The sequence below is a fragment of the Planktotalea sp. genome, from assembly GCF_965659345.1.
GTDB lineage: Bacteria > Pseudomonadota > Alphaproteobacteria > Rhodobacterales > Rhodobacteraceae > Planktotalea.
Map to the genome: position 1 here is coordinate 1 of NZ_CBFHVK010000005.1, position 56,218 is coordinate 56,218.

General features: G+C 52.8%; 57 protein-coding genes. 24 read left to right on the top strand and 33 right to left on the bottom strand.

Annotated elements, in window-relative coordinates; translation table 11 throughout:
• Positions 1-157: 157 nt before the first annotated feature.
• On the top strand, positions 158-817 hold the full coding sequence (locus tag ACTG3Z_RS04695) for a hypothetical protein (RefSeq protein WP_439141560.1): 660 nt from the start codon (positions 158-160) through the stop codon (positions 815-817).
• A gap of 77 nt (positions 818-894) precedes the next feature.
• On the opposite strand, the gene ACTG3Z_RS04700 is transcribed toward ACTG3Z_RS04695, so the two are convergent.
• The 17 genes from ACTG3Z_RS04700 to ACTG3Z_RS04780 all read right to left on the bottom strand — a co-directional run bounded on the left by ACTG3Z_RS04700 (position 895) and on the right by ACTG3Z_RS04780 (position 19,131).
• On the bottom strand, positions 895-1,758 hold the full coding sequence (locus ACTG3Z_RS04700) for an acyl-CoA thioesterase (protein WP_439141561.1): 864 nt from the start codon (positions 1,756-1,758) through the stop codon (positions 895-897).
• 9 nt (positions 1,759-1,767) lie between these two features.
• Positions 1,768-3,723 (bottom strand): acetoacetate--CoA ligase, encoded by a 1,956-nt coding sequence (locus ACTG3Z_RS04705; protein ID WP_439141562.1) that lies wholly within the window; start codon positions 3,721-3,723, stop codon positions 1,768-1,770.
• Complete coding sequence (locus ACTG3Z_RS04710) at positions 3,720-4,925, bottom strand: serine hydrolase domain-containing protein (protein ID WP_439141563.1); 1,206 nt, start codon at positions 4,923-4,925, stop codon at positions 3,720-3,722. Before ACTG3Z_RS04710 ends, ACTG3Z_RS04705 begins: the two co-directional genes overlap by 4 nt.
• 3 nt (positions 4,926-4,928) lie before the next feature.
• The gene (locus ACTG3Z_RS04715) at positions 4,929-5,612 is read right to left on the bottom strand and encodes an ABC transporter ATP-binding protein (RefSeq protein ID WP_439141824.1); all 684 of its coding nucleotides are present in this window, start codon (positions 5,610-5,612) and stop codon (positions 4,929-4,931) included.
• A gap of 14 nt (positions 5,613-5,626) precedes the next feature.
• Positions 5,627-6,388 (bottom strand): ABC transporter ATP-binding protein, encoded by a 762-nt coding sequence (locus ACTG3Z_RS04720; RefSeq protein WP_375264518.1) that lies wholly within the window; start codon positions 6,386-6,388, stop codon positions 5,627-5,629.
• On the bottom strand, positions 6,385-7,680 hold the full coding sequence (locus ACTG3Z_RS04725; RefSeq protein WP_439141564.1) for a branched-chain amino acid ABC transporter permease: 1,296 nt from the start codon (positions 7,678-7,680) through the stop codon (positions 6,385-6,387). The genes ACTG3Z_RS04720 and ACTG3Z_RS04725 overlap by 4 nt, the downstream gene beginning before the upstream one ends.
• On the bottom strand, positions 7,677-8,633 hold the full coding sequence (locus ACTG3Z_RS04730; protein WP_439141565.1) for a branched-chain amino acid ABC transporter permease: 957 nt from the start codon (positions 8,631-8,633) through the stop codon (positions 7,677-7,679). Before ACTG3Z_RS04730 ends, ACTG3Z_RS04725 begins: the two co-directional genes overlap by 4 nt.
• An 81-nt stretch (positions 8,634-8,714) precedes the next feature.
• Entirely contained in the window at positions 8,715-9,959 is a 1,245-nt protein-coding gene (locus tag ACTG3Z_RS04735) for a branched-chain amino acid ABC transporter substrate-binding protein (protein ID WP_439141566.1), read from the bottom strand.
• Between the two features lie 373 nt (positions 9,960-10,332).
• Positions 10,333-11,130: an IclR family transcriptional regulator gene (locus ACTG3Z_RS04740; protein WP_439141567.1), complete on the bottom strand. Its 798-nt coding sequence runs from the start codon at positions 11,128-11,130 to the stop codon at positions 10,333-10,335.
• Positions 11,131-11,133: 3 nt separating this feature from the next.
• Entirely contained in the window at positions 11,134-12,165 is a 1,032-nt protein-coding gene (locus tag ACTG3Z_RS04745; RefSeq protein ID WP_439141568.1) for a phosphotransferase family protein, read from the bottom strand.
• Positions 12,166-12,181: 16 nt separating this feature from the next.
• Positions 12,182-12,829, bottom strand: coding sequence for a histidine phosphatase family protein (locus ACTG3Z_RS04750; RefSeq protein ID WP_439141569.1), 648 nt, complete (start codon positions 12,827-12,829; stop codon positions 12,182-12,184).
• Between the two features lie 54 nt (positions 12,830-12,883).
• Positions 12,884-13,876: an NAD(P)H-dependent flavin oxidoreductase gene (locus ACTG3Z_RS04755; protein ID WP_439141570.1), complete on the bottom strand. Its 993-nt coding sequence runs from the start codon at positions 13,874-13,876 to the stop codon at positions 12,884-12,886.
• Entirely contained in the window at positions 13,873-15,069 is a 1,197-nt protein-coding gene (locus tag ACTG3Z_RS04760; RefSeq protein WP_439141571.1) for an acetyl-CoA C-acyltransferase, read from the bottom strand. The genes ACTG3Z_RS04755 and ACTG3Z_RS04760 overlap by 4 nt, the downstream gene beginning before the upstream one ends.
• A gap of 22 nt (positions 15,070-15,091) precedes the next feature.
• The gene (locus ACTG3Z_RS04765; RefSeq protein ID WP_439141573.1) at positions 15,092-16,021 is read right to left on the bottom strand and encodes an SDR family NAD(P)-dependent oxidoreductase; all 930 of its coding nucleotides are present in this window, start codon (positions 16,019-16,021) and stop codon (positions 15,092-15,094) included.
• A complete protein-coding gene (locus ACTG3Z_RS04770) occupies positions 16,021-16,842 on the bottom strand; it encodes an SDR family NAD(P)-dependent oxidoreductase (RefSeq protein ID WP_439141574.1) in 822 nt (273 codons plus the stop codon). Before ACTG3Z_RS04770 ends, ACTG3Z_RS04765 begins: the two co-directional genes overlap by 1 nt.
• Position 16,843: 1 nt before the next feature.
• The gene (locus ACTG3Z_RS04775) at positions 16,844-17,959 is read right to left on the bottom strand and encodes an acyl-CoA dehydrogenase family protein (protein ID WP_439141575.1); all 1,116 of its coding nucleotides are present in this window, start codon (positions 17,957-17,959) and stop codon (positions 16,844-16,846) included.
• Between the two features lie 5 nt (positions 17,960-17,964).
• Positions 17,965-19,131 carry an acyl-CoA dehydrogenase family protein gene (locus ACTG3Z_RS04780; RefSeq protein ID WP_439141576.1) on the bottom strand — a complete coding sequence of 389 codons (1,167 nt, stop codon included), beginning with the start codon at positions 19,129-19,131 and terminating at the stop codon, positions 17,965-17,967.
• 142 nt (positions 19,132-19,273) lie between these two features.
• Between ACTG3Z_RS04780 and ACTG3Z_RS04785 the strand changes: the two genes are divergently transcribed.
• Entirely contained in the window at positions 19,274-20,272 is a 999-nt protein-coding gene (locus tag ACTG3Z_RS04785; RefSeq protein WP_439141577.1) for an NADPH:quinone oxidoreductase family protein, read from the top strand.
• 8 nt (positions 20,273-20,280) lie between these two features.
• Here ACTG3Z_RS04785 and ACTG3Z_RS04790 read toward each other — a convergent pair whose 3' ends face one another.
• On the bottom strand, positions 20,281-20,937 hold the full coding sequence (locus tag ACTG3Z_RS04790; protein WP_439141579.1) for a histidine phosphatase family protein: 657 nt from the start codon (positions 20,935-20,937) through the stop codon (positions 20,281-20,283).
• Positions 20,938-20,977: 40 nt separating this feature from the next.
• Between ACTG3Z_RS04790 and ACTG3Z_RS04795 the strand changes: the two genes are divergently transcribed.
• Positions 20,978-21,982, top strand: a complete 1,005-nt coding sequence (locus ACTG3Z_RS04795; protein ID WP_439141581.1) for an NADP-dependent oxidoreductase — start codon at positions 20,978-20,980, stop codon at positions 21,980-21,982.
• Between the two features lie 12 nt (positions 21,983-21,994).
• Positions 21,995-22,465 carry a MaoC family dehydratase gene (locus ACTG3Z_RS04800; RefSeq protein WP_439141582.1) on the top strand — a complete coding sequence of 157 codons (471 nt, stop codon included), beginning with the start codon at positions 21,995-21,997 and terminating at the stop codon, positions 22,463-22,465.
• A 49-nt stretch (positions 22,466-22,514) separates the two neighbouring features.
• On the opposite strand, the gene ACTG3Z_RS04805 is transcribed toward ACTG3Z_RS04800, so the two are convergent.
• The 7 genes from ACTG3Z_RS04805 to ACTG3Z_RS04835 form a co-directional block, all read right to left on the bottom strand.
• On the bottom strand, positions 22,515-23,192 hold the full coding sequence (locus ACTG3Z_RS04805) for a nitroreductase (protein WP_439141583.1): 678 nt from the start codon (positions 23,190-23,192) through the stop codon (positions 22,515-22,517).
• A gap of 139 nt (positions 23,193-23,331) precedes the next feature.
• Entirely contained in the window at positions 23,332-24,960 is a 1,629-nt protein-coding gene (locus ACTG3Z_RS04810) for a thiamine pyrophosphate-binding protein (protein ID WP_439141585.1), read from the bottom strand.
• Between the two features lie 68 nt (positions 24,961-25,028).
• Complete coding sequence (locus tag ACTG3Z_RS04815; protein WP_439141586.1) at positions 25,029-26,537, bottom strand: tripartite tricarboxylate transporter permease; 1,509 nt, start codon at positions 26,535-26,537, stop codon at positions 25,029-25,031.
• 12 nt (positions 26,538-26,549) lie between these two features.
• The gene (locus ACTG3Z_RS04820; protein ID WP_439141587.1) at positions 26,550-26,975 is read right to left on the bottom strand and encodes a tripartite tricarboxylate transporter TctB family protein; all 426 of its coding nucleotides are present in this window, start codon (positions 26,973-26,975) and stop codon (positions 26,550-26,552) included.
• Between the two features lie 65 nt (positions 26,976-27,040).
• On the bottom strand, positions 27,041-27,988 hold the full coding sequence (locus tag ACTG3Z_RS04825) for a tripartite tricarboxylate transporter substrate binding protein (protein ID WP_439141588.1): 948 nt from the start codon (positions 27,986-27,988) through the stop codon (positions 27,041-27,043).
• 35 nt (positions 27,989-28,023) lie between these two features.
• Entirely contained in the window at positions 28,024-28,995 is a 972-nt protein-coding gene (locus ACTG3Z_RS04830; protein ID WP_439141589.1) for an MBL fold metallo-hydrolase, read from the bottom strand.
• A 60-nt stretch (positions 28,996-29,055) separates the two neighbouring features.
• Positions 29,056-30,516, bottom strand: coding sequence for an FAD-binding oxidoreductase (locus ACTG3Z_RS04835; RefSeq protein WP_439141590.1), 1,461 nt, complete (start codon positions 30,514-30,516; stop codon positions 29,056-29,058).
• A 170-nt stretch (positions 30,517-30,686) separates the two neighbouring features.
• Between ACTG3Z_RS04835 and ACTG3Z_RS04840 the strand changes: the two genes are divergently transcribed.
• Complete coding sequence (locus ACTG3Z_RS04840; protein ID WP_439141591.1) at positions 30,687-31,403, top strand: GntR family transcriptional regulator; 717 nt, start codon at positions 30,687-30,689, stop codon at positions 31,401-31,403.
• A complete protein-coding gene (locus tag ACTG3Z_RS04845) occupies positions 31,400-32,644 on the top strand; it encodes a cytochrome P450 (protein ID WP_439141592.1) in 1,245 nt (414 codons plus the stop codon). The genes ACTG3Z_RS04840 and ACTG3Z_RS04845 overlap by 4 nt, the downstream gene beginning before the upstream one ends.
• A gap of 59 nt (positions 32,645-32,703) precedes the next feature.
• Here ACTG3Z_RS04845 and ACTG3Z_RS04850 read toward each other — a convergent pair whose 3' ends face one another.
• On the bottom strand, positions 32,704-33,042 hold the full coding sequence (locus tag ACTG3Z_RS04850) for an ArsR/SmtB family transcription factor (RefSeq protein ID WP_439141593.1): 339 nt from the start codon (positions 33,040-33,042) through the stop codon (positions 32,704-32,706).
• 103 nt (positions 33,043-33,145) lie between these two features.
• Here ACTG3Z_RS04850 and ACTG3Z_RS04855 point away from each other — a divergent pair, with 103 nt between their 5' ends.
• Genes ACTG3Z_RS04855 through arsH form a run of 5 tightly spaced genes read left to right on the top strand, consistent with a single transcriptional unit; the run spans position 33,146 to position 37,669 of the window.
• Positions 33,146-34,144, top strand: a complete 999-nt coding sequence (locus ACTG3Z_RS04855) for a succinylglutamate desuccinylase/aspartoacylase family protein (RefSeq protein ID WP_439141594.1) — start codon at positions 33,146-33,148, stop codon at positions 34,142-34,144.
• On the top strand, positions 34,141-35,121 hold the full coding sequence (locus tag ACTG3Z_RS04860) for a threonine ammonia-lyase (RefSeq protein WP_439141595.1): 981 nt from the start codon (positions 34,141-34,143) through the stop codon (positions 35,119-35,121). The genes ACTG3Z_RS04855 and ACTG3Z_RS04860 overlap by 4 nt, the downstream gene beginning before the upstream one ends.
• Entirely contained in the window at positions 35,111-35,776 is a 666-nt protein-coding gene (locus tag ACTG3Z_RS04865) for an aquaporin (protein ID WP_439141596.1), read from the top strand. The genes ACTG3Z_RS04860 and ACTG3Z_RS04865 overlap by 11 nt, the downstream gene beginning before the upstream one ends.
• A complete protein-coding gene (locus ACTG3Z_RS04870) occupies positions 35,769-36,956 on the top strand; it encodes a MalY/PatB family protein (RefSeq protein WP_439141597.1) in 1,188 nt (395 codons plus the stop codon). The genes ACTG3Z_RS04865 and ACTG3Z_RS04870 overlap by 8 nt, the downstream gene beginning before the upstream one ends.
• A gap of 2 nt (positions 36,957-36,958) precedes the next feature.
• The gene (gene arsH / locus ACTG3Z_RS04875; RefSeq protein WP_439141599.1) at positions 36,959-37,669 is read left to right on the top strand and encodes an arsenical resistance protein ArsH; all 711 of its coding nucleotides are present in this window, start codon (positions 36,959-36,961) and stop codon (positions 37,667-37,669) included.
• Positions 37,670-37,758: 89 nt separating this feature from the next.
• Here arsH and ACTG3Z_RS04880 read toward each other — a convergent pair whose 3' ends face one another.
• Genes ACTG3Z_RS04880 through ACTG3Z_RS04905 form a run of 6 tightly spaced genes read right to left on the bottom strand, consistent with a single transcriptional unit; the run spans position 37,759 to position 43,111 of the window.
• Complete coding sequence (locus tag ACTG3Z_RS04880; protein ID WP_439141601.1) at positions 37,759-38,139, bottom strand: carboxymuconolactone decarboxylase family protein; 381 nt, start codon at positions 38,137-38,139, stop codon at positions 37,759-37,761.
• A 3-nt stretch (positions 38,140-38,142) separates the two neighbouring features.
• Positions 38,143-39,588 carry an aldehyde dehydrogenase family protein gene (locus ACTG3Z_RS04885; RefSeq protein WP_439141603.1) on the bottom strand — a complete coding sequence of 482 codons (1,446 nt, stop codon included), beginning with the start codon at positions 39,586-39,588 and terminating at the stop codon, positions 38,143-38,145.
• Positions 39,585-40,328 (bottom strand): sulfotransferase family protein, encoded by a 744-nt coding sequence (locus tag ACTG3Z_RS04890; RefSeq protein ID WP_439141605.1) that lies wholly within the window; start codon positions 40,326-40,328, stop codon positions 39,585-39,587. The genes ACTG3Z_RS04885 and ACTG3Z_RS04890 overlap by 4 nt, the downstream gene beginning before the upstream one ends.
• A complete protein-coding gene (locus ACTG3Z_RS04895; protein WP_439141606.1) occupies positions 40,325-41,155 on the bottom strand; it encodes a hypothetical protein in 831 nt (276 codons plus the stop codon). The genes ACTG3Z_RS04890 and ACTG3Z_RS04895 overlap by 4 nt, the downstream gene beginning before the upstream one ends.
• A complete protein-coding gene (locus ACTG3Z_RS04900; protein WP_439141608.1) occupies positions 41,148-42,227 on the bottom strand; it encodes an aromatic ring-hydroxylating oxygenase subunit alpha in 1,080 nt (359 codons plus the stop codon). The genes ACTG3Z_RS04895 and ACTG3Z_RS04900 overlap by 8 nt, the downstream gene beginning before the upstream one ends.
• Positions 42,227-43,111 carry a MurR/RpiR family transcriptional regulator gene (locus ACTG3Z_RS04905; protein WP_439141610.1) on the bottom strand — a complete coding sequence of 295 codons (885 nt, stop codon included), beginning with the start codon at positions 43,109-43,111 and terminating at the stop codon, positions 42,227-42,229. The genes ACTG3Z_RS04900 and ACTG3Z_RS04905 overlap by 1 nt, the downstream gene beginning before the upstream one ends.
• A gap of 69 nt (positions 43,112-43,180) precedes the next feature.
• Between ACTG3Z_RS04905 and ACTG3Z_RS04910 the strand changes: the two genes are divergently transcribed.
• Genes ACTG3Z_RS04910 through ACTG3Z_RS04930 form a run of 5 tightly spaced genes read left to right on the top strand, consistent with a single transcriptional unit; the run spans position 43,181 to position 50,182 of the window.
• The gene (locus ACTG3Z_RS04910; protein WP_439141611.1) at positions 43,181-45,619 is read left to right on the top strand and encodes an FAD-dependent oxidoreductase; all 2,439 of its coding nucleotides are present in this window, start codon (positions 43,181-43,183) and stop codon (positions 45,617-45,619) included.
• Positions 45,616-46,698, top strand: coding sequence for an alcohol dehydrogenase family protein (locus tag ACTG3Z_RS04915; RefSeq protein ID WP_439141613.1), 1,083 nt, complete (start codon positions 45,616-45,618; stop codon positions 46,696-46,698). Before ACTG3Z_RS04910 ends, ACTG3Z_RS04915 begins: the two co-directional genes overlap by 4 nt.
• A complete protein-coding gene (locus ACTG3Z_RS04920; protein WP_439141614.1) occupies positions 46,695-47,801 on the top strand; it encodes a mandelate racemase/muconate lactonizing enzyme family protein in 1,107 nt (368 codons plus the stop codon). The genes ACTG3Z_RS04915 and ACTG3Z_RS04920 overlap by 4 nt, the downstream gene beginning before the upstream one ends.
• Entirely contained in the window at positions 47,798-48,901 is a 1,104-nt protein-coding gene (locus ACTG3Z_RS04925; RefSeq protein ID WP_439141615.1) for a mandelate racemase/muconate lactonizing enzyme family protein, read from the top strand. Before ACTG3Z_RS04920 ends, ACTG3Z_RS04925 begins: the two co-directional genes overlap by 4 nt.
• Positions 48,902-48,904: 3 nt before the next feature.
• Complete coding sequence (locus ACTG3Z_RS04930) at positions 48,905-50,182, top strand: aspartate aminotransferase family protein (protein WP_439141616.1); 1,278 nt, start codon at positions 48,905-48,907, stop codon at positions 50,180-50,182.
• A gap of 14 nt (positions 50,183-50,196) precedes the next feature.
• Here ACTG3Z_RS04930 and ACTG3Z_RS04935 read toward each other — a convergent pair whose 3' ends face one another.
• Positions 50,197-50,478 (bottom strand): hypothetical protein, encoded by a 282-nt coding sequence (locus tag ACTG3Z_RS04935; protein ID WP_439141834.1) that lies wholly within the window; start codon positions 50,476-50,478, stop codon positions 50,197-50,199.
• Between ACTG3Z_RS04935 and ACTG3Z_RS04940 the strand changes: the two genes are divergently transcribed.
• The 8 genes from ACTG3Z_RS04940 to ACTG3Z_RS04975 all read left to right on the top strand — a co-directional run bounded on the left by ACTG3Z_RS04940 (position 50,369) and on the right by ACTG3Z_RS04975 (position 56,143).
• On the top strand, positions 50,369-51,229 hold the full coding sequence (locus ACTG3Z_RS04940) for a DMT family transporter (RefSeq protein WP_439141826.1): 861 nt from the start codon (positions 50,369-50,371) through the stop codon (positions 51,227-51,229). The two genes, ACTG3Z_RS04935 and ACTG3Z_RS04940, sit on opposite strands and share 110 nt — an antisense overlap.
• 121 nt (positions 51,230-51,350) lie before the next feature.
• The gene (locus ACTG3Z_RS04945; protein ID WP_439141618.1) at positions 51,351-51,962 is read left to right on the top strand and encodes a ribonuclease D; all 612 of its coding nucleotides are present in this window, start codon (positions 51,351-51,353) and stop codon (positions 51,960-51,962) included.
• Positions 51,962-52,924 carry a KpsF/GutQ family sugar-phosphate isomerase gene (locus tag ACTG3Z_RS04950; RefSeq protein ID WP_439141619.1) on the top strand — a complete coding sequence of 321 codons (963 nt, stop codon included), beginning with the start codon at positions 51,962-51,964 and terminating at the stop codon, positions 52,922-52,924. The genes ACTG3Z_RS04945 and ACTG3Z_RS04950 overlap by 1 nt, the downstream gene beginning before the upstream one ends.
• Positions 52,925-52,927: 3 nt before the next feature.
• Positions 52,928-53,539 carry an LPS export ABC transporter periplasmic protein LptC gene (lptC, locus tag ACTG3Z_RS04955; RefSeq protein WP_439141620.1) on the top strand — a complete coding sequence of 204 codons (612 nt, stop codon included), beginning with the start codon at positions 52,928-52,930 and terminating at the stop codon, positions 53,537-53,539.
• Positions 53,540-53,599: 60 nt separating this feature from the next.
• The gene (locus ACTG3Z_RS04960; protein WP_439141622.1) at positions 53,600-54,079 is read left to right on the top strand and encodes an LptA/OstA family protein; all 480 of its coding nucleotides are present in this window, start codon (positions 53,600-53,602) and stop codon (positions 54,077-54,079) included.
• Positions 54,079-54,837 carry an LPS export ABC transporter ATP-binding protein gene (gene lptB, locus ACTG3Z_RS04965; RefSeq protein WP_439141623.1) on the top strand — a complete coding sequence of 253 codons (759 nt, stop codon included), beginning with the start codon at positions 54,079-54,081 and terminating at the stop codon, positions 54,835-54,837. The genes ACTG3Z_RS04960 and lptB overlap by 1 nt, the downstream gene beginning before the upstream one ends.
• Positions 54,838-55,067: 230 nt before the next feature.
• Positions 55,068-55,634, top strand: coding sequence for a ribosome hibernation-promoting factor, HPF/YfiA family (gene hpf / locus ACTG3Z_RS04970; protein ID WP_439141625.1), 567 nt, complete (start codon positions 55,068-55,070; stop codon positions 55,632-55,634).
• 41 nt (positions 55,635-55,675) lie between these two features.
• Positions 55,676-56,143, top strand: coding sequence for a PTS sugar transporter subunit IIA (locus ACTG3Z_RS04975; RefSeq protein ID WP_439141626.1), 468 nt, complete (start codon positions 55,676-55,678; stop codon positions 56,141-56,143).
• The last annotated feature ends 75 nt before the right edge of the window (positions 56,144-56,218 follow it).

Sequence of the window (56,218 nt, forward strand, 5' to 3'; positions counted from 1 at the left end):
AACTGCTCATGTCCGCGAGCTATCACGCTGGATTCACACAGTGAATCCTACAGTGCCCGATTTGTGCAACAAAGCCCATATCAGCGCTTATCGGATTCAAGTTTTGGAGTCAGAAAAACATATGCCAAATAATTTCGAATAACTTCATGATTTCAACTTGTATGATCGGGTAAAGACAGACCTCGAACAGATATTCGCTTCAACACTGAGCTTACCAGATCATACAGTTTACGAACGTCATTTCATCTGGGGCGCTATGCGAAGAACTCACTCATTATCTCTTGCTATGCGACAATCCATTGAAGCTAAAAACGGTCAAATGACGGCCACCCTGATAAGACTGAACCTCGATACGCTAGCAAGATTTTATGCTCTTTATTGGGCAGACGAAACGCCAGAACTTACCTCTGAAATGCTATCAAAAGAAGTTTTTAATGGACGCTCAATCAAAGATTTCAAGTTGCGAGGCGCAAAAGAGAAAGCAACAGATCGTTGGCTGATTGAACAAATTACGGGCTTAGCTGACTGGATTCCGAAGGTGTATAAAAACGCATCTGGAGCGATTCACTTCTCAGAGTTCCACATTCATCAGGTGATTTTATCTCAGTCACAAACTGATAAAAATACGCAAAATTCTGAATTTCAAATTGCACAAGTCAGCATGAGTCCTATCGATCAGAACCCAAATTTTTCAGATTATCAGAATGCTAATACCGCTTTTTTACACATCAGTATGATGTTAGCGGGCGCTATGAAGCATAGAGTTGAACAACTGGGCGCACAGCCGTTCTTAGGCGTGCCCCCGATTCAACCCTAGCTTACATCACATAAAACCCGTTAAACGATGTTCTCAATTCGTCACACGCGTTAGCGATCAACTCTGGACGGAAAAGCTTACGTCTTCTTCAAAGGCCGCATTAACCCTTCTTGAGCCACGCTCGCAACCAACGCCCCCGAATGCGAATAAATCGCACCGCGATTAAAACCGCGTGCGCCGCCTGTCCAAGGGGCGTCGAGGTCATACAAATGCCACTCGGAAAAATCGATGGGCGTGTGAAACCACATGGCGTGATCCAAGCTCGCGCTCATTACCTTGCCTTGGAACCATGTCAGCCCGTGTGGGCGTAGCGAAGAGCCCAGCAGGTTCATATCGGACGCATAGGCGAGCAAGCAATGTTGCATCTGCGCGCCCTGTCCCTTGGCGGCTTCCATGCGGAACCAGAGATGATTGCGATCGTCCGCGTTTTCAGGCGTGAAGAAATCGCGGGGGGCGACTTCGCGTATCTCGATGGGGCGTTGGCGCAAAAAATCATCGTGATATTTTTCAGGAATTTGATCAACAACCGTGGCGCGCAGCTCATCGCGGTTTGGCCAATCTGTGGGTGCACCGACGTCGGGTTTGGGGTGCTGATACTCCCACCCACTTTCATCAATATGAAACGAGGCGGACATGTTGAAAATTTGTTTGCCATGTTGGATCGCGACAACACGGCGGGTGGTGAAGCTGCCACCATCACGAGCGCGGTCCACTTGGTAGATGACCGGAATATTTGGATCACCAGGGCGAATGAAATAGGCGTGCAGTGAATGGCACAGACGATCGGGCACAGTGCGATACGCGGCCATCAGCGCCTGCGCGATCACATGCCCGCCAAAGATGCGCGTCGTTGTTTCACCACCGCCGCCAACGCCGCGAAACAGATCGACCTCGAGCTGCTCGATATCCAGAAGGTGCAGCAGTTCATCGGCAGGTGTCATGAGGGTGCCTTAGGTGTTGGCCCGTGCATGCGCATAGGCGAGGAAGAAATCAAAGCTCTCGGGATTGGCCATGCTATCACGGTTCACCACGCTTTGCGGGTCGCCGCCAAGCAACAGCTTTTTCACAGGAACTTCAAGCTTTTTGCCAGACAGCGTGCGCGGCACGTCTTTGATTTCTACAATTTCATTGGGCACAAAGCGCGCAGAGACTTGCGCACGAATGGCGGCGTTGATCTGCTCTTTCAAAGCCTCATCAAAGGGCACACCCGCGACAGGCACAACAAAGAGCGGCATGAAGCTGTCGCGCCCAAGGAATTCCAGATCAACCACAAGGGAGTCGAGCACCGTGTCGAGGCCCTCAACCGCCTGATAAATTTCAGCACTGCCAAGGCGCAGACCTTTGCGATTGATGGTTGCGTCAGAGCGCCCATAAATGACAGAGGCCCCGCTTTCATCAATTGCGATCCAATCGCCGTGACGCCAGACGCCGGGGTAATCCGCGAAGTAGCTGTCAAACAGGCGGCTTCCGTCATCATCCCCCCAAAAGTAAAGCGGCATAGATGGGAGCGGTTCTGTGCAAACCAACTCACCCACTTCACCGATCAGTTCTTCGCCAAGCGGATCATAGGCGCGCACGGCATTGCCAAGGGCGCGGCATTGCATTTCACCAGCGCGCACAGCCATCCCCGGGTGACCCACAACAAAGGCACCGGCAAGATCGGTCCCGCCAGAGATCGGAGCGAGCCATTGATCTGCCTTCACATCACGGTAGATCCAGTCATAAGTGTCACCCGAAAGCGGCGAGCCGGTCGCCCCGAGTGAGCGAAGGTTTTCCAGCTCTACGTCAGCGCGCGGGGTCACCCCTGCCTTCATGCACGTGCTGTAAAACGCTGCACCTGCTCCAAAATAGCTTAACTTCTCATCTGCGATAAAGCGCCAAACAACACCCATGTCGGGGTAATTGGCGGCGCCATCAAAAATCGCAACAGTGGCCCCTTGTGCAAGGGCCATCCACTGGCCATTCCACATGATCCAGCCCGACGAGGTCAGCCAGCAAAAGCGGTCTTTGGAAGAGATATCTTGGTGCAGGGATTGCTTGCTCGCTTCCAAAAGGATGCCGCCGTGACCGTGCACAATTGGCTTGGGATTGCCCGTGGTTCCAGATGAATAGACAATCCAAAGCGGATGCTCAAAGGGAACTTGTGTGGCTTGGTAACTCGCGGAATCCTGCGTGGTCGTACTCCAAGCGATATGGTTGTCAGGCAAGGGGCCGATGACGGGAAGCGTGACGAACCCAGTTACGCTTGGCAGGTTTGCATTGATCTCAGCCAGTATTTTGCGGCGATCAACTTGCTTGCCTGCGTGAATATATCCGTCCTGCGCAATCAGTACTTTCGGTTCGATCTGTTGGAAGCGATCAAGGATTGCTACGTGTCCCATATCCGGCGCGCAGAGTGACCAGACCGCGCCAAGGCTCGCGGTGGCCAGAAGCGCAATCAGCGCAACCTCCGTATTCGGAAGGATTGCGACGACACGGTCGCCTTGCGTAACGCCCATTTTGCGCAGGTTGTCTGCGACGCTTGCAACTTGGTCGCGCAACTCAGCCCAAGTCATTTCTGAACGACCAAAGGTCTCGGATTGTACGACCAAAGCGCATTCATCAGGCCGCTTGTGGGCGTGTTGAATGATGGCGTCAGCGTAGTTCAGTTGCGCGTCCTTGCCCCATTTCATGTCAGGCATTTGACGCTTGAGGAGCATCTGCGATGGGGCCTGTTGCCCAGGAATTTCGAAGAAGTCCCAGATAGCGCGCCAGAAGCTTTCAAGGTCATCGACGCTCCAGCGCCACATGGCATTGTAGTCTTCAAACTCTAGCCCACGTGTATCGCGCACAAAGCGCTCGAACTGAGCCATGCTAGAGGCGTCATACCGCTCTTGGCTCGGGGTCCAAAGAACCTTGGCGCTCACGTCAATGCGCCTTGCACCAGCGCTTTCATTTCCGAGCGGGATGGGTAAGAACTGCTCGGCGAAAGCTGTGTAAAGAAGATTGCGGAAAGCTGATGCACCGGATCAATCCAAAAGAAGGTTGATGCCATGCCACCCCATGAAAAATCACCAACAGATCCGGGCACACGTGCACGCGCAGGATCAAGCACGACCGCCCCACCAATGCCGAACCCCATGCCTTGCATTGGTTGTTCAGCAAAACTCGATGGTCCCATATCTGCGATATCGCCCGCCAGATGATTGCGCATCATAAAGCGCAGGGTATGTGGTGAAATTAGGCACTGCCCGCCAGAGCGCAGCATTTCAACGAAGCGTCGATAGTCATCAATGGTAGAGAGCAGACCGCCACCGCCTGAATTCATCTTAGTGCTTTTGAAGGGCGTGTTCTCCAAGCTGTCTGCAAGGTTCAAACTCTCTGTGCTTTTCTCAACCGCATTCAAATCAAACGAATTCCCCGCGAGCGGCGTATACATCGACGCGAACCGCTGTTCCGTACCTTTGGGAATGGTGAAGCGTGTCTCATTCATTCCTAAGGGGTCGAAAATTTCATCTATAAAAAACGCCTCTAACGTCTTGCCACTGATCACTTCAATCACGCGACCAATCAGATCAATACCGACCGAATACTCCCAACGGGTACCGGGTCTAAAGACAAGCGGAAGATCGGCTATCGCTGTCGCCACTTCCGCAAGCGTTTTGGAACCAGGCCAGAAATCCAGTTTTTGTTCAGCCATCGCTTGCGGCACAATTCCGGGGTTGAAGCCGTAGCTCACACCAGACGTATGCGTCAAAAGTTGATGCAACGTCGGCGTCGCACAAGGCTCTGTTTGCGAGAGATCACGCGCACCCTCGCGCAAGCAGTGCATATCGGAAAATTCTGGAATGAAGTCAGACACAGGCGCATCAAGGTGGACCAAACCCCGCTCTACCAACATCATCATCGCAACGGATGTAACAGGTTTCGTCATCGAATAAATGCGCGCCAGTGTATCACGGCTCCATGGAACGGCATTCTCCACATCGCGCAAGCCGCAGTCGTGATAGAACGCTTCGACCCCGTTTTGCGTGATAAGCGATGCACAGCCCGCAAAGCGGCGCGTGTCTACATAGCCTTGCATCCAACCTTTGATCCGCGACAGCCGCGCCTCGTCAAACCCCGTCATCGCTTAAACCTCAAGCCATTCCTTGCGCACATCTTCGCGTTCTTTCAACTCGGCTGGCGTGCCTTCAAACACCACCTGCCCATGCCCCATCACATAAACACGGTGCGCGATATCCATGGCGATCGATAGTTTTTGTTCGACCAGAAGAGTTGAAATGCCGCGATCCGCGATCTCTTTCAGAACCTCTGCCACTTTCTGTACCATTTGCGGTGACAGCCCTTCTGTTGGCTCATCAATCATCACGAAATCAGGGTCACCCATCAAAGTGCGGCACATGGTTAACATCTGCTGCTCACCCCCCGAGAGAACCGATGCCTCAACATCTGCGCGCTCATTCAGGTTAGAAAACATGTCGAACATCATCTGCATCGACCAACGCCCAGCCCCGTCTTTCTGACCGGGTTTCAAACCTAGGTTCAGGTTCTGGCGTGTGGTCAATCCGGGAAAGATATCACGGTTCTCCGGCACATAACCGATGCCCATATTGGCGATCTCATAGGCCTTGCGCCCAGCAATCTCTTGCCCACGAAACTTGACAGAACCTTTGGGTTCCACTTCGCCCATGATCGCTTTGCACGTGGTTGAACGCCCTACGCCGTTGCGCCCAAGCAAAGCGACGATCTCACCCTCTTGCACGTTCAACGTAACACCCTGCAAGATGTGTGATTTGCCATAGTAGGCGTGCATGTCTGTGACTTCGATCAATGTTCTGCCTCCAAGGCTGCGCCCAGATAGGCTTCTTGCACACGCGGATCACCGCGCACATCTTCGGGCTTTCCTGTCGCGATAATCTCGCCGTAAACCAACACAGAAATACGATCAGCAAGCCCGAAAACGACGCCCATATCATGTTCAACCATGATCAAGGTTTTGCCCTCTGTGACCTTCATAATCAGGTCGGTGATATAGTCGGTTTCTGAATGGCTCATACCAGCTGTCGGTTCATCAAGCATGATGACATCAGCGCCACCGGCGATGGTAATGCCAATCTCTAGCGCGCGCTGCTCGGCATAACTTAGGGTGCCAGCTGGCAAGTCGCGACGTCCAAGAAGGTTGATCTGATCAAGGATAGCATCCGCGCCCTCGGTCAACTGACGCGAACGGTTTACCAAGTTCCAGAAAGAATATTTATATCCCTGAGACCACAAAAGCGCGCAGCGCACGTTTTCAAAAACCGTCATTGCGGGAAAGATGTTGGTTATCTGAAAAGAGCGCGATAATCCTTTGCGATTGATCTGATAAGGCTGCAAGCCGCGCAGGTCCTCACCATGCAATTTCACAGATCCAGCGGTGGGCATAAAGCGCGCTGTGATCAGATTGAATAGCGTCGATTTGCCCGCACCATTTGGCCCGATAATGGCATGTCTTTCGGACTTGCCAATGGAGAGATTGATGCCGCGAATGATCTCTGCTTTGCCGAAGCTTTTTTTCAGTCCGCTCAGTTCTAATGCAGGTGTACTCATGATGCGTCTCCCGCTGTGTTGGCGGCGTCCCATGCCTCTTTCAGTTCAGGGGCGTTGCGTTTTGCGATACCAATTCCGATCAAGGCGACAGCCCCCGCGATGAGCCAAGGCAGCAACGTATGACTATCAAACGTCGTCCAGAACAGCGTCATTTCATCATCCCCAATCGAGGCATGGCGGAAATGGAAGGTCATTTCGACAAGTGCGCAAACGCCCAAGATCCCAATCGCGGCAGGTAGCAAGGTTTTGATGTAGGGCTGTATCAATTGCTTGGCATTGCCCAGTTTGAAAACAGGGACATGCATCATCAACAGTCCTGCCAGACCACCAGGGAAGAACATCACAGTCGCAACAAAAAGCGACCCCGCGTAAAACGCCCATAACTCCGTTTGTAAACTCAGTACTGTTTGCACCAAGGTAAACACAATCGCACCAATGATGGGTCCAAAGAAGAAGCCAACACCGCCCAAGAAAGTCACTAAGAGGATCACACCGCTGGAGGCCGTATTCAGGTTCTCTTCCGTCAAAATTTCATAGTTGATCGCAAAAAGACCACCTGCAATGCCTGCAAAAAAGCCTGACGCCACAAAGCTGTAAAAGCGCACCCAACGGGCAGAGTAGCCGAGGAATTCGGCGCGCTCTGGATTATCGCGTACCGCGTTTGCCATGCGACCGACTGGCGTGCGAGACCACAAATACATCAATGCAGCAGCAAGGATGACCCAAAAGGACGTCAGGTAGTAGACGTCGATTTGCTGCAGGAATTCATTACCAAAAAAGGGCATCGCATAAGTGCGATCGCCGCTGATACCTTCTTCACCGCCAAAGAATGCCACAATAATTACCGAGCATGCAGCGATGAGTTCGCCCACACCGAGCGAGATCATTGCGAATACAGTGCCTGCATTGCGTGTGGAAAATGCTCCAACAATCATTGCGAGCCCCATGCCAAACAAACCCCCAAAGATGGGTAGCACTGGCAGTGGGAAGCTGGCGAATAGGTCGGACATATTCATGATATGCATACATGCAAAGCCACCAACGCCCGCGTAGACCGCATGACCAAAGGACAGCATCCCGCCTTGGCCCAGAAGCATATTATAGGCCAGCGCAAAGATAACGGTGATCCACATTTGGTTCATGATCGTGAGCGCAGAATTCGACGTAAAGATGAACGGCATCAAGATCAGCGCAATCGCCGCGATGATCCACGGCATCAAGGTTAACGTCATAGAGCCTGCACGCATCCGCTGGGCTGGCTTACTCGGGTCGGTTGTCAGTTGATCGCTCATGAGTGACGCTTTCCGAAAAGGCCCGCAGGGCGGAAGATCAGGATAAGAACCATCAGAATATAGGGTAGAATATCCGCGATTTGCGGGCTGGTAACGGTCCAAAGATCGCGTAGCCAATGATCGGATAAGTTCTCAGGTGTAGCGATTCCAACAGCGTTGAAGACATCCGACATTGCTAGGTTATAAGACTTCGCAAACGTCGTGATCCATCCAATCAAAAGCGACGCAACCAGCGCCCCCCAAAGCGAGCCAAGCCCGCCAATTACGATGGTCACAAACACGATGGACCCAAGCACAAACGCCATTCCCGGGAAAGTGCCCAGCACAGGTCCAGCGATGACACCCGCAACACCCGCAAGGGCGGTTCCGACGCCAAAGACACCCATGAAGATCAGTGGCACGTTATGCCCCAGCGCCTCAACCGTGCGCGGATAGCTAAGGGCGGCTTGAATGATCATCCCAACCCGTGTGCGCGTCAGGATATAGAGCAGCCCGATAAAGATCGCGACGGAGATGAAGATCATGAAAATTTTATATGCAGGGATCGAATTCCCGGCGATGGAGAAGGCGGTGAAATTTAACACCTCTGGAATAGAGTAAGGCATCTGATTCTTGCCCCAGATGAACTGCACCAACTCTTCTATCAAAAGCGCCAGACCGAATGTGAAAATCAGCTCTGGCACGTGACCATATTGGTGGACCCGTCTCAATCCGTATCGCTCAACACCTGCACCAAGCACACCGACAATCAACGGCGCAATCAGCAAGCCCATCCAGAACCCCAGCGCGATGCTGATCTGATAAGCAAAGTATGCACCCAGCATATAAAAGCTGGCATGAGCGAAGTTCAAAACGCCCATCATAGAGAAGATAAGCGTAAGGCCGGCGGATAGCATAAACAGCAGCAATCCAGTCACAAGCCCGTCGATTATGTTAACGAGGATGAGTTCCATTGGTCCCCCAAAGGGTTGATCAAGACATGAAGTAGGAAAGGCCCGCCCTGCGCTAAACAGGGCAGGCGATAAAGCGGCCGCTTACGGGCGCTTCATTTCACAAGTTGTCGGGCTGTCCATAGACGCCATTTCAACTGTGGATTCTGTCAAAACACCAAAACCGGAGTTGTCATAATCAAACTCGATGTTCTCGTCTGTGTGAACGCCAACATTCATGTTCTGAATGATCTGGTGATCCTGTGGGCGCATAAAGAGCTTACCGCCCCACATGGAGTCGTATTCCATACCCTCTAGTTGATTAGCGACAGCAACCACGTCATCCGCAGTGCCTGCACCCTCAATTGCCTGTGCCAGCATACCGATTACATTAAAGATACGTGACTGGTCGATGTTGCCATCAGGATGCTTGGCAACGAACGCATTGTAAGCAACGCGGGCTTCTTCAGATCCAATCGGGTTGATGTCCCCCTGAGAGATCAAACGAATGCGCCCTTTCGCGCTTTCACCAAGCGCTGCGGTGATACCAGAGCCTGCCGCATAGTAGGTGTAGATCGGGCCATCATAGCCGCTTTCGATCAAGGACTTGCCCAGTCCAACCATATCCGCGCCCCAGTTTCCCGTAATAACAGCATCCGCTTCGGAGGCGATGATTTTGCGCGAATAGGGTGTGAAGTCTTTCACTTTGCCGATCGGATGTAGCTCATTGCCGACAATCTCAACGTCAGAACGCTTCGAAGACAGGTTTGAAACCGCCGCGGCAGCAACCGCTTTACCGAAAGAGTAGTCCTGACCAATGATGTAGACTTTCTTCATGTCTTCATCGGCAACCATAACATCCGTCAAAGCATCCATCTTGATGTCCGCGTTTGCGTCAAAACGGAAGTGCCAGAAGTTACACTTGTCGTTTGTCAAAGCCGGATCAACTGCGGCATAGTTCAAGAACAGAACGCGGCTGTCAGGGTTACGACGGTTATGCTTATTGATGGCTTCTGTCAGTGCGTTCGCAACACCAGATGAGTTGCCTTGCGCGATGTAGCGAATACCTTGGTCAATCGCGACCTGAAGCTGGATCAAGCTCTCTTTCGGGCTGATCTTATTGTCAAAAGCAACGATCTCGAATTCCGTACCACCCAGCACGCCGCCTTGCTCATTCACCATGTGGTCAGCGGCAAATTCGAACTGGTGCAAGCCGTTTGTACCAGTGCTTGCGAATGGGCCAGAAAGCGGATCGATAAACGCGATCTTGATATTCTCAGCAAAGGCCGCCGATGCGCCAATTGCCAAAGACAGTGCGGAGACCGCACACATTTTTGTAAATTTTTTCATTAGTTCCTCCCAAGGATAGATTGCGCCCCAGTTCGTTTGCTTCGGGGTCGTTATCTGTTCGGAAAGACTTGCATACCTGCAATTAAAGTCAAGGTTGCAGAAAGGATGCTTCTTGATCCCGCAATACACTTTACACGCGAAATCAAATGCTAAGGGAAGCGGAACTTTAAGCCAAAATCCAGAAAACATCTGTACTAGTCTTTGTTTTAAATATGTTTTTTCTATTTCCATCGAACTTAAAGCTTAACGCTATCCACAACAAAAAGGTGTCATGTATTTTATTGACGCTTGACCGCTGAAGCGAGTTTCGTAGCGTCACATTTCGGTTCTAGTTAAAAATCGTTCCGCTGTGCGAAACACGCCTCCGCCAGACTCAGCGATGTGGATGCATGCTGAGCGCGTCAGCCGCCTTGATCAAACGTGGGGCATAAACGCTTTCAAGCTGCTTTGGTTTGACCCGAAAAGATGGCCCACCAACATTGAGGCCATAGACACGATCACCGCTCATCGCGAACACGGGTGCAGCTATTCCGTTCACATCTTTGCGCCAAATTCCGTAACCTGTGCAAAAGCCTTTGTTCTCATATACGGACTTTGCTTCAGCGTAGCGCTTGCGGCCTTCACTTTCGATGTCCCCGCCCATTCGACCGGCATATTCAAAGACCGCTTCGCGCGCATCATCGCGCATACCCACCAAAATTGATTGACCTATTGCAGAAGGGAACAGCGGCAAACGCGACCCAATGCGCGCAACCAAGGCCACGCCTTCTCGCGAATTGCAGGTCGCTACATAAATCACTTCCAACTGGTGCACTTCACCTAAAGCCACGGTGATGTACGAATTCGGCCCATCACGCAGTTGCGCCATCTCTTTGTGGGCGAGGTCCTGAATGTCGATGCCAGACAGCACACTGAACCCCAACCGGATCGCGGCAGCGCCCAGCCGATAGGTGCCATTTCGCAGATCAGCAATCAGATAGCCAAGCTCACAAAGGGTATAGGTCAGTCTAGAAATCGTCGCTTTCGGCAGGCCCGTACGATCCGAAAAATCGGAATTCGTAAGGGTTATTTCACCGTCACGAAAACAACTCAGCAACTCCAGCCCACGCGCCAGAGCGGTCACAAAATTGCGATCCTTTGCTGAGTCATCGTCGCGCAAGTCATCCGACATATTCTATCCTCGTTTCAACGCATCCAGACCGTGTTGCGCGAAGACAGGGACGAATTCACCCAGTTTCAAAGCTCGCTCAGGATTGGATGCATTGCCGTCCAAACCACGCTTTAAAACGCCTTGGATAATACCTGCCATGCGAAAAAAACAAAACCCCAAGTAATAGCCAAAATCGTCGATCCCGTTTAGCCCGCGCCGGGTGCAATAGGCGTCTACAAACGCTTGATCTGTGGGCAAACCAAGCGCTTTTCGATCTAGTCCGCCCATACCGCGTCCTTCAGTTCCCGCGGGAAGTTGCCATTGCATAATGACACCTGCCAGATCCGCAAAAGGGTGGCCAATCGTAGATAATTCCCAATCAAGAACCGCTCGACACTGCGTTCCCGTTGCATCAAAAATCATGTTATCAAGTCGATAATCACCATGCACCAGCGTGCGTTGGCCATCATCCTTAGGGCGCCGTTCCACAAGCCCGATCATCAGCTCATCCATTGCAGGAATTGTCTGCGTCTCTGACGCACGATACTGCTTGGACCAACGCCCAACTTGGCGCTCAAAATAATTTCCCTCTGGCCCGTAGTTTTCCAAACCGATGGACGCGATATCAACGTCGTGCATCGCCGCCAGAACACGCCCCATTTCATCGATGACGCCCGCGCGATGTTCCGGGCTAACGCCCTCCATTGCAGGTTCGTTAAAATTGCGTCCAGGCACATGGTCCATGATGTAAAACATAGACCCGATCACGCTGTCATCTTCGCAAAGCAGGTGCATTTTGGAGACAGGAACATCCGACCCTTCAAGTGCTTTTTGAACGCGAAATTCACGATCCACTGCATGCGCAGATTTCAACAATACACCCGGCGGTTTGCGCCGTAGCACATAATTATGTGCAGGTGTTTTTAGCATGAAGGTCGGATTGGATTGGCCCGTCTGGAACTTTGTGACCTCCATCGGCCCTTCAAACCCTTCAAGGTTCTCGCTCAGATAGCGGCTGACGGCTGCTTCATCCAATGTCTGTGTATCTGCGCTCATAAGTCGTCCCAATTCTTTAGCTATAGCTTACCAGCTTTGATCCTGCATGGCTCATAAAATGCGGGGTGGCGTTGAATTCATGCAAAGAAAACGATGCCCCCGAGAACATAAATCGCGTCATTGCAGTGTTCTTGATTTGCAAATTCAGGTTCATCATATGCCGCTTATCGGCACCCAAGGCGCTAGCGGTCATCTGACCAATCACACCGCCAGATGAAACCACAAGCACACGTTTGGCATCTGTATCTGTCGCGAATTTACGCGCTGCTTCAACGCGTTCACAAAACTCTATGTAGGTTTCACACGCGCCTTCAAACGCCGCATCTTGCCATTCGAAAACCGTTTCACGCAGCGTGCGAAAATGCGCCTTACGATCCCCTGTTGAAAGGGGCGGAACATCACCCTTAAAACGCGCGTTCAACAAATCACCAAAGTCGTATTCATTGAAACCACGGTGTTCATCTGCATCCGCAAAACCCATAGCTCGTAGGGTATCGCGTTGTCGCGTCAGCGTGCCTGTGACCAGTCGATCCGGCACCCAGTTCAGCTCTTTTAGAAGCGCACCAGCGACTTCTGCTTGGCGATGCCCAAGCTCGGACAGAACATCATAATCGTCCTGTCCGAATGACGCTTGGCCATGACGTATGACAAGAAGCTCAGCCACAATGCTCACTTGTAATGCTCGGAGCACGCGACAGCGTATTTGAGGAAAATGCGATCATGAAAATTCAGCCGCCAGCTTCTTGCCTGCGGTGATGTATTCGCTCTCCATACGATCAACGATAGATCCAGCAGAGCCTACTGATTTCACCGCGCCAATCCCTTGCCCTGATCCCCAAATCGTCTTCCACGCTTTTGGCTTTTCGCGGTCTTGCCCGAAATCCATAGACGAGGCATCCGCCTGTGGCAGGTTGTCAGGATCCATGCCCGCATTCTCAACCGAGCCCCGCAAGTAATTGCCCCAAACACCGGTAAAGAGCGACGAATACACAATGTCTTCAGCACCAGACTCAACGATCATGTCTTTGTAACCCTGATCGGCGTTCGCTTCGTCCGTGGCGATAAACGCAGATCCTGTATATCCGAAATCAGCCCCCATCGCGCGCGCGGCAAGCAGACTTTCACCAGATGCGATCGCACCAGACAAAGCCAACGGCCCATCGAACCATTCGCGAATTTCATGGATAAGGGCCAGCGGCGATTGCTGACCTGCGTGACCACCTGCACCAGCCGCAACAGCCACCAAACCATCTGCACCCTTTTCAATCGCTTTCTTGGCAAAGCGATTGTTGATGATGTCATGCAAAACCACGCCACCACAAGAATGCGCAGCCTCATTGACCTCAACCCGCGCACCCAGCGAAGTGATCCAGATCGGGACTTCATGTTTGACGCAAATCTCTAGATCCCGATCAAGTCGACTGTTGGAGCGATGCACAATCTGGTTGATCGCAAAAGGCGCAGCAGGGCGATCAGGGTTCGCTTGGTTATGTTTGTCCAGCTCTTCTTTGATCTCTGTCAGCCAAGTATCAAGAAGCGGATGCTCCCCTTCGCCCTCCCGCGCGTTGAGCGCAGGGAAAGAGCCGACAATCCCCGCCTTGCATTGCGCAATTACGAGTTTTGGAACGGAAATAATAAACAACGGCGACGCAATCAGCGGAATGCGAAGCCCTTGTAACGCCTTTGGCAAATGACTGTCATTCCGCATCATAGCACCTCAAACAATCCGGCAGCGCCCATGCCGCCACCAACACACATCGTGCACACGACATATTTCGCGCCGCGACGTTTGCCCTCGATCAACGCATGGCCGACCATACGCGCACCGGACATGCCGTAGGGATGGCCAATCGAAATGGCACCGCCATCGACATTCAACAACTCATCAGGAATGCCAAGCTGGTCCCGCGAATACAGCACCTGTACCGCAAACGCCTCATTCAGCTCCCAAAGGCCAATGTCATCCATCGTCAACCCATGCGCCTTTAGCAGCGGTGGCACAGCATAGATGGGTCCAATGCCCATCTCATCTGGCTCACAGCCAGCGGCCATGACGCCGACATAGCGACCCAAAGGCTGCAAGCCAGCTTTTTCAGCAGCTTTCGCTTCCATGATCACACAAGCAGAGGCCCCATCGCTCAACTGAGACGCATTGCCAGCGGTGATGGATTTACCTTCCTTAATGCGCATTCCGTCTTTGAACACAGGGTTTAAGCCACCAAGGCTTTCGACTGTGGTACTCGGACGGTTTCCCTCATCTTTTTCAAGCGTGACTTCATGCTCGGAAATCTCTTTGGTCTCACGATCCTGGACCAGCATGGTCGAAGACATCGGCACAATCTCTGCATCAAAACGCCCTGCTTCTTGCGCGGCGGCTGTCAACGCTTGCGAGCGTGCAGCGTATTCGTCCTGCACATCGCGGCCCACGCCATAGCGCTCTGCAACCGTTTCCGCGGTCTCGAGCATCGACATGTATATGTCGGACTTGTTCGCCATGAGCCAAGGATCGGCAGCAACGCGCATCTCTTTGGTTTGCACCATGGAAATGCTTTCAACCCCGCCACCAACGGCAACGTCCATTCCGTCCGTGACCACTTGCTTTGCAGCCGTCGCAATCGCCATCATGCCTGATGCACATTGACGATCCAGCGACATACCAGCAACGCTGACAGGCAGTCCTGCGCGCACAGCTGCTTGGCGCGCAATATTGCCGCCAGAATGCCCTTGTTGCAGAGCCGCGCCCAGAATGACGTCCTGCACACGCGCCGGATCAATCCCAGCGCGCGCTACAGCGTGCTCAATCGCGTGCCCTGCCAAAGCTTGTGGCGTCGTATTGTTGAAAGCGCCGCGATAGGCTTTGCCGATCGGGGTACGTGCGGTGGAAACGATAACTGCGTCGCGCATAATGAAAGTCCTTAATTGTGAATTACCAATCCAGCGTCAGGCCACGGGCCTTGGCTGCATTGAGGGCATACTTCTTGGTCTGACTAAAGGCGTCCGGCATTTCTGTTTGACCACTCGCATCAGTGAGCTGATCAAACTGCGCAGCGACAACTTCGGGGGTGTTTTCATCATCAGTGAGGGTGATGCCTTGCGTCTCGTACACGCGGGTTTGCGCGAAACTGCCGCCCCCTGCACCCATGATAACATGGCTCGGCGCATCCTCAGAAACGAGGTATAGCAAGCCAGGTGTTATTGTTTCAGGTGCCAGCATTTCTGCGGCTTCGGGCGGGAACAATTCTTCTGTCATGCGTGTTACTGCTGTTGGGGCCAGCGTGTTAACGCGAATATTGTCGCGCGCCCCTTCTAGGTGAAGCACATTCATCAACCCCATCATCGCAGCTTTCGCGGCACCATAATTGGCCTGACCAAAGTTACCATAAAGCCCCGACGAGGAAGAGGTGAACACGATCCGTCCGTACTGTTGCTCGCGCATAATCGGCCAACATGCATGCGCCACATTTGCAGAGCCAATAAGATGCACATCAACCACTTTACGAAATGCAGACATGTCCATCTTGGCGAAAGTCTTGTCCATCAAGATGCCTGCGTTGTTTACGCAAATATCGATACGTCCCCAAGCATCCATCGCTTGCGCAACCATGTCCTTAACACCAGCTTCATCAGAGACGTCAGCGCCATGCGCCATCGCCTCTCCGCCCATGGCTTTGATCTCTTCAACTACGGCTTCGGACGCGTCTGATGTGGACCCAGTGCCATCCCGCGATACGCCTAGATCATTCACCACAATCTTTGCACCGCGCGCGGCAAGCCCCAACGCATGTGAACGGCCAAGCCCAATGCCAGCGCCCGTCACAATCGCGACGCGTCCGTCAAATCGAATATCAGCAGCCATTAGTGAAGCGCCTGTTCAAAAATGTTAGGGCCAGACATCACGTTGATGCCGCCAGACACTGGCACAACCGCGCCAGTGATATAAGCACCACCGCGTCCGCACAGGAACAGCATGCAGCCCGCAATATCCTCGTCGCGCCCAACACGTTTCATCGGAACATCATCGCCAACCTTACTGCGCATGTCCTCATCATGGGTTGCGAATGCGGTCATGCGCGACACGAACGGCCCCGGCGCAAGTGCATTCACCGTGATCGCTTCGCCCGCGAGTTCTTTCGCCAGAATTTTGCTAAGATGGATCACCGCCGCTTTGGAGGCAGAGTAGCTATAGGCCCCATCACCCATTTCGCGCTCCCCCATGACAGAGCCCACATTCACGACGCGCGCTGGATCATCGACGCTGCCAGACGCCTTTAGCATCGGCAGTAGCTTTTGTGTCAGATCAAACAGACCCGCAACATTGACATCCATGACCTTTGACCAGGCCTTGTGTGGAAACTGCCCCATGGGCGCCCCCCAAGTGATGCCCGCGTTATTCATCAAAATATCAAGCGTCTCTGTACGTTCCTTGACGGCTGCGACCAATGCATCGACGCCCTCTTCCGTGCCAACGTCACCCGCAAATCCAATCGCTTTGCCGCTTGCACCCATCGCGTTCAACTCTGCTGCGACGGCCTCACAAGCTTCGCCCTTGCGGCTGGCCAAAAGCACTGTTGCGCCTGCGCGTACCAACCCCTCGGCCGCCATGCGTCCGATCCCCGTTGCACCGCCTGTGACCAAGGCCACTTTGCCGTCCAAGCCGAACAATGTTTGAATATCCATCTTAAAACCCTCTTTCTGCCGCGATCTTTTCGGCATGATAGCTGTAATCCCCTAGCCATTCCGCACTTACACGTGCGCGTTTCATATAAAAGCCCATATCGTAAGCATCGGTCATCCCGATGCCGCCATGCATTTGCACACCCTCTTGCACCGCCAAAATCGCCGTTTGGGTGGCCCGAGCTTTGGCAAGCGAAACTGCCGTTTCTGCATCGCTTTCGTTTTCATCCAGCTTGCGTCCTGCATTTAGGATCGCACTGGTCGTGACTTCGATCTCGCACCACAGATGCGCTGCACGATGTTGCAATGCTTGAAAGCGACCAATCTCAACACCGAACTGTTTACGTTCTTTAAGATAGCCAACCGTCATATCAAACGCGCCCGCAGACAGCCCTGTCATTTCGGCCGCCAGTGCGGCTTGTCCGGCGTTTATGGCAGGACGCAAAACACTCATCGCGCTATCGACCGCACCAAGCACATCTTCACCCGTCGCTTCCACATCTTCAAACGTGATACGCGCAGCATCGCGCGCATCTATCATGTTGGATACTTCACGGTTAACACCAGCGCGATCTGATGGAATATCAAACAGAGTTAACCCATCACTGGTACGCGCAAGCACCAGCAAACGATCTGCGTTGGCACCATCAACGACAAACTGTTTTTTGCCGTTCAAACGAAATGCATTACCATCGGCTTTCGCTTCCATCTGGGCATTGTCAGGATCGAACTTGATCCCCTCATCCACGGCCAAAGCATATGTCAATTCACCCGATGCGATCTTGGCCAAGGCCCCCAACGCGCGCGCGTCACTGACTTGCCGTAGTGCCGTCGCTGCAATCACAGCGCTGGAGATAAACGGCGACACCGCAAGCGTCTTGCCCATCTCATGCGCAATCACATTCGCGGCCGCAAACCCCATGTCAGAACCACCTGCTTCTTCGGGAACAAGCACGCCCGCCCAGCCCATATCAGCCATCTCTTTCCAAGTGGCAGCGTCAAACGTCTCACCCGCATCACGCATTGCGCGCAACTTGCTGACAGGCATCGCCCCATCAAGAAACCCGCGCGCCATATCGGCGAGCATCACTTCTTCTTCGCTCATCACCAGCTTTGCCATACCGCTCACCCCGGAAGCCCAAGGACACGGCGCGACACAATGCTCAGCATCACCTCGCTTGTGCCACCCTCAATCGAATTGGCCTTTGTGCGCAACCAATCGCCCGCGCGATTGCCCACAGGGCCATCCCATTCCAGCGCATCAGAGCCACCAGCACTCATCATCAATTCATGACGCTGTTTATTCAGTTCCGTCCCCATATATTTGAGCATCGCCGACGCATCACCTGCCCCCTGCCCTGCTTCGGCTTGGTCCTTATACCGCTCCAGCGTCAGACCAATCGCGAGCGAATCCACCTCACAGCGCATCGCGTCAGCACGCAAACATGCGTCCATGTCGTCCATTGTATCTTTGATCACAGCACCCAATGCGCGACCGCCGCCAGACAAGCCAGCGCCACCACCAGAAATCATCTCGCGTTCATGCGTCAGCAAGTACTTCGCCACATCCCAGCCGCGATTGACCTCACCAACGATCTGCTCTTTCGGCACCTTCGCATCGGTAAAAAACGTCTCGCAAAACGGCGAAACACCACTGATCATTTTGATCGGGCGTGTCTCTACTCCGCCGCCGTGCATGTCGAGCAAAAGAAACGAAATTCCCTTGTGCTTGGGCGCGTCACGATCCGTGCGAACAAGCGCGAAAATCCAGTCTGCTTTGTCTGCATAAGAGGTCCAAATCTTCTGACCATTCACCAGCCAATGATCGCCTTTATCCGCACCGTGAGTCTGCACATTCGCCAAGTCAGAGCCTGCACCCGGCTCAGAATAGCCCTGACACCATCGCACTTCACCACGTGCTACTGGGGGCAAATACTGCAATTTTTGCTCATGTGTGCCAAAGTGTAAAAGCGCGGGGCCAAGCATCCAAATGCCGAAGCTTTGCAAGGGCGAACGCGCATCAATGCGCGCCATTTCTTCATGAAAGATCTTTTCCTGATCACGACTAAGACCAGCGCCGCCATATTCCACTGGCCACGTCGGCACAGTATAGCCTTTGGCCGCACACCGCTTGAGCCAATCCCTCTGCGCATCAGAGGTAAAAACCCAGTCTTTGCCGCCCCAACAAATGCCCTCTTCGGTCATGAGACCATCGCGCATTTCACTTGGACAATTCTGCTCCAACCAATCACGCAGCTCTGCGCGGAAGTCATCTAACGGGCTCGCGGCCATACTCTATTTCCTCCCCTGAAAGACGTCACGTCAAAATGCGGACATCCGTTCCGCTATGCAGAATGGCAACGCGAATTGCGATTGACAAGATACGACGCCACGTCTCACGTTTGATCAACTTAGCGCTTTGAAGGACAGAATGATGAAAGCAATGCTCAGCACAGAGGTCGGTGGACCAGACACATTGGTTCTCACTGAAATGCCCACGCCCGAGCCAGGCAAAAAACAAGTACGCATTCGGGTACATGCCGCTGGCGTCAACTTTCCTGACACTTTGATCATCCGCGACCTTTATCAAATGAAACCACCCCGCCCATTTGCGCCGGGCGGTGAAGTCGCTGGCGTTGTTGAAGCGGTGGGCGAGAGCGTCAAACACCTAAACGTCGGTGATCGCGTTTTGGGCATGAGCGGCTTTGGCGGTTTCGCAACAGAGCTCGTCCTTGATGCAGAGCGCGCGGTGAAAATCCCTGATGATATGCCCTATGATGAAGCCGCGTGCTTCATTCTTACCTACGGGACATCGCATCACGCCCTGAAAGATCGCGCAGAACTGAAAGCAGGCGAAAGCATCCTCATATTGGGCGCTGCTGGTGGTGTGGGAATCGCTGCGATTGAGCTTGCAAAAGCCAGCGGTGCCAAGGTGATTGCCGCAGTCTCATCAGAAGAAAAAGCGCAGTTTTGTCGCGATGCAGGCGCTGATGAAACGCTGATCTATACCCGCGACATGAACGATCGCGCCGCGCAAAAAGAGTTCTCGAACCAGATCAAAAAGCTCTCAGGCGGTGAAGGTGTTGATGTTGTATATGACGCAGTTGGTGGCGATTACGCTGAACCCGCCGTGCGCGCGCTTGCATGGAAAGGGCGCTACTTGGTCGTTGGGTTTCCAGCGGGTATTCCAAAAATTCCTTTGAACTTGACGTTGCTCAAGGGCTGCCAAATTGTTGGCGTCTTTTGGGGTGCGCATACAGTACGCGAGCCGCAAAATCATGCTGAAAACTTGGGGGATCTGTTCACGCTTTATAGCCAAGGCAAGATTAAACCCCGCATTTCTGCCAGCTACGCATTAGAGAACGCAGGCGACGCGTTGCAGCTTTTGCAAGACCGCAAAGTACTAGGCAAAGTCGTAGTTACGATGCCTTAGCTCAACCGTTAGGCTGGCAGATGCGACACGTCATTGAACCCCCGCAGGATCATTTGATCGCCCTGAATAACAAGGCGGCTAATAGATCCGTTTTCAGCGCCGTGAAACGCAAAAGCGGGCGATCCTGTCGCAACAGCCAGTGCCGCGCCAATAACACCACCATGCACGACCACAGCAACCAGCTCATCAGGATGCGCATGCGCAATCCTGAGCAATCCGGCTTTCACGCGCGCTTGCAGCTTGGCAGTGGTTTCCGCGCCCGGAACCTCACCCCATTCTTGATGCTCTTTTGCGCGCACAAATGCGGGGTCTTTGTCCATGACGCGAAAGCGGTACTCTCCACCGTCCCAGTCCCCAAGAAACACTTCGCGCAAGTCACGTTCTACGCGCGGCTCAAGTCCAAGATGCGCGCTCAGCGGCGCAGCAGTTTGATGCGTCCTTTGCATCGTTGTGACGTAAATCGCCTGAATAGGCTCTGTTTTCAACCGATGCCCAACTGCAATCGCTTGAACTTCCCCATCTGGATGAAGCGCTGGATCCCCCTGCCCTTCAACCAATGGAAAGCTCTCGCCGCGTACTGCCGCTTGCGTCTCGCCATGCCGGATCAAAAGCAAATCCGCCGCGCCCTTGGGCGGTCTAAATCTATGTTGTCGCGCCTCATTCATGCGTCACCCTTTCCTGATTTCTCACACTAGGACACATCTCATGCAAAACCGCCAGATCACGATTACAGAGCTTCCGAAAGATACGCTGGGTCCTGAACACTTCACCCTCCAAGATGCACCAATGCCCAAAGCAGCAGAGGGCGAAGTGCTCTTGCGCGTTATCCTTATGTCAATCGATGCGGCCAATCGCTCTTGGATGAAAGGGGCGACCTACCGCGCAGCTGTAAACGCGGGTGATGCAATGCCGACTTATGCCCTATGTGAAGTCATGGAATCCAACAGCCCGCACATTTCTGTCGGTGATATCGTCGCGTCAGAAGCAACATGGTCCAACTACATCACGGCACCCGCGCGTCGCGTGCAGAAAATGCCCAAGGTTGAAACGCTCTCTCACCTCATGTCCGTTTATGGCATCGCAGGCAAAACCGCGTTCCACGGATTGATGTCGATTGGCAAACCCATGGCAGGCGAAACTGTGCTCGTCTCTGCAGCAGCGGGTTCAGTCGGTGGCTACGTTGGTCAAATCGCAAAAGCCTTGGGCTGCCGTGTCGTCGGAATTGCTGGAGGTGCTGAAAAATGCAAATGGGTCGTGGATGAGCTTGGCTTTGATGCCTGCGTCGACTACCGCGAGGGCGGTCTAAGCCGTGCTCTTGGCGCAGCTTGTCCGAATGGTGCCGATATCTATTTCGACAATGTCGGCGGAAAGGTCCTCGAATCCGCACTGAACGTGATGAACGAAAAAGGGCGCGTTATCTGTTGTGGCGCGATCAGCCAATACGACACTGAAAACCCCGCAGGTCCTCGCAATTTGCCCGGTGTGATCGTGGTCAAACGCCTGTTGATGGAAGGGTTTATTGTTATGGATTTCGCACATAACGACGCCAAATGCGTTCGAGCAATGCAACATTGGGTGTCCACAGGCCAGGTTAAAGTCTTTGAAGATATCGTGGAGGGTCTTGAGAACGCGCCACAAGCGCTTATCGGCCTTCTTGGCGGCAATAACAAAGGCAAGCGCCTCGTGCGTGTTGCCGCAGACCCTTCTTAAGGAGCGCACCCTATGTCATCTTTGCAAACCGCGTTAGAGCACAGCAAAACACTGATCGGCACCGAAGTCGGCGTCTCAAATTGGATCACCGTCGATCAGGACATGATCGACACCTTTGCGAAAACCACGCATGACGAGCAATGGATTCACGTTGATACAGAGCGCGCCGCCGCTGAAACCCCTTTTGGCGGCACAATCGCGCACGGGTTTTTGACCCTCTCGCTGGCCAGCCGCTTTGCCTATGATTGTTTTGCAATGATGCCCGGTCAGGTGATGGGCATTAACTACGGGATGAACAAACTGCGGTTCTTGATGCCCGTGCGTGCAGGTTCAAAATTGCGCGGTCGCTTTACCCTTAAAGACGTGACAGCCCGCAGTGCAACCGACCTTTTGCGCACCAATACTTTAACCATCGAGATTGATGGCGAAGAGACCCCTGCCCTCGTCGCAGAATGGCTTGGCCTCGCAGTCTTTGAAGACTAACGTCTTAGGGTCGCTGCTTGACGGTACCGCTTGCGTTTGCAGACGTGGCTCATTCATCAAAGCCCAAGAACCGGGTCACATTGCTCACCGGACGACGTCGCGACACGACCGAGTTCGCCACAAATTCCTCGTCCGGCCAACCAAGCGCAACACACGTCAGGATAATCTGATCATCGGGAATCCCTGCGACCTCGCGCACCACAGGGCTTTGCATAATCCCTTGACCATTGATCACTGAGCCAAGTCCTTTGCTCCATGCTGCAAGGACAAGGCCATAGGTCAAAGCACCCGTATCAAAATGGGCAATCGTATTGTTTAGCAAAGCGCGATCAAAACAAACAACGATAGAGACGGGCGCGTCAAACTGACGAAATCCCCGCATCACCCAATCTTGGCGCCGCTCTACATCTTCACGCTCGATCCCCATCGCTTCGAAAAGCTGGATCGCAATTTCAATCTGACGCTTGCGATGTTCACCCTCATAGGCTGCGTAATCCTCAATATCACGCGTTGGTGTGACACCTGCGAGCATATTTTCGGTATTTCCCTTTCGCACCCGTTCGAGTGGCTCGCCTGTCAAAACATGCAAGTGCCAAGGTTGCGTATTCATCGAAGACGGTGCGCGATTGGCAAGCGCTATGATCTCTTCGAGCAGCTCCTTGGAGACAGGTTCATCAGTAAAGCCGCGGATAGAGCGACGGTCGTTTATTGCTTGCTCAAGATTCATAGCTATCGCTCCAAATTTCTTTCGACGTCACTAGATCACAGCTTACAGCCTGCCACTATAGGTGGATCTATATTTCGCACAATTTTTAGAGGTAAGCACATGCGCTTTTACGAGATGCCCCAAGTCCAACGACTAAGCTTTAAATCCGCATGCGTGGGACATTGTTGGGATCCAGTTTCAGCTCAACTATAATTGGACCTGTTCGCGCGTTGATGGCTTCTATCGCGGTTTCAAGGTCTTCGGGTGATGTCACTTCCACGCCTTGCCCCCCCAGTGAGTTGGCAACGTCGCGGAATGACGGCCAATCAAATTCGGTCAGTTTAGGGTCCATTTTACGATCCAGCATTTGGATATGTTCGGCCCCATAGGCAGAATCGTTACAGATGATCACGATCAGGTCGCGGTTTGTGCGCACGGCTGTGTTGAATTCATTTATCCCACCCATCATGAAGCCACCGTCTCCCATGAACAAAACAACTGGGCGGTTTGGCGCACCATGCGCTGCACCAATTGCTTGCTGCATACCTTGACCAATAGCCGCGAAGTTATCGCTCATGTGAAAACTGTTTGGATCAGGGACATTCACACGGCACCACACCTCGGTGATATAACGCCCGCCATCGGTCAGCATGATCCTGTCTTCGGGCAGCGTTTCGTTTAGCCGATCAAGTGCATATTCAAGATTTATGAAGCCTTGCGTTGATTTCGCTGGATCCCCTTTGGGATGCACAGAGATATCATGCAACGGGAGTTCTTTTGCGAAGCCTGACGGGGCCACCTCAGCCTCATTGAGCCAATAGAGAAAGTTATCTGCGGTTTGTGCTGCGTCTGCGATCAACGTGGCATCGGGTTGATAGAAGCGGCCAACGTCTGATGTATAATTGTTAACTTGAATGACCCGTTTGCCTTTCAACAACTCACCACGATCAGTCGTGAGAATATGCATCAAAGCACCAAAGACGATGACGCAATCTGATACCCCAATGACATCATACGCCCCAGCTGTGCTGAGCGTGCCGAAATAGCCGATGTTGTTAGGGTGACCCTTGAACAACCCAGTGCCTTTAAGCGTTGTCGCCAAGGGCGCTTCCAAGCGTTCAGACAGAGCAATCAGGTTGTCCTTGGCAGCGACAGCACCAGCACCTGCCAAAATGAGCGGTCGCTTTGCAGAGGCGATCATGCCCAGCGCCTCTTCATGGATAGACCCTTCTGTGATGACAGTCGGGGCTTCGGGTGTTGCGAAAACAACGGTTTGATGTTTCGCCTCAGCCCACATCATATCGGATGGGATGTTTACGACAATTGGACGTTTTTCCTTGCGTGCGCGATAGAAGGCAGTGGCCACATCGCGCGATGCTGTTTCTGGTGATTTAACCAGCTCAAAGCCCGCTCCCGTCGCCTTGACAACTTCACGCTGATCGATGTTTTGCATGTGAAGCGGTGCTGTTACAGGCGTATCACCGCACAACAAGATCATCGGGCGACGCCCAACGACTCCTTCACGCAGCGCCGTCACGCAATTTGTTAGACCCGGGCCTTGGGTCACTGTTGCGACCCCTACCTTCCCTGTAACCTGCGTATAGGCCAATGCCATTAGCACGGTTCCGCCCTCATGCGCTGCGGGCACCAATGTGCCACCACATGCACTAACAAAGTGACTGGCGATAAAGAGATTGGCATCACCGACCAAACCAAACAGCGTATCAATACCGTGATCACTGACAGATTGCGCAATGGATTGATGCATGTACTCGATTTGATCTGTCATTTGTATTTTCCCTCGAAAACTGCGCTTCAGCGCGTTCGTAAATTTATATTGAGCAGTAGGCTGGTGGCTTAAGGCATGCTTGTTTCTTCTTGCACGTTTTGCCGCAAAAACCACACCACAGAGACAACCGATAAGACGAGCAGCGCGACGGCCACTGGGCTTCTCAGAATTTGGGTAAGATCGCCATTGGTCAGGGCCAAAGACTGCGCGATGGATTTTTCAAAGCGAGGACCCAGAAAGAACGCGATGATGAAAATCACAAGCGAATAGCCAAAGCTCGCCATCAAATAGCCAATCACAGCAAAGATCAGCATGATTGACACACCAAAAAGACCGCTTGTCGCCATCGAGACTCCAACAAAGCAAAGCAGCAACGCTGATGAGAAGATGATGGATTCAGGCGCAGAGACCACCTTGACCCAAAGCCGCAGCCCAAGTTGACCGACCCATAGGTTTACGAAATTGGCCATCAGCATTGCACCAAAAAGACCATATACCAGCCGTCCTTGGTTTTCGAACAAAAGCGGGCCGGGCTGCATGCCATGGATCATGAAGGCACTAATAATAAGCGCGGCCCCGACGCTCCCTGGAATGCCCAACGTCAGCAGCGGGATAAGGTTGGCGCCAACGACAGCTGAGTTGGCAGACTCAGATGCGGCGATCCCCTGGATGTTGCCTTTGCCAAAACTGCCGGGATCCTTGGAACCTGCCTTGGTCATTGCATAAGACATGAACGCCGCAGCAGTTGATCCGATGCCAGGAAGCGCGCCCAAAATCGTGCCAATAGTTGCGCCGCGCAGCATCGTATAGCGGCACGACCAATATTCAGCCCAAGTAACACGTCTATCATCGGGATTGCCGGTTTCATTGGCCGTAATCGCTGGTCGCATATTGCCATGCGCCTCTGACATGCGGTGTAGAATTTCAGAAATCGCCAACATACCAATCGCAACCGACGGCAAGGCCAGCCCGTTGAACAAATCCCAGTAACCAAAAATCAGTCGCGGTGTGAAATGCTCCGGATCTTGCCCTATGGACGCGGCAAGCAACCCAAGCGCAGCGGCGATGATACCTTTGGTCAAAGAGTTACCAATCAATCCCGCAAGAATAGAGAAGGCAAAGATCATCAAAGCGACGATTTCAATGGGACCCATTCTAAGGGCCAGTACAGCCAACGGAGCCGATACCGTAATCAAAACAATATCGCTGAAGGTATCCCCCGTGATCGATGAAAACAGCGCCATCTTAGTAGCTTTGAGAGGCTTGCCCTGTTTCGCCAATGGATAGCCATCCATCGCGGTAGCCGCGGCATCGGGCGTGCCAGGCGTGTTCATCAACACCGCAGGCACCGCACCGCCAACAAGACCGCCTTTGTTAACGCCCACAAGGAACGCAATTGCCGGTAATGGATCAAGCCCAAAGGTGAACGGGATCGCAATCGCCATAGCCATAATCGGGCCAATGCCAGGCACAGCGCCAACAAATTGCCCCAACACAACACCACATAAAACGAACAACAGGTTATAGAGCGAAAACGCGTCGCCAAAACCTGCTAGAATTGTTGGTAAATCGACCATGTGAGGTGTTCCTTAAGGTAGACCGCGACCAAGCAGTTGGGTCACCATGAACCAAATGATTGCAGGTATTATGATCACCCCTAGCGTTAGCCAAAGGGGGCGACGTTCTCCGATCAGCCACATTATCGCAAACGCAAGAACCGGTGCGACGTATTCGAACCCAAACCACGAAATTGCGAAAATGCCAGCAATCAGCAATGCAACGTACAATCCAGTTTTGGCCATCAAAGCGGGGTCACGCATCTGAAAATCTGTGGGTTTCAAGAGCAACACAGCGCCACTTAGCGCAAGAATAAGAGAGATGATATTAGGCATTGTGGACGGTGAGATGTTACCATCGTCGACGGCTTCCACATGGTTTGGAATGACATAAAAATACATCGCCAACCCCAAAAGCATAAAAAATGCGCCTGAAACGCGATCAGCATTCATTCCCATAGTCGGCTCCGTTTAGTGAAAGTGAAAAACTGCCCCGCATTTTTGATGCGAGGCAGTGTTAATGCTTATTTCGCAAACAAGATTTGCGCAGCAGCCAGACCATCGGTCATCATCTGCTGTGTACCCTCAGGGCCCAAATTGATCGGTGCGCCTTTGACAGCGTTCTGAACTATTTCTGCAACTTCAGCGGATTTCACAGCCTCATCTACCGCTGCAGCAATAGCCGCGATCGCAGCTGGATCAGTGCCTTTGGTCATCGCAAGAAAGAAGACCGGATCAACGAAAACACCCATGCCATTGTCCATGAACGTCTTCACATCAGGCGCATATGTCAGGCGTTCTTGGTTGGCACCAGCGATGACTTTCATATCGCCAGATTCCAGATATGGGAAATGCTCACCAGATGCGAAACCAGCAAGTACCTGACCACCTAAGATAAGCTTCATGACTTCCGCACCGCCCTCTGCAGTCACAAGATTGAAATCAACTCCAGTCTTCTTGGCCGTCGCTTTCATCATGAGAACCTGTGGTGGTGCCATAGTTGCGACAGGGAGTTGGCCTTGATCTTTTGCGTAAGCAATCATGCCTTCCAAATCATCAAACGGCGCGTCTTTGCCAGCCACCAAGGCCAGCTCGCCTTTGGCGACGGTGCCAAGATAGTCAAAGTCATTTTGATCGAACGGCAGCTTATCGCCACGCTGGACCAACTGCACCAACACAGGAATGCTGACACCCATGCCAACGGTCTGACCGTTCGCAGGCATCTGGGACAGGCCAGTGAACATCGCAACACCACCGCCACCAGGCTTGTTTTCAACAACGACGTTCCAGCCTGTGTTGTCTTCCATAACCTTGCCCAAGACGCGGCCCATTGTATCGGTAGAACCGCCAGCGCCAAAGCCGATCTGGATTGTAAGCGGACCATTTGGTGCCCAGTCTTGAGCGACTGCTGGCGCGGCAAAAGCAAGCGCCACGCTTGTGGCAAGTGCCATCAGTTTTGTTGTGAATTTCATTCTGAATCCTCCCGGGATTTTTATTGTAAGTTTCATTATTTCGAATTTTCGGTTGCAAGACGCTTTACAGCGCGTTCACGCAGGCCAGCGACCTGATCAAGCAACGCTTGCGGGTCAACAAAGACATTTGGCTCACCCTCTTTGCGCTCTGCGAGTTTCTGACGATTTTCGTCCATACCAGCGGAAAAGCCGTGCGTTGTGAGATGGACTTCAATTGGCGCATCTTCTGCTTCGACAAGCTCACGAATGCGATCAACGCTTGCGATATAGGCTTCAACTTGTGATGGACCCTCGATGGCGTTTAGACCAAGGCCACCGATAGTGATGGAACGGTATGTGTCATCACCGTCCTGCACGTCATAAACATAAGACGCGGTGCCCCAAGTGTGACCGGGCGTTTCAACAACCATGAATTTATTGCTGCCGACAGTGATCTCGTCACCATCTGCGACAACCATTTCAGGCTCGATCATGGTCCAAGCGCGTCGTCCGCCTTGGGACTTTTCAGCTGATTCAACCGCTTCGTCCCAACCCTTTTGGGTCATCACAAATTTCGCGTTTGGCAGAATCGGCTTTAACGACGCAGCACCGCCAACATGGTCAAAATGGCCATGTGTCATCATTACGTATTTGATGTCTGCCAGATCAGTGCCTGTGGATTTAATGTTCTGCAAAATCTTGTCTTGAAACGGTCCATAGGACGTATCGATTAGAACGGACCCATCATCTGTATGGATCAACCATGCTGACGCCCAACAGATGCCGATGTAGTCCACATTGTCGAAGGGCTTCCATGGCTCAACAGCTTGATCCTCAGGCGTGCTCAGCCATTTGCCAAGATCCCGTGGCATCTTGCCAGTTTTACCAAATTCAACGAACCGCTGCATGATCTGGCCAGAAGGGCATCCCTCGAACAAGGATTCAGCTGCAACTGATCCAGCGGTGGTAATACTAATCAGTGCGGCTGCACATGCAGCACTTTTAAGTGTTTTAAATACGTTTGCCATATCAGTTCCTCCCATGGATGGCGAAAATTTTGCGCGTTGAACCGCGCAGATCGTTTATTGTTATTCAAGCGGTATAAGTTTGCCGGGATTGAGAATATCGTCCGGATCGAGTGCCCGTTTGATCGAGCGCATGACTGCCAACTGTGTCGGCTCTTTCAGTTTGCGCATCACTGATAATTTGCTTTGGCCAATCCCGTGCTCAGCGCTGAAAGACCCATTCAGCGCGCTCAGCTTTTCAAACACCTTTGTTTTTGCTTGCTCCAGTGGAAGCGCATCCCAGTCACGGCCCTGCGCCGCGGACAAAGCATAGTGCAGATTACCATCGCCAAGATGCCCTACCGTCAATGGCGCAAATCCAAGTCTATTCATTTCGGGATCCATCTCCGCGATGAATGGCGCAATCTGTTCCAATGGAAGGGATACATCCAAGTGATATGCTGGGCCGGATTCTGTGATCGACTCAAGGATCGACTCTCGCATTTTCCATAGGTCCGCGCGCTGCTGCTCGGATTGTGCGATCATGGCATCCAGCACCAGACCCTCCTCCATTAACGCGCCCAGAAGTTCCATGACTTCAGCTTCAAGACGGATGCTTCCGTCCCCCATGTCTTCGCCGTCATGTGGGCGCGATGATGCGACTTCCATAAGAATTCCGCACTCAACGGAGCCTTCCAAGGGCTCGCGAATGGAGGGAAAGGCTTTGCAGATCACATCAATCGCTGGCTGTGGCATGTATTCAAATGCCTCAACACCGCCGCCTGTGTAATCCTGTAATCGGTTCAACACTGCAATTGCATCTTCGAGCTTGCCAACCGACAAAAATGCCGTCGACCGTGCGCTTGGAGCTCTAAAGAGTTTTAAGACTGCTGCCGTGATGATACCGAGCGTACCCTCTGCGCCGATCAACAAGTCCTTGAGGTCGTATCCCGTGTTGTCTTTGCGAAGACCTGTAAGTGAATTGATAATAGAGCCGTCCGGCATGACCGCTTCGATCCCAAGGCACAATTCACGTGTATTGCCGTAGCGCACAACATTGGATCCGCCAGCATTCGTTGACAGGTTACCACCAATCGTACAGCTGCCCTTCGCACCAAACATCAGTGGAAAGATCAGCCCTTCTTGCAAGGCTACTTCGTGCAGTGTTTCCAGAATGACCCCTGCCTCTGCAATCACTGTGCGACCCTGCGGGTTCAACGTGCGAATTGCATTCATCCGAGCAAGGGACACAACGACGGACTCTCGCCCTTCGATTGGAACACCACCACCGCATAGGCCAGTACGTCCACCTTGCGGCACAACTGCAATGTTGCGCTCCTTGCAAAGTTTGACAAGCGCGGCAACCTCTTCGGTCGACGCAGGTCGCACTACTGCCAACGCGTCGGAAGAATACTGCCCTGTCCAATCAGTCAGATAGGCCGCAACATCATCAGACTTGGTCAGAACATGCGCATCGCCCACGATTTCCCGAAACGCGTCAACAATGCAGTTAGGGTCTGCTGCAAGATTTGTTTCGATCAACATGTTCGCTCCAATCATTTCGGCCACGAGAGTGACGCAACACAAACGCCTGACTCGATCATCTTACCATCCACCATGGTAGTTTTATTGTCAATTACCACGTAACATGTTAGTTTGACTTTCCCTCTTTCACTTATCATAATTCGAAGGAACCGCGCAGGAGCCGATACAAAATGCAGCCAGTCGAACATCCAAAATCGCTCATGGAGGTAACGGCAGAAAAAATCCGCGATGCGATCGTGTCCGGCGAACTTCCTTTGGGTTTAAAGGTTTCAGAACAACGTCTTGCCGACACTCTGGGCGTCAGTCGATCGCCTGTTCGTGATGCGCTTGCGGCGATGCAATCAGAAGGATTGGTCACAATCTCACCCAAGCGTGGGACTTTTGTCTTCACGCCCGATCTTCGGATTGTTGACGAGCTTTGTGAACATCGCGCAATTCTTGAAACTGCGGCTCTACGCATTGGCGTACAACGCAACCATGCAAATTTAATCAAACAGCTGGACCTCGCAAATGAGGCTATGAAACGTGCACTAGATGCAAATGATCCTCATGAGTACACTTTGGGCGACAATCAGTTTCACAACACGATCGTTCTTGCGGCGCAAAATCGTTCGCTCGCTAAGTCGTACAACCTTACAATCTCGCCCCTGAAAGCACTGCGCACCCACCTTTTTACGATCATGAACGAGAATACAGATCGCTCCATGGACGAACACGATAAAATCACTGATGCCATCCACGCTAAAGACGCGGATATGGCTGCGTCTTGTCTTGAGCAACATATCGGTCATCTCGCAGAAGCTTTCCGGATAAAATTATCAACCGAAGAGTCTGAGCAACCATTACAGGGCCTTCAACCGACCCAATCTGAAAGAGCTGCACTATGACATCACTCGAGAAAACGCTCATCGAAGGGCATCTTGCTGTTGAAGCACCTGCAGGCGTACCCGTTTGGGACATCGACCCATATGACGCGGATATCCTTGAAAATCCGGCCGCCTTTTACAGCGAATTACGCGCAAAAGGGCCGTTCGTTTATATCCCGAAATACGCCATTCTCATTTGTGGACGCTTCAAAGAAACCAAAGAAGTCTTTAGCGATCACGCACGTTTCGTATCATCGCGCGGGGTTGGTCTCGTGGATTTCAAACTTGCTGATCCTTGGCGTCCAGCAAGCATTATTCTAGAAGTCGATCCGCCCGAGCACACGCATGTGCGTCGTGTAATGGCGAAAGTTCTCTCACCCAAAGTGATGCGGGAGCAGACAGAGTTGTTCGAAGCCCTCGCCAATGAACTGATTGCCGAGGTCGTGGAGCAGGACGAGATCGAAGCAGTGGCCGACATTGCTGAACGCTATCCCACAACTGTCTTTCCGCGCATTCTTGGCCTGAAGGAATCAAATGGACAGCACCTGCTCGACTACGGCGCGATGGTGTTCGATTCTGTAGGCCCCGACAACCAAATCCGCCGAAACGCTTTGGCAAATGGGGGCGCTGTCGTTCCATGGATTATGGAACAATGCAAACGCGACAATCTGGTCGTAGGCGGTTTAGGTGACGAAATCTATCAGTATGCTGACGATGGCACGATTTCCGAAGATCAAGCCGGGCTTTTGGTGCGCTCGTTACTCTCCGCCGGGGTAGACACAACCGTTACTGGGATCGGCAGCTTACTTTATTGCTTGGCTGAAAATCCAGAACAGTATGAGCTTCTCAAACAACAGCCAGAATTGGCACGCCCCACATTTGAAGAGGTGTTACGCTACACATCGCCCGTTCATTCGTTCTTCCGTACTGCGAATGAAGATACAGAGGTTTCTGGTGTAAAAATTCAGGAAGACACAAAAATACTATGCCTGCTTGCATCTGCGAACCTCGATGAAGAGCAATGGCCCTGCGCGCCAGATTTCGACATCACCCGCAAGGTCAAAGGCCATCTAGGTATGGGCGTTGGCGTGCACGGCTGCGTTGGTCAAAACCTTGCACGCGCCGAAGTAGGGGCTGTTTTGCAGGCAATACTCGCACAAGTCGACAAAATTGAGTTCAACGGAACACCTGAATGGCGACCAGGAAACTCTATCCGTTCCCTTTCAAGCCTACCCATCAAACTCACAAAGAAAGCGGCTTAATGCGTCGTGCCATCGGCATTGTAATACAAGACTTCAATGTGTCGCGTTTCAGACCCGCGCTATGCCTTTTCTGAAGACCGCAACATCGCAACAATCTCTGAGCAGTTTTCGATTTGTCCATTGCAGCAATCTGCAATCATGAATTGGACAAGCGCATTCACGCTGACAAGATTTGCCGCGTAATGAATTTCGCGTTGATGACGCGTCGCTTTAAGCAAACCTGCGCGTTTGAGGATAGAAAGATGACCCGACAAGGTTGAGGGCTTGGTGCCCAACTGACGCGATATCTCCAACGCGGGCAAACCCTCAGGACCGACCCGAACGAGCAAACGAAACGCGTCTAACCGCGTCGATTGTGCAAGGGCTGCGAAAGCATCAATAGCATTGGCTTGGTTCATAGTTCGGTATTGCCCGAAATATCGAAGCTTGACAAGGCATCTTGTCTGACCTAGCCCCGTGATAGTTCGGCATATGCCGAAATGATGTTTGGAGGACGCGTCTTTGGCCGGTACATCAATAACAGCTGAAATCGACTTTGAAGCGATTGGCAAACACTCAGGCTATCTGCGCGTGCCTCACTCTGTGCATCGCTCTGCCTATGGCTGGATCCCGATCCCGATCACCTGCATCCAGAATGGCGAAGGTCCGACCCTTGTTATTATGGCCGGAAATCACGGGGACGAATACGAAGGGCAGATTGCCGTTTCAGATCTTGCGCGCACGCTTCAGCCAAGCGACATCCGCGGAAGGTTGATTTTGTTACCGATGGTAAATACTCCAGCCGCTGACGCTGGTTCGCGCACCTCTCCGATCGATGATGGCAACCTAAATCGTACGTTCCCGGGAAATGCTGCGGGAAGCCCGACAGAGATGATTGCGCACTATATCGAAGAGATCCTTTTGCCCCTCGCCGATTATGCTGTTGATCTTCATTCAGGCGGCAGTTCTTTGTTCTACCCACCGACGCTTTTACGCGGGCAAGGTCATAGCACTGAAGAAGCACAAGCCTTGCTCGCAATGCAAAAGGCACTTGATCTGCCCTATGCTTGGGTCTTCACTAGCGGCGGGGGCCGTAAGAGCACCGCGCGCACCGCGATGGGGGCTGCAAACCGAAAAGGCGTGATCAATGTCATGGCCGAGCTTGGCGGTGGAAATACAGTCACGCCAGACATCCTAAAGCTCACAAAACGAGGGCTGTGTAGGGTTCTCCATAGCCTTGGCATGTTGCCTGAATACGTCCCTGACACTGCAAATGGCACACGAGAGCTGAACGCCCAAGGATCGATCTATGCTTATGAAAAAGGCTTGTTCGAACCTTTGAAAGACATCGGTGATGATGTCGAACTTGGCGACGTAGTCGGCTTAATCCATCACCCAAACACACCCCAAAAAGAACCAGAAAACGTCACATCACCCTACACTGGAATTGTGCTGTGTAAGCGCGCAATGGCACAGGTCGAGCGCGGCGATGCCCTATTTCAAATTGCTGCCGACGCATGAAACGCCATCCTGTCTCTCTTGCTGATGTTCGTGCTGCCCAAGGTACTCTAGCAGGTATTGTCGTGCGTACTCCGGTGCTAGAGAATTCTGACGTGAACGAAATGCTCGGTGGGCGGTTGCTTTTGAAAGCTGAAAGCTTTCAGCGCACAGGTGCCTTCAAGTTTCGTGGTGCATTCAACCGCACGGTCAACCTGTCACCAGAAGAACGCAGGCGTGGCGTGGTCAGTTATTCCTCGGGCAACCATGCTTTGGGTCTGGCGCGCGCAGCGCAAATGCTCAGAACAAGCGCTGTTATCGTGATGCCCAGCGATGTTCCCGCGAATAAGATGAACGCAACGCGCGCCCTTGGGGCAGAGATTGTGACCTTTGATCGAAACTTGGAAAAAAGTGCAGAGGTCGTCGCCCAAATTGTAAAGCAATCCGGCCGCATCGAAGTGCCACCAAGCGCTCATGATCAAATCCTTGCCGGAGCTGGCACCGCAGCGCTGGAGCTTCTGGAAGATAGCCCTCCACTAGATTGCGTTTTAGTCCCATGCGGCGGCGGCGGTCTTACAGCGGCAACAGCCGTTGTCATGGCCGAAGCTTCTCCAAACACGCAAGTCTACGCGGTAGAGCCAGCGTTATTTGATGATACACTCCGCTCACTTGCAGCAGGCCAACCTGTTGCGAACCCTCTAAATCAGCACACGATTTGCGACTCTATCATGACGCCGATCCCCAATGATGTGACCTTTCCGATCAACCTTGATCTGTTGGCAGGCGGCGTCACAGCCACCGATGCAGAGGTCCGTGCGGCCATGAGATTTGCGTTTGAGCATTTCAAAATCGTGACGGAGCCGGGGGCCGTTGTTGGCCTTGCAGCTGTGCTGAACGGCCAGATCGACATTAAAAACAAAACCATCGCGACAATAGTTACAGGCGGCAACATCGACGCGGCTCGCTTTGCCGACCTGACGGGAGAAAACAATGACGCTTGAACGACGACTAATGGCAGAATGGTTGGGAACGTTTTCACTTTTGGCAACGGTCATTGGTTCGGGCATCATGGCGGAACAACTGGCCGATGGTAACGTTGCAATTGCGCTTTTGGGAAACACAATCCCAACAGGTGCAATCCTTGTGGTGTTAATCACCATCTTTGGCCCGATCTCTGGTGCGCATTTCAACCCTGCCGTGACGCTTGCATTCGCTTTGCGTCGTGAGATCGAAAAACGCGATGCGCTTCTTTATGTCGTCGCGCAGATCTTTGGCGGGATCGTTGGGGTATTTGCAGCGCATCTCATGTTCGATAACCCATTGATTGACCCCTCCTCGACGACGCGCAGTGGCATCGGGCAATGGACCGGAGAGTTTGTCGCGACCTTCGGTCTGGTCGGTACGATCCTTGCTTGTCTCAAGGCACGTCCAACCGCGGTGCCTATGGCTGTTGGCCTTTATATTACAGCAGCCTATTGGTTCACGTCTTCGACATCCTTCGCAAACCCAGCCGTCACAATAGCACGGGGATTTTCAGACACGTTTGCAGGAATTGCGCCAGTTGATGTTGCAGCCTTTATCGCAGTTCAGCTGGTTGCAGCGGTCTTGGCGACAGGGTTCTTTGGCTGGCTTTTGAATGAGAATGACAATGGCTGATCCCTTTGATTTTGATCAAATTATTAACCGTCGCAGCGTACCCGCGCTGAAAGTGCACCCAATGGTTTTGGGAGACGATGGAACAGATCTATTTGCAGCAGGCGTCGCAGATATGGATTTTCTTGCGCCACAGCCTGTCTTGGATGCAATCTCACAGCGTTTGGCACACGGGGTTTTTGGCTATGAAACAGTTCCAGAAGGCCTGATGCCTGCTTTAACCGAATGGATGAAAACCCGCCACGCTTGGGATATTGACGCGAACCACATCCTCCGCGCGCCCAATGTGCTGAACAGTCTTTCGATGGCAGTAAATCTGTTTTCAGACCCTGGCGACGCAATCATCGTACAACCACCTGTGTTCTTCGATTTTGCGGACATTATCGCAGAGAATGGCCGTCTCATCGTTGAAAACCCGCTGGTCATGTCGACAGCGCGCTATAAAATGGATTTTGAAGGATTAGAAGTTTGCGCCGCTGATCCACGCACCAAGATATTGTTTCTGTGCAATCCCCACAATCCGGTGGGGCGGGTCTGGAGCAAAGAAGAACTTACGAAACTGGGTTCAATTTGCAGAAAACATGGCGTTCTTGTCGTGTCTGATGAAATCCACGGGGATATCACGTTTTCCGAACACTCTTACACGCCGTTCGCCAGTATTTCACATGCGGATGCTCTCAACTCTGTCACCTGCCTATCTCCCGCAAAAAGTTTCAATATCGCAGCATGTTGTGCAGCATTTACAGTGGTGCCCGATGAACAGAGACGCCGTGCCTTTCAAGCCGAAAACAGCCGATTGACGGTGAACAAGAACAACGCTTTTGCCAGTGTCGCCATGCAAGCTGCCTACACTCATGGCGCACCATGGCTTAATGCTGTCATGGACTACATCGAGGGCAATCTCGCTTTGGTTCGAACGCGATTGGCCAATCTGCCAGAAGTGCATCTTATCGAACCCGAGGGCACCTTTTTGCTTTGGCTGGATTTTCGTTCCCTCGGCATGGCTCAAGACGATCTAACCCTATTCCTTCGACGCGATGCCGGTTGGGCAATCACGCGCGGAATTTCCTTTGGCGCAAGCGGTGAAGGGTTCGGACGATTAAACATCGCCTGCCCGCGCGCCAGTTTGGACCAAGCGCTCACTACGCTTGAAAACGCACTTTCAAAACAAAGAGGATTGTAGAGATGACCGACACTCCCAACATAGAAGATGACCACTTCCGCGCCATCGACAACGGGCGCTTGTTCTCGGAAAACGATATGGCGCATCCGCCACGCATTTTGTTGCTTTACGGCTCCCTGAGAGACAAATCATACAGCCGACTAATGACCGAGGAAGCCGCGCGCATTCTGACGCGATTTGGGGCCAAGACCAAGACCTTCAATCCAAGCGGATTGCCCCTGCCTGACGACGCCGATGCAGATCACCCCAAAGTGCAAGAACTGAGAGATCTGGTCACTTGGTGCGAAGGCATGGTCTGGTGTTCACCTGAACGTCACGGCGCGATGACCGGCATCATGAAATCGCAGATCGATTGGATTCCACTCTCGCTCGGGGCTGTGCGTCCCACGCAAGGAAAGACGCTCGCGGTCATGCAGGTCAATGGCGGTTCGCAAAGCTTCAATACCGTCAATCAGCTACGCATTCTTGGTCGCTGGATGCGGCTTCTCACAATTCCAAACCAGTCCTCAACCCCAAAGGCTTTCTTGGAGTTTGATGGAAACGACCGGATGAAACCATCGCCAAACTACGACCGGATGGTCGATGTCATGGAAGAACTTGTCAAATTCACAGTGCTGACGCGCGGCCGTGCCGACTACCTTGTCGAGCGCTATAGCGAGCGTAAAGAAACTGGCGAACAGTTGATCAAACGGGTAAATCAGACAGCAATCTGACCCACTTGTTAAGCGCGAGCGCGATACCTCTGGTGCCGCCTCGCCACACGCAGGCCAGCGACCTGAATCGTCGCGCAGCGCTTAGCTAATCAAGACTCCGCAAGAACTTTTTTCGCGACCCGAAAGCATTCAAGCGCTTGCGGGACACCGCAATAGATACCAATGACATGAATGATCGCGCGAATTTCGTCTTGCGTGACACCATTGTTAAGCGCACCTCGGCAGTGGGTTTCCCACTCTTGCATCTTGCCCAGCGCACCGATCATCGAAAGGTTCATCATGGAGCGCGTTTTGGCATCGATTACATCATCGCCCCAACCAAAGCCCCAGCACCATGCTGTCATCGCTTCTTGAAACGGACGCGTAAAATCATCAGCGGCAGCAAGGTTCTTTTCCACATATTCCGCGCCAAGCGTGGCTTTGCGTTGTTCTAAGCCTTTTAGGAAAAGGTCTTCGTCGAATGTGCTCATGTGTTAGCCCTTCAATTTAATCGCGACGTTTTTAGTTTGAACGTAATTCCACAGCGCTTCGCGGCCCTTCTCGCGTCCATAGCCAGATTTGCCATAGCCGCCAAAGGGGGTCTCAACGCCCCCTGCGTACCATTCATTCACAAACACTTGCCCTGCACGCAACTGACGCGCGGCACTAGTCGCTCGGTCAAGATCACGGGTGAACACGCCGCCGACAAGTCCATAGGGCGTGCCATTTGCAATCCTGAACGCCTGTTCATCAGAAGAAAATTTGAGAACCGATAAAACCGGTCCAAAGACCTCTTCATTTGCGATGGTCATATCTGGGGTCACATCAGTTAGAATCGTTGGCTCCAAAAATGCGCCAGGCCTGTTGAGCTTGTGCCCGCCCGTCGCGACGCGTGCACCTTGGCTTTGCGCCTCAGCGATCATGCCAAGCGCGCGGTCCCGTTGCGCATCAGACACCATCGCACCCATCGTGGCACCAAACTCTGGCTGCTCAATACCTGCCTTTACCTCTAGCGATTGGGCAACGCCCACCATCCGTTCAACCAGCGCATCGTGGATGCTGTCATGCGCAATCACACGGCTCATGGCGGAACACACCTGTCCTGCATTAAAATAGATCCCCCAACGCACGTCATTCTCAAACGCATCAAGATCCGCATCATCATGCACAATCGCCGCAGATTTCCCGCCGAGTTCTAGCACACAAGGAACAACATTTTGCGCCGCAGCGCTCGCGATTACGATGCCTGTTGGCACAGAACCTGTAAAGACGATTTGGTTCACATCCGAATGCGCTGAAAGCGCTGCACCCGCGTCGTGACCAAGACCACAAAGGATATTCACAGCACCTTTTGGCAGACCGACAGCTTCAGCAGCATGGGCGAACCAAGCATTGCTAAGAGGCGTGAGTTCCGGCGTTTTGATGACACAAGTATTGCCGGTTGCCAGAGCAGCGGAAAGCGAGCGCGCCGTCATCTCAATCGGGTAGTTCCACGGAATGATCTGCGCCGAAACACCAAAAGGTTCGTAGGTGGTGAAATCGAAATAGCCTTTGCCCAGCGGGATCGAGCGACCCTCAACCGTTTCCGCTTGATTGCCATAGTATTCGAAATAGCGCGCTGCCCCTTCAATTTCGATCTGGGATTCCCAAAGTGGTTTGCCTTGCTCCAGTGTCAGAACCTTTGCGATCTCGTCGATGTGTTCGAGCAAGTATCGCCCCATCGCTTGCACCATACGGCCACGCTCGACTGGGCGCAGATCACTGAGCGCACCCGAAAGATGTACACGTCGCGCTGCTTGTACTGCACGGTCTACGTCAGCACTGTCAGCCAATGCCTGCTCCGCCAGTTTTTCACCATTTCCGGGATTGATAACGTCAATCCGCCCTGCCCCGCCATCAACGAAAGCGCCGTCAATATAGTTCTGCCAATAGTCTTTCATGAGAGTCTGATCCGGTGCTGATAAAGGTGATCGTAATGCGGTTTCATACGGCGATGAACACGCCCTACACGTTCAGGTGCATCTGCGACTTCGATGTAGCGACGCGTTTGCGGCTTTAACCCTGTTGAGGCGCGTAAATTCGAATGAAAGCTTCCGCCATCCCACCAGCTATACTCACCCGTATCTGCGCCCGGCTCCCAACTCAGAGCTTCAGGAATGAAAGGAATCTCAACAGCATCGCAAAATGCTTCAACCATAGCTTTAGGGTTTTCCAGCAGATCATCACTATCAACAACGGGTGGCCGTGTGCCATTCGATGCAGTCAGCAAATCAAACAACGCGCGTTGTTCGGGAAAACCTACTTCAAGCTCATCGAAGTCGGGCCATTTGTCATACATTGATGAGATCGTCTTGGCCGGATCGCGAATAAGAAAAGCATGGGTAAAGTTGGACAGGAAATCAGGTGTCCACATGTGATTTACGTAATGCGGGAAGTCTTTTAAGAACACTGGGCCACGTTTCGCGCGCGTTTGGATATCCTCCCAAACGCTTTCGATACTCAGGCCCTTTGTGGTCTTTTCGCCATCCTTAAAACGTGGCCAAAGCGGGTGTTCGCCTTGATACCAAGCCTCCCCAAAAGGTTCGTGTAAGCAATCCAAATCACCGCGCTGACGCATCATCCATTCAAACGCAGTCGAGGTGGAGCGCGGAACAGCCCATAAGGCAACGATTTTGTTCATCTGAGGCTCTCCAACAGCTGACTTTGCGGGGAGGTCGGCGCAATCCCAAGATCTTTCATAATCCGCCAATAAAGCGCGATGTCATGGCCGATGATGGGCTTGCCCAACTTGGCCTCCATATCGCGCGCCAGATGCAGCGGGCGTTGTGGCAGGCCATCTCGGCCAGAGCGAAAATTGCACATGCCGTTGATAAGATATGCGTCGGCATTTGGCGCTTTATCAGCAACAAAGGAAAAACTGCGCTCGAAAAGATCCCCATCAAAGATCCAGCGCTTCGCATTCACGGCTTCCTGATCAGGAAACCAGCCTTGATCCACAAAATTGCCAGCCCAAAGCACATCAAAACCGGCTTCGCGCAGAAATCCCGCAGTGCCCTGCCACCAAGCCGGCCAATGATAAGCACCGTTCAGCGCCACCTTTTCCACGTTCATGGCACGTAAGGCTTCGACCATCGCATAGCCAGCCATATGAAAACGGGTCTCGTATTTCTCGGACAGATCGGCGCAATGCTGGCGGATGCCCTCAACACCAAGGCCCGAGGCGTGCACCCAGTTTGACCCGACTTGACCGCAGACATCGACACCATTGCGGGCCATGCAATGCACAAAGTCGTCCATCATACCGAAATTCTTTTTGCGTTGATCCAGACCGTGCACATAGTCTGGCACATGCAGCATCCAGCCATGAACACCAACGCTGTCGGGGGACATGCGCAGGAAATCAGACGGAGCGGCATCATAGTCAAATGGCGGGCAAGTGAATCCAACTTGGTGCGGGAACAGTTTTTGTTCCGCAGTCCATTTTTCAGGCATCACATAATCAGCCATCTATCGCTTCCTTCATCCAGCTTTGCAGGTGCATGACGGGGTGTTCTGAATTCACTCCACCCTTGGGATCAACGACCAGCGGGCCGGGTTTATATCCGCGCGACCCAAGCCCCCTCTGCACAGACTCAACCAGATGAATGTCTTCCTCCACTGTGGTTTCACGATCTTGCACGGCGAGTTGCCGGACCTTGGCATCCTCTACCCCACCGACGGAATACCAGCCGCGCCAGACCACCACATGATCTCCATCAATCGCGCGCCAGTGATAGGTGTTGAGAACATTGCCCGGATAAACTTGGAAAGAGAACATCGGCCAAAGGAACCAGCTGGAGTATTCATACTGATGCGCAAAACCTGAATGCACATCGTAAGTCATATCCTCAAGACTTTGGCATTCGGTTGTGTGACGCAAGCACTTACCTTGGGGCTGAATGTCATAGGTCTCAGGTTTCACCACGCCATTGGCAAACGTTGGATGATTTAGGGAGCAGTGATAGCATTCGGAATAGTTTTCGACCGAGACTTTCCAGTTGCAATTCTCCGGAATATCGACCCATTCGAGCGGCTTGAGGTCAGCCCAGTTTGGAACCCACTCTTCCAGCTCTGCGCGCGCGTTTGGGAACCAATCCTCCATAGGTGCCGCATCTGGATCGAGGTTCACAAAGATAAACCCGACAAACTCTTCAGCGCGTACTTCGGTCAGACAAATACCGGATTTATCAAGCCCTTCGACGACATTGATATTCGGCCCTGCGCGCAGCTCGCCCGTGAGTTCGTAAGTCCACGCATGATAGGGACAGACCACTACACGCGTCGTGCCTGTGCCACTGACCAGTTGGTGCGCGCGGTGTTGGCAGACGTTGTAAAACACACGGATCTTATCGTCGCGCCCACGGATCGCAAACAGGCTTTCGCCTGCAATCTCAAACGTTGCGTAGTCACCTGTGTTGGCCAACTCAGACGCATGACACCCGAATTGCCACGTCTGTGCCAAAAGCCCAGCGTTCTCGACCTCAAACACCTGTGGATCAATGTAATAGCGCGCAGCTAAAGAACGGATTGGATCACCCATTATACATCCTCATAGTACAGACCAAGCTGGTGGCGGCGCTTGTGGAACGTTTCGACCCGCTCTGGGATCTCATCACTGGCAACCGCGATTACAAAAGACAAAAGCGTTTCGAGTAAAGCAATGATGCTGACGGAGGACGGAAAGAACTGTGGTGTATCGACGTTGACGACAAAGCTATGATCCGCCTCACGGATAATGGGGCTTGCAGGACTGTCAGACAGGGCGATGATGCTCATCCCTTGTTCGCGTGCGATCTTGACGGCCTCCACCACTTCAGAGCGATAAGGCTTGCAGGTCACTGCGATCAGAATGTCGTTGCTATCCGCCCAAGCCAGATCATCCACTGGTGTCGATCCGGGGCGCGGGATTGCGTGGAACTCCGTCATCCCTGTCGAGGCGAGGTAGGTAAAATTGCGCGCAATCGAGTTGTTTACGCCCACGCCCAGCGTAAAGACGCGGCGTGCTGTCCAAATCGCATCCGCGGCAGACTTTAAATCTTCGGTTGAAATACCTGCGAAGGTTTCTTCGATGTTCGCCAGAACATCGCGCACCATATCCGCATAAAGCCCACCAAGGTCACCGCTTTTGCGGATGTCTTGCAGCCAGCGGGCGCGATCAGGGAAATCTGCGGCACCGTTGCGAATGGCGTCGCGAAACGGTTCGCGAAAATCCTCATAGCCTTCAAAGCCCACTTGCCGCGCCATGCGTACAACAGTGTTGGGCTTCACATTCGCCGCTTCAGCAATTTCGCGCACCGTCGACACGCCCACATCACGAGGGTTTTCCAACACATAAGTCGCCGCCTTGCGCGCTTCCGGCGTCAGTTCGGTCAGCTCGCCTGCAAGACGCTCAAGAATCGTGTTTGATACGTTTGTCCCATTCATAGTTGACGATGGTATTTTTGTTCGCTTAGCCTGTCCACTGAAAATACGACTCATAAAGGAATGTTTCCCGTGGCCACTGAATTTCCAACCACCGCGCGCGTTGTCATCGTTGGGGGTGGCGTTATGGGTGTCGGACTTGCGTACCATCTTGGCCATGAAGGCTGGGGCGATGATACGGTTCTACTCGAAAAGGCAGAGCTGACCTCGGGCAGCACTTGGCATGCTGCGGGACAGATCACGCATTCCACGTCCAGCTTCGGATTAGGCAAATGTGTAGATTACAATATCGGTCTGTACTCGGGCGGGCTTGAGGCCGAAACGGGCCAACCTGTCACGTGGCATGGCTGTGGCTCGTTCCGCTTGGCTTATACCGAGGATGAGATGGACTGGCTGCGCCACACGCTTTCCGTTGGCCGCGCACTCGGGTTCAATATCGAGCTGGTTGGCCCTGAAAAGGTCGCTGAACTACATCCCTTTTATAATCTCGAGGGCGTGATCGGTGCGCTTCATACGCCAGATGACGGCCACGTCGATCCGACTAACGTCACCATGGCGATGGCCACCGGCGCTCGTCAAAAGGGCGTAAAGATCATCCGCCAATGTCGTGCCACGAACATCACGCAGCTTCCCTCCGGTGAGTGGCAGGTGGAGACTGAAAAAGGCACAATTACTTGCGAACATGTTGTTAATGCGGGCGGCACCTATGCGCGCCAAATGGGCGAATGGTCTGGACTGCAATTGCCCATGACGTCGATGACGCATCACTACTTTGTCACAGAACCTGTGCCTGAATTCGAAGCGCTCGACACAGAACTGCCCGTAATCCGCGATGACAAGAAGGTGTCCGGCTACATCCGGATGGAGCAGAAACGCGGTCTCATAGGGATTTACGAAAAGGAAAATCCGAATTCCGTTTGGCACGATCATTGCCCATGGGATTATGAGAATTGGCTCTTTGATGCAGATTACGACCGCGTCATGCCCTACCTTGAAGAAAGCCTGAACCGCATGCCCATCTTCGCTGAGCTTGGCATCCAGCGCGAAGTCCACGGCGCTATCTCTCATCCGCCGGACGGCAATCCGCTTATCGGCCCAGCGCCAGGCGTGCAAAATTACTGGTGCTGCTGTGGCACGCAAATCGGCATTGGCTGGGGGCCGGGCCTGACGCGCGAACTCGCGCGGTGGATGGTCCATGGTGCGGCGGATATTTCGATGCGCGATTACGACCCACGTCGCTTTGGCAGCTACGCCACGAAAGAGTGGCAAGTCGTGAAGGCAGAGGAAGATTACTGCCTGCGCCACGAGATTCCATTCCCCCATTTCAACCGTTTGGCAGGGCGTCCAATCAAGCCATCACCACTATACGAATTTCTGAAATCCAAGGGTGCGGTGCATGAAGAAGTCTATGGTTTTGAGCGACCGCGCTTCTTTGCAAAAGACGGCGTCGCCCAAGAAGATCACTATGGCTTCAACCGCACAGTGGTCGAGAACATGATAGCGACAGAAGTGAAAGCCGTGCGCGAAAACGTAGGGCTCATGGATGTCACCGCCTTCACCAAAGTGCTTGTATCCGGCCCTGACGCCTATGCACTTTTGGATCGCCTGACTGCTAATCGGATGCCACAAAAGACGGGCTCGATCACTCTTACCCATATGCTGAACCGCAAAGGTCGGATCGAGCTTGAGACAACCATCGTGCGCATGGACGATGATCAGTTTTACCTTGTCTGTGCAGCCTTCTTTGAACAGCGTTTGCTCGATCACGTCAACCATCAGCGCAAAGATGAAGACGTCAGTATCTCCGCGCTCTCGGCTGAGTGGTCCGCGCTCTCGCTCAATGGCCCGCGCGCGCGTGATGTGTTGAGCACTTGCACCGATGCAGACCTGAGTAACGCAGGCTTCCGTTGGCTGTCCGCGCAACAGATCACTGTCGCAGGGCATAAAATCTGGGCGTTTCGGATGTCTTACGCGGGTGAACTGGGCTGGGAATTCCACATGCCAAACGCTGCATGTCTCGAAGTCTACAACGCACTTTGGGCCGCTGGCGAAGCACACAACATTGCAGACTATGGCTCCTTTGCGATGAATGTGATGCGGATGGAGAAGGGCTTTAAGGGCGCTGGCGAATTGACCAATGAAGTCACGCTGGCAGAAGCAGATGTGCTGCGCTTTGCGCGCACCGACAAGGACTACTTGGGACGGGACAAGACCCTCAATACGGATCTGCCATGGGTCTGCGCCTATCTGGAGATTGAACCAGATGGCAAAGCTGATGGGCACGGTGGTGAAGCAGTGATGATGGATGGCACTGTTGTTGGATCCACCGCCTCTGTCGCCAATGGCCCCACCGTCGGTAAGATACTAGCCTTCGCCTACATCAAACCCGAGGCTGCAGTTGCTGGCACGGTGCTCGACGTAATCATTCACGGAGAGCCACGCGCAGCGAAGGTCTTGAGCGAACCTGCTTATGACCCTGCAAGCGTCAAACCAAGAACGGATGCTGCATGACACTTCCCAAAACAATGCGAGCGATGGTCACGATGGGGCACGGCGACCTTGATCAAATGGTGTTGCACCCCGATTGGCCACGCCCTGAGCCTGCAGCGGGCGAAGTGCTTATCCGTGTCGGCGCATGTGGCCTCAACAACACCGATGTAAACACGCGCTCAGGCTGGTATTCGAAGACGGTCACTGATGCGACGACAGGCGGCGCGTTCGAAGAGGTTGGCGCGGAAGACCCGACATGGGGCGGCGCACCAATCGTTTTCCCGCGGATCCAAGGCGCAGATGTATGTGGCGAAATCGTCGCTGTTGGCGAAGGTGTTGATGCTGCGCGCATTGGTGAACGGGTGATCACTGACGGTTGGTTGCGCGATGCAGACGCTCCGACAGATATGAATAAAACCGGCTATTTTGGATCCGAGCGTGACGGTGGTTTTGCTGAATACAGCACGACGCTTGCCGCCAGCGCACTTGCCATCACATCAGAACTGTCTGATGCCGAACTTGCTACCTTTTCGTGCTCATACTCCACTGCTGAGGGTATGCTGACCCGCGCGCAAGTGACATCGGCAGATACAGTTCTGATCCCCGGTGCTTCGGGTGGTGTTGGCGGTGCTTTGGTGCAACTCGCCAAGCGGCGCGGCGCGCGCGTGATCGCCATGGCATCGGAGGCGAAACACCGAGAGGTTGCCGCGTTTGGTCCTGATCTGCTTCTGTCGCGTGCGCCCAATGATCTGCGCGCGACCTTAGGCGAAGAGAAGATCACTGTTGTGGCGGATGTTGTTGGCGGTCCCTACTGGGCGACACTTATCGATGTCCTTGAGCGCGGTGGGCGCTACACATGTTCCGGCGCGATTGCGGGACCGATGGTCGAACTCGATCTGCGTACGTTTTACTTACGTGATCTTACCTTCACAGGCTCGACCGTAATAGCACCTGAAGTCATGCCAAATCTGATCCGCTACATCGAAAACGGTGAAATCAAACCAGCATTAGCCGCTACATATCCTTTAGATCAACTGCGTGAAGCCCAGACCGCGTTTATCGCGAAAAAGCACACCGGCAATATTGTGGTCACCCCATGAAAATCACACGCATTTCAGTCTACCAAGTAAACTTACCGCTCGAACATCCTTATTGGCTTTCTGGCGGACGTCTCAAGTTTGAAAATCTTGATGCGACTCTGGTGAAGATAGAGACGGACGCAGGCATCACCGGTTGGGGCGAAGGCACCCCATGGGGTCACACATATGTACCCGCCCATGGCCCTGGAATTCGCGCAGGAATTGAAACGATGGCACCCTTTATCATGGGCCTCGATCCGCGCCGCGTGCTTGATGTGGAACGGGCGATGGACCTCGCCCTGCCCGGTCATCTCTATGCCAAAAGCCCTATTGATATGGCCTGCTGGGATATCGCTGGGCAAGCTGCTGGCATGCCAATTGCCGATCTTATGGGTGGAGGATCACGTACACCGCGCCCGATTGCATCGTCTGTTGGTGCGAAGACGGTTGAAGAAACGCGTGCTGTGATTGATCGCTACCGCCAGCGCGGCTACATCGCGCACTCCGTCAAGATTGGCGGCGATGTGGCGCGCGACATTGCCCGCGTGCACGATGTGGAAGACATCCGCCGTGACGGCGAAATCGTCCTTTATGACGTCAATCGTGGCTGGACACGGCAGCAGGCCTTGAGGGTTATGTATGCGACCCAAGACCTAAATGTGATGTTCGAACAGCCTTGCGAAACATTAGATGATATCGCGGCAATCAGCGGCAAACATGCTGCGCCTGTTTCGGTTGATGAAAGCCTCGTAACCTTGCAAGACGCTGCGCGTATCGCACGTGATGGTCTGGCAGAGGTGTTCGGGATCAAGCTCAATCGCGTCGGTGGTCTTACCAAAGCCGCACGCATGCGCGACATAGCTTTGGCCCACGGCATTGATATGTTCGTGATGGCGACGGGGGGATCTGTGCTCGCCGACACGGAAGCGCTGCATCTTGCAGCAACAATCCCTGACGCCAACTGCCACGCTGTTTGGGCCTGCCAAGATATGCTGACCGTCGATATCGCAGGTGGGCGTGGCCCGCGCAACGTCGATGGACATCTACACTTGCCAGAAACCCCCGGACTAGGCGTGCATCCTGATGAAAACGCCCTGGGCGATCCAGTTGCGCTCTACCCATGAAAGTTAATCGCATTACGCTTTGGTCTGTCGATCTAACCAGCCATGAAACCTACTACATGGCCGAGGGCAAAACCTGTGCGACTGTGAAGTCCCATGTGCTCTGTTTAGAAACAGACACAGGGCTCAAAGGTTGGGGTGAAGTCTGCCCGATCCCGCATTACTTGCCTGCCTTCGCAGACGGCGTGCCCAGCGCAATCGCTGAAATGGCCCCCGAGATCCTCGGGATCACACCAACGGGGATCGACGCGCCAATGCGCAAGCTTGACGCTTTCCTGCAAGGGCATCTGCATGCAAAGTCCATCATCGATATGGCGCTTTGGGATCTTTACGGCAAAGTCACAAACCTCCCCCTTTATCAACTTTTGGGCGGACGTACGCGACGAGATATGCCGCTTTATCATTCAATCACTTGCATTGATCCTGATGAAATGGCCCGCATCGCGCGTGAAGCTTACCGCACTGGTATCCGTCAGTTCCAAGCCAAGCTTGGCGCGGATGCAGATTGGCAGACTGACGCAGAACGCTTGATCAAAGTGCGCGAAGCAGTGGGTGACGGACCGCTGGTTTATGGCGATTGGAATTGTGGAGCGAGCAAGCTTCACGCCACGCGCACAGGGCGCGCGGTGGCTCACCTTGACATCATGTTAGAGCAGCCTTGTAAAACGCTGGAGGACTGCGCTGCCGTACGCCAAGCCACAGGTCTGCCGATGAAGATTGATGAAGGAGCGCATGATCTGGCGTCCTTGATGCGCGCGCATGAACTGGGTGTACTTGATGCTGTCGCGCTCAAACTGTCCAAATTCGGTGGCCTCTCCGCAATGCGCCGTGCGCGCGATCTAACTGTTCATCTGGGCGCAGAAATTTGCGCTGAATGCACATGGGGCTCTGACATTGTCACCGCTGCCTCGCTTCATTTCGCCGCCTCGACCCCGCGTGGATCATTGCTGAATACCTGTGATCTATCGGGCTATGTCGCGCCGCGTATCGCGCCGGATTGCCCTACCCGCAAAGACGGGCGCATTGCGCCGCCCGAGGGGGCTGGCCTTGGCGTGACCCCCGATCTCGACACCCTTGGAACCCCACTTTTTGAACTGGCCTGACACATGCAAAAACTCACCTCTCAATCAGACTGGATCGCCCGCGCAAACGAGGTTCTGCCCGCAGGTGGCTTTGGTAATTTTGACCCCGGTATTGTAATCGCGCGCGGCGAAGGCAGTCACGTTTGGGATGAGGATGGCAACGAATATATCGACTACCTGATTGGGTCTGGGCCAATGCTTTTGGGACACGGTCATCCGGAGGTTATGGAAGCGGTACTAGAACAACTACCCAAAGGCATGACTTTTTTTGCCAACAACGCCAAAGGCATCGAGTTGGCAGAAGCGATCGTTGATGCTGTCCCCTGTTGTGAGCAAGTCCGCTTTGTGGCCTCAGGCGGCGAAGCAGTTATGTACGCCATTCGACTGGCGCGCGCCTACACCGGGCGCAACAAGATCCTTAAGTTTGAAGGCGGATATCACGGTATGAGCGCTGAAGCGCAGATGAGCCTGGCGCCCGCAACGCATGTAAATTTCCCTCAAGCCGTCCCTGATAGTGCGGGCATCCCGCAAGGCGTGGCTGATCAGATGTTGATTGCCCCTTACAATGATTTGGCAGCCGTCGAAGCGCTATTGAATGAACACAATGACATTGCAGCCATCATTGCCGAACCTCTGCAAAGGATCATTCCTGCTGCACTGGGCTATCTGCAGGGGCTACGCGATTTGTGTGACAAACACAGCGTGCTCTTAATCTTTGATGAAATCGTCACTGGATTTCGGTTGGCCTATGGCGGTGCACAAGAGCGCTATGGTGTGACACCTGATATTTGCACCTTGGGCAAAATCATTGGCGGAGGTTTCCCGCTTGCCGCGCTGGGTGCCAGCGCTGAAATCATGCAGCATTTTGATAAGGCTATCGTTGGTTCGGACAAATGGCTCATGCAGCTTGGGACTTTATCTGGCAATCCTGTCGCAGCGGTCGCAGGCCTTAAGACGATGGAGGTTTTGCGCCGTCCGGGCAATTATGACACGCTACGCTCTATTGGCAAAACACTTCAAGACATGCAAAGCGATGCCCTAACCAAGATTGGCGTACCGCATAAGATTTGCGGTGACGAAACGCTATTCGATATATTTTTTACTGACTCTTCGTGCAGGGACTATCGTTCAGCAAAACATGATGATCCGGCCAAAAACGCCGCTTACAACGCGACGCTGCGAAAACATGGTATCTTTAAATCACCCGGAAAGCTCTATCCATCTCTCGCGATTAGCAAAGCCGATCTGGAGCAAACACGTGAAGCTGTTTTGACGGCTGTCCAGTCAACTTTTGTAGATTGAAAGCACCGCGTAAATTAAACCGAACGGCCAAAGACAACAGCGCGGGCCGTTTGCGAAAAGAAGATGGACGCTGGTTTCGCAATGGACTTATGTGGGCGCATGTCTAATGCGTCACTCACACCCTCTTCTACAGACCGTACCTTAACCGGCGTCGCCTTGATGTTAGGGTTTTGTCTGACGGCGCCCTTGCTGGATGTTGCCGCTAAACTGGCGTCTGAAAGCATACCAGTCGGGCAAATTACCGCCGCACGCTTTGTCGTACAATGCGTGCTCATGGCACCCTTCATTTTGATCATGAACCTCTCTTTGAAGGTTGCGCGCAGTGAATGGGTCGCTTTGCTCGCGCGCGCCGTATGCCTGCTTTTGGCAACATTTTGCTTTATCGCTGCGATCCGTGTGATGCCACTTGCGGATGCACTTGCGATTGTCTTTGTAGCGCCCTTTATTGTCCTGCTCGTTGGGAAGTTTTACCTAGACGAGGATGTTGGGCCACGACGTGTTGGCGCGGCTCTTGTCGGGTTCGTTGGCGTTCTGTTCGTCATCCAACCGAGTTTCGCAGCATTCGGCGCTGTCGCGCTTTTGCCACTCTGCACGGCTGTCGCTTTTGCATTTTACATTCTTGTAACGCGCGGACTGTCGCGCAAAGTTCATCCGGTCACTTTGCAATTTTATACGGGCCTCGTAGCGAGCGTGTTTTGCTTACCTATTGTAGCCTTTGCGGTTGGCACAGGCTCTGATCTATTTGATCCCGTTTGGCCGACCGGCATTGCGTGGGTATGGCTTTTCGGCGTCGGGTTCTTCGCGACGATTAGCCATATGATGATGACATACGCTTTATCGCTCGCACCCTCAGCAACGCTGGCACCGCTGCAGTATTTCGAACTCCCCGTTGCAACCTTGTTCGGCTATTTCGTGTTCTCAGATTTCCCGAATACGCTAAGCTTGATAGGCATAGGTATAATCATCGGTGCAGGTCTATACATGATACACCGCGAAAGGGTCACAGCGCGTGCATTGATGACCGAACGCGCGGCACCCCCGGTTTAAGTCAACACTCGATTACATCTGGTTCTAAGCGTCGTTCAATGCGATAGGCACGCAGCACATGAGATTGGTAGTCATTGGTGTTCCTTGACGTTATTCTATGTGCGAAACGATTGGATCTGAAATGGCAAACACGCTGTATCAAAACGACCTTCCCAATGATTTGGACCTTGGTCCGGTCGTCGCTATTGATTGTGAGACCATGGGTCTGCACCCACATCGTGACAGGCTTTGCGTTATTCAGATGTCAGGCGGCGACGGAAATGCACATCTTGTTCAGGTCGCAAAGGGCCAGACAGACGCTCCTAATCTGTGCAAAATGCTCACGGATCCTAATGTGCTAAAGATTTTTCATTATGGTCGTTTTGACATTGCCGCGATGCAGAACGCATTTGGCGCTGTTACAGCGCCTGTTTATTGCACCAAAATCGCAAGCAAGCTGGTGCGCACTTACACGGACCGTCATGGTCTTAAGAACCTTTTGCAAGAATTGTTGAGCGTGGACATCTCCAAGCAGCAGCAATCCAGCGATTGGGGTGCTGCTAAACTTACGAAAGCACAAATAGATTACGCGGCAAGCGACGTTCTCTATCTTCATCGTCTGCGCACAGAGCTGAACAAACGCCTGATCCGCGAAGATCGTATGGCAATTGCGCAGGCGTGTTTCGATTTTCTTCCCATGCGCGCAAACCTCGACCTTGTAGGTTGGGCCGAACAGGACATCTTCTCTCACTAATGGCTGATACATCAAAATTCCTCGACGCCGCGCGGCGTGTGATCCGCATCGAAGCCGACGCTTTAACGCTTTTAGCGGATGGCATTGGCGATCCTTTTGGCGATGCTGTTCAAATGATCCTTGATGCGCCAGGTCGCATTATCGTTTGCGGCATGGGCAAATCGGGTCACGTTGCGCGCAAGATCGCTGCGACATTTGCCTCCACTGGGACACCTGCGCATTTCGTGCACCCCGCCGAAGCGAGCCATGGTGATCTGGGTATGATGACGAAAGGTGATGTGGCTCTGGTCCTATCCAATTCGGGCGAAACACCCGAACTGGCAGATGTGATTGCGCATACCCGCCGCTTTGGTATCCCAATGATCGGCGTAGCGAGCAACGCAACCTCTACACTGCTCACGCAGTCTGATGTTGCGATTGTCCTGCCCCCCGCCAAGGAAGCCTGTGGCACTGGCGTCGTACCCACGACCTCGACAACAATGACGCTTGCACTCGGCGACGCAATGGCTGTCGCTTTGATGGAGTACCGCGATTTTACGCCCGCGAATTTTCGCGACTTTCATCCGGGTGGAAAGCTGGGTGCGCGTCTGTCGAAAGTGCGTGATTTGATGCACAAAGGTGATGCATTGCCTCTGGTTCACCCCACCACCCATATGGGTGATGTCTTGCTTGAAATCTCTCGAAAGGGATTTGGCGTTGTTGGTGTTGTTGATACCGACACAAAGTTGCTAGGCATCATTACCGATGGTGATTTACGTCGCCATATGGATGGCTTGCTCGATCTTGATGCAGATGCAGTTCAAACAGTTGGGCCAACCACGATCCTTGCTGATGCACTCGCCGAAGAGGCATTGGGCATTATGAACGCTCGCAAGATTACCTGTCTTTTTGTGACAGACGCCAATGGCCGCGTCGAAGGCTTTTTGCATATCCACGACTGCTTGCGCGCTGGATTGAGTTAAAGCATGGCGTTTGGTGATCACGCATACACGCGCATTGTGCGCGGATTAAAGGTCACGCTGCCACTGGTCGCACTTGTGCTTTTATCGACCATGTTTCTGATCTCGCGCAAAGTGGATCCGACGGCTGCTATTGCCTTATCCGATCAAGCATTTCGTGATCGGATTAGTGGCTCACAGCTCAGCGACCCGCAATATGATGGCAACACCAACACTGGCAAAAGCATGACAGTAACCGCGCAATCTGCGCGTCCTGATCCTGACGTTGACGGCAAAACCTACGGCCAAGTTGTCAACGCTGTTATCAATCTCGACAGTGGTGAAGTGATGACGATCACTGCCGACACCGGAATTGTCGATGAAGAGCAAGATCTCGCTGTGCTCAGCGGAAATGTGCATCTTATCACAACAGATGGCTATGATTTCAAAACTAGCCAGCTCACATCACTATTGTCAAAGATAGAAGGCGAATCCGCAGGCCAAGTTACCGGATTTGGCCCAACTGGCACGCTGCGAGCCGGCAAAATGTTCGTCAAATCCGATGAAGCCACTGGAAAAGTAGAATTGCTTTTTACTCAAGGTGTACATTTAGTGTATAAGAAACAAAAAGATGAGTAGGCAAACACCGTGCAATTGATCCAAACCCTCTTGATGTCTTGTTTTCTAAGCCTCGGTTTTATGAGCTCACTCGCCTTGGCCCAAGATACAGACGCACAAGAAGGCACGACAATTGCATTCGGCGATCGCCAACAAGACACCAGCGCGCCGATTGATGTAACCTCCAAACAGCTCGCGATTGATGAGGAAAGCAACACTGCTTTATTCACAGGGGACGTTGTCGTCATCCAAGACACCATGACGCTTTATGCCCCGTGGGTGAAGGTTTTCTACAATGATGAGCAAAGCGACATCCAAAGCATGAAAGCTACAGGTGGCGTTACAATCATTCAGAACGAAGAAGCCGCCGAAGCGGAAGAAGCGGATTATGATCTTCAGAATGAAGTCATGGTAATGACTGGCGATGTGCTCGTGACGCAAAAACTGAGCGCAATTGCGTCTGACAAGATGACGATAAAGCTCGATGACGGCACCGCTTTGATGACAGGCCGCGTTAAAACTCTACTGCGCACTGGTGGGTCCAGTCAGGAAGACAACTGATGAGCCGTCCTGATCTTACAGTGACTGAAGGCAGCTCAGGCCTGCGCATCGACAATTTGCGCAAGAGCTATAAGAAGAAGGTCGTTATTCGCGACGTGTCCATGAAGCTTGAGCGCGGCGAAGTTATTGCGCTGCTTGGGCCTAACGGGTCTGGCAAAACCACTAGTTTTTACGCCATTGCAGGACTTGTTTACCCCGAGGGCGGCACCGTTTCCATTGATGGCCGCGATGTGACGAACCTGCCGATGTATCGCCGCGCGAAACTTGGCATTGGCTATCTACCGCAAGAAATGTCTATTTTTCGTGGGATGAGCGTCGAAGACAACATCGCCTCAATCCTCGATATTTCGCAAAAGAACCGTCAGAAGCGGCGTGAGCGTTTGGAAGAATTGCTTTCTGAATTCTCCATTGAACATCTACGAAGTGCCCCAGCACTTGCCCTATCTGGTGGCGAACGCCGCCGTGTGGAAATCGCACGTTGCTTAGCCGCGAATCCCAAATATTTGCTCTTGGATGAACCCTTTGCTGGCGTTGATCCGATCTCTGTCGGGGATATCCGCCACCTTGTTGCTGATTTGAAGAAACGTGGTATCGGTGTGTTGATCACAGATCACAACGTGCGGGAAACGTTAGAAATTGTCGATCGCGCTTACATTTTACACGATGGACAAGTTCTTATGTCGGGTACGCCCGATGAAGTCGTGCAAAACGAAAACGTGCGCCGTGTCTATCTTGGTGAAAATTTCAAAATCTCCTGAAAATGTTTTGCACTTTGTTGTGGGTAACCCTCGGAATTGATTGACAGACGCTGCTGCTTTGTCGTCAGATGTAGGCATGACGTTTTGCATGATCGCGCATGTCCCTCAGAACTTTACCCTTAGCGGGGCTGATACTGCTCAATCTACGAAACGTTTATTCCCTGCCCGCCAACCCTAACAATAGGACCGTGCGTTTTCGCGCGATGGCATAAATATATGAAGGAGACAGGATGCGTTACCAAATCAGTGGCAAACAGATCGATATCGGCGAAGCGCTGCAAACTCACGTCAAAACTGAATTAGGCGAAATTCTAGAGAAATATGCTCAGCGTCCAACAGGTGCAAATGTCATCTTTTCTAAAGACGCCCATGAATTTGTTTGCGAAGCAACAGTCCATCTATCAACAGGGTTAACCGCTACTGCGCGCGCCCATGCTACTGAGATCTATGCTGCTTTCGACGGTTGCGGCGAGAAAATGGATAAACAGCTCAGGCGTTATAAGCGCCGCCTCAAGGATCACCATAAAGACCGTACAGACCCAGTTGAATTAATTGGCGCTTCCTCTTATATCCTCGAACGTGAACACGAAGATTCGGATTCAGAGCCGGCCACTTTGCAACCTGTAATCGTCGCTGAGATGGAGACAAATATACCGTCTCTTTCAGTCGGTGAAGCTGTAATGCAAATGGAACTCGGCAACGCTCCGGTTCTTGTGTTTAAAAATGACGGTAATAAGAGCGTGAATGTGGTATATCGTCGAGATGACGGAAATATCGGCTGGATCGATCCTAAATAACAGAGCACTGCCTGTGGGTAGCTGCGGCGAGGCACAGGCAGATGAACATCGTGAGGCTTCTCAGACCTGAAGCGGTAAAATCCGTTTCTACCGTTTCGAGCAAGAAGATGCTTTTGCACGCTCTGGGCGACTTATCCGCAAACGTTCATGATCTTGACCAAGAAACGATCGTTCGTGCATTGCAAGAACGTGAAACTCTGGGGCCAACAGGTGTTGGCCACGGTGTTGCTTTGCCCCATGCGCGTATTGCTGGATTGAACGAGGTGAAAGCAGTGTTCATCCGTCTGGAAAAGCCGATTGATTTCAACGCAGTTGACCGTCAGCCTGTAGATCTTTTCTTTTGCTTGCTGGCCCCTGAAAATGCAGGCGTCGAACATTTGAAAGCGCTCGCGCTCGTATCGCGTACAATGCGTGATGCATCGATTTGCGCAAAATTGCGCGCGAACAATGAGCCAGAAACCTTGCATGCGATCATAGCTGAAACCCAGCGAGTGAATCAGGCTGCTTAAGGGCGCTGTAAATTTAGCCTAAAAATCCAGAATGAACGCGGGGTTTGCATATGCCTTTCAGCCTGTATGAAACGC

What these genes read in the sequence shown, in the direction of transcription:
- ACTG3Z_RS04700 (WP_439141561.1), bottom strand. Translation starts at nt 1,758, where the DNA reads ATGACACCTGCCGATGAACTGCTGCACCTTCTGGATATCGAGCAGCTC.
- ACTG3Z_RS04710 (WP_439141563.1), bottom strand. Translation starts at nt 4,925, where the DNA reads ATGACGGGGTTTGACGAGGCGCGGCTGTCGCGGATCAAAGGTTGGATG.
- ACTG3Z_RS04715 (WP_439141824.1), bottom strand. Translation starts at nt 5,612, where the DNA reads ATGCACGCCTACTATGGCAAATCACACATCTTGCAGGGTGTTACGTTG.
- ACTG3Z_RS04720 (WP_375264518.1), bottom strand. Translation starts at nt 6,388, where the DNA reads ATGAGTACACCTGCATTAGAACTGAGCGGACTGAAAAAAAGCTTCGGC.
- ACTG3Z_RS04725 (WP_439141564.1), bottom strand. Translation starts at nt 7,680, where the DNA reads ATGAGCGATCAACTGACAACCGACCCGAGTAAGCCAGCCCAGCGGATG.
- ACTG3Z_RS04730 (WP_439141565.1), bottom strand. Translation starts at nt 8,633, where the DNA reads ATGGAACTCATCCTCGTTAACATAATCGACGGGCTTGTGACTGGATTG.
- ACTG3Z_RS04735 (WP_439141566.1), bottom strand. Translation starts at nt 9,959, where the DNA reads ATGAAAAAATTTACAAAAATGTGTGCGGTCTCCGCACTGTCTTTGGCA.
- ACTG3Z_RS04740 (WP_439141567.1), bottom strand. Translation starts at nt 11,130, where the DNA reads ATGTCGGATGACTTGCGCGACGATGACTCAGCAAAGGATCGCAATTTT.
- ACTG3Z_RS04745 (WP_439141568.1), bottom strand. Translation starts at nt 12,165, where the DNA reads ATGAGCGCAGATACACAGACATTGGATGAAGCAGCCGTCAGCCGCTAT.
- ACTG3Z_RS04755 (WP_439141570.1), bottom strand. Translation starts at nt 13,876, where the DNA reads ATGATGCGGAATGACAGTCATTTGCCAAAGGCGTTACAAGGGCTTCGC.
- ACTG3Z_RS04760 (WP_439141571.1), bottom strand. Translation starts at nt 15,069, where the DNA reads ATGCGCGACGCAGTTATCGTTTCCACCGCACGTACCCCGATCGGCAAA.
- ACTG3Z_RS04765 (WP_439141573.1), bottom strand. Translation starts at nt 16,021, where the DNA reads ATGGCTGCTGATATTCGATTTGACGGACGCGTCGCGATTGTGACGGGC.
- ACTG3Z_RS04770 (WP_439141574.1), bottom strand. Translation starts at nt 16,842, where the DNA reads ATGGATATTCAAACATTGTTCGGCTTGGACGGCAAAGTGGCCTTGGTC.
- ACTG3Z_RS04775 (WP_439141575.1), bottom strand. Translation starts at nt 17,959, where the DNA reads ATGGCAAAGCTGGTGATGAGCGAAGAAGAAGTGATGCTCGCCGATATG.
- ACTG3Z_RS04780 (WP_439141576.1), bottom strand. Translation starts at nt 19,131, where the DNA reads ATGGCCGCGAGCCCGTTAGATGACTTCCGCGCAGAGCTGCGTGATTGG.
- ACTG3Z_RS04785 (WP_439141577.1), top strand. Translation starts at nt 19,274, where the DNA reads ATGAAAGCAATGCTCAGCACAGAGGTCGGTGGACCAGACACATTGGTT.
- ACTG3Z_RS04790 (WP_439141579.1), bottom strand. Translation starts at nt 20,937, where the DNA reads ATGAATGAGGCGCGACAACATAGATTTAGACCGCCCAAGGGCGCGGCG.
- ACTG3Z_RS04795 (WP_439141581.1), top strand. Translation starts at nt 20,978, where the DNA reads ATGCAAAACCGCCAGATCACGATTACAGAGCTTCCGAAAGATACGCTG.
- ACTG3Z_RS04800 (WP_439141582.1), top strand. Translation starts at nt 21,995, where the DNA reads ATGTCATCTTTGCAAACCGCGTTAGAGCACAGCAAAACACTGATCGGC.
- ACTG3Z_RS04805 (WP_439141583.1), bottom strand. Translation starts at nt 23,192, where the DNA reads ATGAATCTTGAGCAAGCAATAAACGACCGTCGCTCTATCCGCGGCTTT.
- ACTG3Z_RS04810 (WP_439141585.1), bottom strand. Translation starts at nt 24,960, where the DNA reads ATGACAGATCAAATCGAGTACATGCATCAATCCATTGCGCAATCTGTC.
- ACTG3Z_RS04815 (WP_439141586.1), bottom strand. Translation starts at nt 26,537, where the DNA reads ATGGTCGATTTACCAACAATTCTAGCAGGTTTTGGCGACGCGTTTTCG.
- ACTG3Z_RS04820 (WP_439141587.1), bottom strand. Translation starts at nt 26,975, where the DNA reads ATGGGAATGAATGCTGATCGCGTTTCAGGCGCATTTTTTATGCTTTTG.
- ACTG3Z_RS04825 (WP_439141588.1), bottom strand. Translation starts at nt 27,988, where the DNA reads ATGAAATTCACAACAAAACTGATGGCACTTGCCACAAGCGTGGCGCTT.
- ACTG3Z_RS04830 (WP_439141589.1), bottom strand. Translation starts at nt 28,995, where the DNA reads ATGGCAAACGTATTTAAAACACTTAAAAGTGCTGCATGTGCAGCCGCA.
- ACTG3Z_RS04835 (WP_439141590.1), bottom strand. Translation starts at nt 30,516, where the DNA reads ATGTTGATCGAAACAAATCTTGCAGCAGACCCTAACTGCATTGTTGAC.
- ACTG3Z_RS04840 (WP_439141591.1), top strand. Translation starts at nt 30,687, where the DNA reads ATGCAGCCAGTCGAACATCCAAAATCGCTCATGGAGGTAACGGCAGAA.
- ACTG3Z_RS04845 (WP_439141592.1), top strand. Translation starts at nt 31,400, where the DNA reads ATGACATCACTCGAGAAAACGCTCATCGAAGGGCATCTTGCTGTTGAA.
- ACTG3Z_RS04850 (WP_439141593.1), bottom strand. Translation starts at nt 33,042, where the DNA reads ATGAACCAAGCCAATGCTATTGATGCTTTCGCAGCCCTTGCACAATCG.
- ACTG3Z_RS04860 (WP_439141595.1), top strand. Translation starts at nt 34,141, where the DNA reads ATGAAACGCCATCCTGTCTCTCTTGCTGATGTTCGTGCTGCCCAAGGT.
- ACTG3Z_RS04865 (WP_439141596.1), top strand. Translation starts at nt 35,111, where the DNA reads ATGACGCTTGAACGACGACTAATGGCAGAATGGTTGGGAACGTTTTCA.
- ACTG3Z_RS04870 (WP_439141597.1), top strand. Translation starts at nt 35,769, where the DNA reads ATGGCTGATCCCTTTGATTTTGATCAAATTATTAACCGTCGCAGCGTA.
- arsH (WP_439141599.1), top strand. Translation starts at nt 36,959, where the DNA reads ATGACCGACACTCCCAACATAGAAGATGACCACTTCCGCGCCATCGAC.
- ACTG3Z_RS04880 (WP_439141601.1), bottom strand. Translation starts at nt 38,139, where the DNA reads ATGAGCACATTCGACGAAGACCTTTTCCTAAAAGGCTTAGAACAACGC.
- ACTG3Z_RS04885 (WP_439141603.1), bottom strand. Translation starts at nt 39,588, where the DNA reads ATGAAAGACTATTGGCAGAACTATATTGACGGCGCTTTCGTTGATGGC.
- ACTG3Z_RS04890 (WP_439141605.1), bottom strand. Translation starts at nt 40,328, where the DNA reads ATGAACAAAATCGTTGCCTTATGGGCTGTTCCGCGCTCCACCTCGACT.
- ACTG3Z_RS04895 (WP_439141606.1), bottom strand. Translation starts at nt 41,155, where the DNA reads ATGGCTGATTATGTGATGCCTGAAAAATGGACTGCGGAACAAAAACTG.
- ACTG3Z_RS04900 (WP_439141608.1), bottom strand. Translation starts at nt 42,227, where the DNA reads ATGGGTGATCCAATCCGTTCTTTAGCTGCGCGCTATTACATTGATCCA.
- ACTG3Z_RS04905 (WP_439141610.1), bottom strand. Translation starts at nt 43,111, where the DNA reads ATGAATGGGACAAACGTATCAAACACGATTCTTGAGCGTCTTGCAGGC.
- ACTG3Z_RS04915 (WP_439141613.1), top strand. Translation starts at nt 45,616, where the DNA reads ATGACACTTCCCAAAACAATGCGAGCGATGGTCACGATGGGGCACGGC.
- ACTG3Z_RS04920 (WP_439141614.1), top strand. Translation starts at nt 46,695, where the DNA reads ATGAAAATCACACGCATTTCAGTCTACCAAGTAAACTTACCGCTCGAA.
- ACTG3Z_RS04925 (WP_439141615.1), top strand. Translation starts at nt 47,798, where the DNA reads ATGAAAGTTAATCGCATTACGCTTTGGTCTGTCGATCTAACCAGCCAT.
- ACTG3Z_RS04930 (WP_439141616.1), top strand. Translation starts at nt 48,905, where the DNA reads ATGCAAAAACTCACCTCTCAATCAGACTGGATCGCCCGCGCAAACGAG.
- ACTG3Z_RS04935 (WP_439141834.1), bottom strand. Translation starts at nt 50,478, where the DNA reads ATGATCAAAATGAAGGGTGCCATGAGCACGCATTGTACGACAAAGCGT.
- ACTG3Z_RS04945 (WP_439141618.1), top strand. Translation starts at nt 51,351, where the DNA reads ATGGCAAACACGCTGTATCAAAACGACCTTCCCAATGATTTGGACCTT.
- ACTG3Z_RS04950 (WP_439141619.1), top strand. Translation starts at nt 51,962, where the DNA reads ATGGCTGATACATCAAAATTCCTCGACGCCGCGCGGCGTGTGATCCGC.
- lptC (WP_439141620.1), top strand. Translation starts at nt 52,928, where the DNA reads ATGGCGTTTGGTGATCACGCATACACGCGCATTGTGCGCGGATTAAAG.
- ACTG3Z_RS04960 (WP_439141622.1), top strand. Translation starts at nt 53,600, where the DNA reads ATGAGCTCACTCGCCTTGGCCCAAGATACAGACGCACAAGAAGGCACG.
- lptB (WP_439141623.1), top strand. Translation starts at nt 54,079, where the DNA reads ATGAGCCGTCCTGATCTTACAGTGACTGAAGGCAGCTCAGGCCTGCGC.
- hpf (WP_439141625.1), top strand. Translation starts at nt 55,068, where the DNA reads ATGCGTTACCAAATCAGTGGCAAACAGATCGATATCGGCGAAGCGCTG.
- ACTG3Z_RS04975 (WP_439141626.1), top strand. Translation starts at nt 55,676, where the DNA reads ATGAACATCGTGAGGCTTCTCAGACCTGAAGCGGTAAAATCCGTTTCT.